Raw genomic sequence first — 57,671 nt, forward strand, 5'->3', positions numbered from 1 at the left:
CCCGAGCGGCCAAAGGGATCAGACTGTAAATCTGACGGCTCTGCCTTCGAAGGTTCGAATCCTTCTCCCTCCACCATCATTCAGAAAGCCCGGCCTTGCGCCGGGTTTTCGCTTTCTTGCCCACTAACACTTTCCGCCCTTGTCAGATTTGACAGTTGCAATTGCATCCCACCTTGCTCATCGTGGCATCATCAACATCAGAGTGTTCACATCATGTTTGAAGTCTGGGATGAGCATGGCCACGCAACAGGTCTGACACTGCAGGCACTCAAAATCAGAATCAGCAACGACTATCAGGGCGATCTGATGGTGCGCTACAGCAACAAGCTGGGACTCCCCACGACTCTTTTTCTGACGGTTCACAAGGGAGTGGCCTACCAGCGCTTTAAAGCGGGCTCGCCAAGACTGGACTGGGAGTGGCTGGCTGGGGCTGGTAATGGCCATACACCCCGCGATTTTATGAGTGAGCAGTTCCCCTTATTTCAGTTCTCCCTCGACAACAACTGACTCTTCATACCGTTCGCTTAACCCCCTCAGCTCCCTGATCGTTGACCGGAACAGCCAGATCATTGGCTTTGAGGCGCTGGCCAGACGCTGGGAACCACGCCAGCAGCGCTATCAGGGGATCGACTTTCTCTCCCTCAGCGATGAGGAGTCCCTTCATCTGGACATCGTCATGCTCAGAGCGATTCTGCGCGACCTGCCGACGCTCGCGCAGAGCAGCACCAGTCTGCTCTCAATCAACCTCAACCCGACTCTGAACAGCCCCACCTACCAGAACTTGTTGTTGCTGGTACTGATCCAGGCGCGCAAGGTAGGGCTCGACATCTGGTTCGAGGTACTCGAGCACGCCCCGCTACAGCACAAGGAGCTGGCCCTGATAGAAGTGTTGCGCAGCCACGGCGCCCATATCGTCTGCGATGACTTTGGCACCCAGGAGTGCAACTTCCAACGGCTGCTGGCGCTGCCCTACGAGATCATCAAACTGGATCGCTCCCTGTTGCTGCAAGCGACCAAGAGTAGCCATGCACTGCGGATGCTCACCGGTCTGGTAGAGTACCTGCAGCGGCTCGGCGCCAAGGTGGTGTGCGAGGGAGTCGAGACCCAGCAACACATCGAGGTCGCCAATCGGCTCGGCTGTGACTATCAGCAGGGTTATGCCCATGCCATGCCATCTCCCCTCTCCCATTGGGCCTGAGCGGCTGTTTCATTTCGGCATCCTATCGGCTCGCGCAGCCAACAATTTCCTGCCAAATTGCATGATGACGTGGGGGCGAGTACAATCTCGCACCCCGAATATCCGGCGCATCTTCTTTCGATAACCCCAGATATGCCGTCATCGGGTCGCGCTGCATTGAGCATCCTCTCGGAGGGCATCTTGCACCGCAACTCAACCACTACGACGCCATCAGGTGGCGTTGTCCTGATTTGCAATCAGACATAAAGAGTCCGACATGTTTAAACCAGAATTGCTCTCCCCCGCAGGTTCCCTCAAGAACATGCGTTACGCCTACGCCTATGGCGCCGATGCAGTCTATGCCGGCCAGCCCCGTTACAGTCTGCGGGTGCGTAACAACGAATTCGATCACGAGAACCTTCAGCTCGGCATCAACGAGGCTCATGCCCTCGGCAAGCAGTTCTATGTGGTGGCCAACATCCAGCCCCACAACTCCAAGCTCAAGACCTTTATCCGCGACATGCGTCCGGTGGTGGAGATGAAGCCGGATGCGCTGATCATGTCAGACCCCGGTCTCATCATGATGATGCGCGAAGCTTTCCCTGATATGCCCATTCACCTCTCGGTGCAGGCCAACGCGGTCAACTGGGCCACGGTGAAGTTCTGGCATCAGATGGGCTTGACTCGGGTCATCCTCTCCCGCGAACTGTCGCTGGACGAAATCGAGGAGATCCGCATGCAGGTGCCGGAGATGGAGTTGGAAGTCTTCGTTCACGGCGCTCTGTGCATGGCCTACTCCGGCCGCTGTCTGCTCTCCGGCTATATCAACAAGCGCGACCCCAACCAGGGCACCTGCACCAACTCCTGCCGCTGGGAGTACAAGGTTCACGAAGGTAAAGAAGATGACGTGGGCCAGATCGTCCACCGTCAGGAGCCCATCGCCGTGCAGAAAGTTGACCCGACGCTGGGCCTCGGCAAGCCGAGCGATGCACTGGTGCTGCTGGAGGAGTCCAACCGCCCGGGCGAGTACATGAGCGCGTTCGAGGACGAGCACGGCACCTACATCATGAACTCCAAGGATCTGCGCGCCGTCGAACATGTCGAGCGCCTGACCAAGATGGGCGTCCATTCGCTGAAAATCGAAGGGCGCACCAAGTCTTTCTATTACTGCGCCCGTACCGCCCAGGTCTATCGCAAGGCCATCGACGATGCGGTTGCAGGCCGTCCGTTCGACCGCAGCCTGATGGGCACCCTCGAAAATCTGGCCCACCGCGGCTATACCGAGGGCTTCCTGCGCCGTCACAACCACAGCGAATACCAGAACTACGACTACGGCTACTCCGTCTCCGACACCCAGCAGTTCGTCGGCGAGATCACCGGTCGCAACGGTGACATGGTCGAGGTCGAGGTAAAGAACAAGTTCCTGGTGGGCAACAGCCTGGAGCTGATGACCCCGCAGGGCAACCTCAGCTTCAATCTGGAGCAGATGCAGAACCGCAAGGGCGAGCTGATCGACACCGCACCGGGCAACGGCCACGTAGTCTATGTGCCGGTGCCGAAGGAAGTGGACGTGAACTACGGCATCCTGCTGCGCAACCTCGGTGAGCGTCAGGATACCCGTCAGCCCCACTCGGCCGCCTGAGATGGCACTGCTCATCACCGACAAGTGCATCAACTGTGACATGTGTGATCCCGAGTGTCCGAACCAGGCCATCAGCCTGGGTGAGGAGATTTACGAGATCGACCCCAGTCGCTGCACCGAGTGCGTCGGTCACTATGAGAAGCCGACCTGTATCAGTGTCTGCCCTATCGACTGCATCATCTGGGATCCCGCTCATGTGGAAACCGAAGATCAGCTGATGGAAAAGTTTGTGCGGATGCATCGGCAGTAACCTCGGTATCTGCATCAACAACTCACAGGCTGCATCCTCCGGGAGCCCGTCCATATGATGAAACCGCAGCGCTGCTGATGAAGAAGTTTGTACAGATGCACCGACAGTAAATGCAACAAGGCCGGGAAATCCCGGCCTTTTTTGATCCCGCCCTCATCTCCATGATGGCTATTTTTTGTTTACCAACCGGTGCAATTCATCCAGTTCCCGCTGCGCCGTCAGCAAGTCGGTCTGTGCCTGCTCCAATTTGCTCTGCTTGTCGGCAATCTTGTCCGGCTTGCCACTGACTCTCGCCTCCTGCAGCTCGAGCAGGCGATCATCTACCTCGCCGCGCAGTTTGTTAACCCGCTCTTTCTGCTCCTTGAGCAGACCTTCATCGGTACAGTTGGCCTTGATATTGCGCGCTGCCTGTTCGAGCCCGGCAATCTGCCCGGTATTGTTGTGTGCTTTGGCAAACACCAGCTGGTCGTTGACGGCCTGCAGGCGAGCCTTGCAACCGACCGCCTCACTGCCAAAGGCCTGACCCGCCAACAGCAGCAAGCCGGCTCCCAATACTTTCCACATCTCGATTCATCCGGTCTTGTTTGCGAGCTGACCATAAAAACCTCGATCGGCGGCAGGGTCAAGCAAGCGGGAAAAAGGTGCGACAGAAGTTGTGCAACATCACGCAATTGCCACCCTGTTGGTTCTACAATGGCGCTCTTTTCAATCGGGAGTCTGTTATGAATCAACAAATTGTGGTCATTGCCAACGGTGCCCCCTATGGCAGCGAATCCCTGTTCAACGCCCTGCGTCTCGCTATCGCCCTCAACGAACAGGGTGGTGCCAGCCTCAAGCTGTTCCTGATGTCCGATGCGGTGAGTGCAGCACTGGCCGGTCAGGCACCGGCCGAGGGGTACAACCTGCGCCAGATGCTGGAGATCCTGCTGGCGCAAGGCGTCACCATTCGCCTGTGCAAGACCTGCACCGATGCCCGTGGCATCACCGCCCTGCCGCTGATCGAGGGCATTGAGGTCGGCACCCTGCCGATGCTGGCCCAATGGACCCTGGCTGCCGACAAGGTGCTGACCTTCTGAACCATAAGGGGCTGGCCAGCGGCGAAGTCAGCCCGGTTAGCCTATCACCGACTCCTGCCGGGCACTTCGCCGACCATGATGTCGGGCGCCTGCTTCATAAAGCGCAAAGATCGCCACACAAAGCAGCGCCATCAGCACATAGAGCCACTGACCGCTCCACTGCTCGAGGATCCAGCCTCCCAGCAGAGCGCCGGCAGCCCCTCCCAACCCGGCCAGTGCGCTGGCACCAAAGTAGCTCCCCTTGAGGTGGGTGGGGGCCATCTGGTCGATCAGCACGTTGAGCAGGGGGAACAGGATGGTCTCGCCGATGCTGAGCAGCAGCACGGCACCAAACCAGTGGCTGCGCACCATCGGGTCCCCCAGCGCGAAGAGCAGCTGGGCCGCCAGAAAGAGCGCCATGCCGATATGAAGGCGTACCCGCACTGGCCAGCGTGACAACAACCGCAGCAGCGGAAACTGCAGCAGCACCACGGTCAGTGCATTGGTCGCCACCAGCAGGGCAACCAGCTCGGCCACCTGCGGCATACCGGCCCGGGTCAGGTACTGCACCAGCGGCGAGTGAAACTGGGAGTAGACCAGCACCATCAGGAGATTGGCCATCACCAGCAGCAGGAAGGCGCGATCCGCCAGCAACACCTTGATGGCATCCCGCAGTCCGGGGCCAGCAGTCCCCAGCTTGCCTGTGCTGCCAGCCCGGCGAAATCCCCAGCCAAAGGCCAGCGCCAGCAGCAGATAGCTCACCACCAGAAACAGGAAGGTCTCCTGCTGGGCGTTGATCCCGAGGGTCACCCCGAGCAGCGGCCCCAACGCGGCCCCCAGATTAAGCAGAAAATAGCGCAGGTGCAGTGCCAGCTCCCGCGCCTTGGCCGAGGCCAGACTGTCGGCCATCAACGCCTTGCCGGGGGCATCGATGAGCCCCGATGAGAGGCCGCTGCCCATCACCCCGACCCCGAGCCAGAACACCGCATGGGAGAAACCGAGCAGGCCGAAACAGCTCATCGCCACCAGACAACCGGCCAGCAGTATGCTGCGCCGCCCGAAGCGATCAGAGAGCCAGCCGCCGTAAAAACTGACCAGGGTAGAGAGGGCCATCGAGCCACCCAGCAACAGGCCGATGAAGGTGGCCGAAAGGTCATACTCCCGATAGAGCAGAATGGAGAGGAAGGGCCACACCATGTAGTAGCTGGTACGCACCATAAAGGTACCCAGAATGACGATCCAGACCAGCGGGGTAAATTGCCTGAAGGTGCTCCATGACATCGCTATGCTCCATGCCCCGCAGCTCTTACCACAAGATCCTGTCATAAACGGGGAAAGCATTCAGTTGTAACAGAGGGCCTCAATAGAAACAACCCTCGCTCACCGACAAGGTGCAACCGGATGCAAAAAGGCCAGCCGATGGGCATCGGCTGGCCTTTTTATCGCGGGATTTCCCTCGGGCTAGCGCCAGGGGCTCTGCTGCCACAGCCGCCCAAGTCCTGCCTCGAGCGCCTGCGCGCCCTGCTGCCCCAGCTTCTGGGTCAGGCTTTTTGGCTTGCGATAGCTGATGCCGATCACCTTGTGGTGGCTGGCCTGTGCCAGCAGATAGTCATCACTGGTGCAGAGGGTATCCACCAACCCCAGCCCCTTGGCCTGACTTGCCAGCCAGTGCTCTCCGGTCGTGACCTGATCGATATCGAGTTGCGGGCGATGTTCGGCCACAAAGGCCTTGAAACGCTCGTGGATCGCCGCCAGCTCCTCACGAAACTTCTCGCGCCCCAGATCGTCGTTCTCGCCGAACATGGTGATAGTGCGCTTGTACTGACCGGCAGTGTGCATCTCGAATTCGATATCGTGCTTTTTCAACAACTTGTTGAAGTTCGGCAGCTGGGCGATCACCCCGATGGAGCCGACGATGGCAAAGGGGGCAGCCAAGATCTTGTCTGCCACACAGGCCATCATGTAGCCACCGCTCGCCGCCACCTTGTCGATAGCCACGGTGAGCTTGATGTCACGATCGCGCAGTCGCTGCAACTGGGAAGCGGCCAAGCCGTAGCCATGCACCACGCCGCCACCGGATTCGAGTCGCAGCAGCACCTCGTCGCCGGGCTGGGCGACGCCAATCACCGCGCTAACCTCCTCGCGCAGGGAGGCCACCTCTTTGGCATCCATGCTACCGTTGAAATCGAGCACAAACAGGCGACTGCGCTCATCACCCGCCTTGGCGCGCTTTTTCTGCTCCTCTTTCTGCTGCTTTTCCAGCACCTTGCGCTCGGCCTTGCTTACGAGCGCGCTCTTGAGGGCAAATTGCCCCTGCTCCAGCTCGCTCGAGAGATCGGTCACCACCAGCTCCCCCTTGCGCGCTTTCGGCTGGCGAGTGCTCACAATCATCAGGATGATGGCGCCGATGGCCAGCAGGAAGGTCACTGTCTTGGCCAAAAACAGGCCATATTCGGTCAGAAATGTCACGATGGACTCCAGAATGGATCGGTTTTCGTCACATTCTAGGGAGTTTGATGGAGGCGCGCAAAAAATCGCAGCCAGTGCCAGGAAAAACCAACCCGAGCATCACAACCTCTCTATTTTCTTCACATTTTTCTTGCCGCTGGCTGGTCAAACAGGCGCGCGGATCAGTACACTTGGCGCCGATTGCCATGCACTTATGGCCGGAATTTGTTAACAGGAGTTGTCATGCTCGATTATCAGGCGCCCCGCGATCTGCTCAAGGATAAAGTCATTCTGGTCACCGGTGCCGGCGACGGGATCGGCCGCGAAGCCGCCCTCACATACGCCGCTCACGGTGCCACCGTGATCCTGCTCGGCCGCACCAGCGCCAAACTCGAAGCCGTGTATGACCAGATTGAAGCGGCCGGTTATCCGCTGCCCGCCATCGTGCCGGTGGATCTGAAAGGGGCCACCGCCGCCCACTACCGCGGCATGGCCGAAACCTTCGCCCAGCAGTTTGGCCGCCTCGACGGCGTGCTGTTCAACGCCGGTCTGCTTGGCACCCTCTCTCCGTTTGAACACATTCAGGAGAAGGAGTGGGACGAGGTGATGCAGGTCAACGTCAAATCGGAATTCCTGCTGACCCAGGCGCTGCTGCCGCTGCTGCGCCAGACTGCCAAGACGCAGGGCGATGCCTCCATCGTCTACACCTCCTCCAGCGTGGGACGCAAGGGGCGCGCCTACTGGGGCACCTATGCCATCTCCAAATTTGCCATCGAGGGGATGATGGAAGTGCTGGCCGACGAGCTTGAGAACACCGGTGTGCGGGTCAATACCCTCAATCCGGGCGGCACCCGCACCAAGATGCGCGCCAGCGCCTTCCCGGCGGAAGATCCCATGAACCTCAAGACTCCGGCCGACCTGATGCCGCTCTACCTCTACCTAATGGGGTCGGACAGCCGCGGCAAAACCGGCCAGACCTTTGTGGCTCAGCCAAAATAAACAAGTTGCGTGGCCCAGCCCAAATAAATCAATAAAATACCCAGAGTGTTGTGCGGCAGGGGTTAAATTGAATAGGGAGCACAGGCTCCCTGTTCGAACCACTGACCATCCTATCTCCAATCAGGTTGAACTATGTTTCGTCCCAAGAGCACGTTTGAGCAATGGCGGATCTTTCAGGCGGTGGTCGACTGCGGCGGCTACGCCCAGGCGGCCGAGGCGCTGAACAAGAGCCAGTCCTCCCTCAATCATGCGGTTGCGAAGTTGCAGCAGAGTCTGGGGGTGCCCTTGCTGGAGGTGCGCGGCCGCAAGGCGGTGCTGACGCCGGCGGGCGAGATCTTCCTCAAGCGGGCCCGTCAGTTGAGCCAGCAGGTGGAAGAGCTGGAAAATCTGGCCAACAACCTGGAGCGGCAGTGGGAGCCGCAGATCAACCTCTATGTCTCGGCGCTGCAACCAAGGGAGCGCCTCTATCGGGCGCTGGCCAGCTTCTATCCTCGCAGTCGGGGTTGCCGGGTCAACCTGCACGAACGCATTCACTGCCACTTCAACGCCCTGCAACCGGGGGATCTGATGCTCTCCGAGCACCTGCCCGGCGATCGCACCGGCCTGTTGCTGGACGAGGTGTGCCTGCTGCCTCTCTGCGCCGCCAGCCATCCGCTGGCACAGGAGGAGGGGCCCATCCGCAGCGACGTGCTGACCAGCCACAACCAGATCAGCCTCCATCCCCCCATTCACCGCTCGGTGGACTGGAACGATGCGGATGACACCGGCTGGAAGGCGACCCACTACCACGAAGTGCTCGCCATGCTGCGCCTTGGCCTCGGCTATGCCTGGCTGCCGCACCATCTGGTTGAGCGGGAGCTGGCGGAAGGGTCACTCATACAGCTGGATCTGGAGAGCGGCAACGAGCGCCACCTCTACACCTATCTGCTGACCCTCTCCCCCGAATCCCTCGGCCCAGCGACCGAGCTGCTGCTGCGCTGCCTGCGCAACGAATATCAGGGCGAATCAGCGCCGCTTCCGCACGCCCAGTCCCAGCACGATAAATAACAGCCAGCTCCCCGTCAGACGTTGGGCACCCGCCAGCTGGCGGCCAGTGCCACCAGTGCCAATCCCAGCGCCACCATAAAGACCCCGTGGAAACTCCACACCTCCGCCACCATACCGGCGATGGCCCCTGCCATGATGGAACCGGTGCGGATGCTGTTGGCAAACAGGGTAGTCGCCACCCCGGCTCGCCCCGGCATCAGATCCTGAAAGTAAGACATGCCGATCCCCGCGACGATACCGATGAAGATGGCGTTGAACAGCTGCAAGGCGATCAGGGCGTATTGGTCGGTGAGGGTCACCAGACCTGTGTAAAAGGCCGCGCCAGCCAGCACCGCCAACAACATCATGGGGCGCTTGCCAAAACGGGCCGTGTAATAACCCGCCAGCAGCATGAAGGGGATCTCCAGCGCCGCCGCCGTGCCCATCAGGATACCGGCAAGCTTCTCATCCATCCCCAGTTCCCGGGTGATGTAGAGCGGCATATTAATGAGGTACATGCTGTTGCAGGTCCACATCAGGGTGGAGGCGATAAAGAGCGCCCGCACCGCCGGATCCCGCCAGCTGCTGACCCGCTCTGTCTCTTCAGCCATCTTGGGCAAAGGGAGAGAGGGGAGCCAGCGCCACACCACCAGAGCGCAGAGCAGATAGGCCAGTGCCGAGGCCAGATACATCAGCTCAAAACCGTAGCCGATGGCCAGCGCAAAGGCGATGGGCGGGCCTATGACCCAAGCCAGCGAAAATTGGGCTCGCATCACCGAGCTGAACATGTCCGCCCGTCGGTTGCGGCTGTCAGAATACTCCCGCGCCAGCGCAAACAGCTGGGGACTGGCCGTGGCCGCCAGCGCCGCCAGCATCACCCCCAGACTCGCCAGCAGCCAATAGTTACGGTTCCAGGCAAACAGCAAGGAGAGCGCCACCCCGGCAAAACAGCAGCGCAGGATCAGTCGCTTGCGATCCCCCTTGTTGTCGGAGCGGTGGCCCAGCCACTGGCTGACCAAAATGCCCACCACCGCATTGATGGTATAGAAGAGCCCGACCAGAAAGGGGCGCACCTGCACCTCCTCGGCCAGAAACAGACTTAAGGTAGGCACCTGCAGTGCCACCGCGACGCCGGTCATAAAGGTCACGGCAAGAAATGAAAGAGAGACGGGGTCCGGGCGTTTGACCGCCGCTATCGACAAGCTCATAGGGTTACCACTGATTGGAAGGACGATACGGGCTAACGGGCGGCAGCCGTATGAAAATTCGGCGCCTATCTTATGTCACTATCAAGAGCGGGCTCAAGGATGGCATAAGCAGGTGTGCGCCTTGCGAGGGAGGCCGCGACCCCGTAGAGTGAAAGCCCATCCTGCCAGCACAAGGAGTTCGCATGTTTGATTTTGATCAGGAAGTAGACCGCAGTGGCACCATGAGCCTGAAATGGGACAAGTACAAGGGTCAGGATGTGCTGCCCATGTGGGTTGCCGATACCGACTTTGTCTCCCCCCCGTCCGTGATCGATGCGTTGACCAAACGGGTCGCCCACGGCATTTTCGGCTATTCACGCCCCTCGCCGCGCCTGATCGAACTCATTATCGAACGGATGGCGACCCGCTATGGCTGGGCTATTGAGCCCGAATGGCTGGTATTCCTGCCCGGCGTGGTGCCGGGGCTCAACCTTGCCTGCAAGGCGTGGAGCCAGCATGGCCGCGGTATCATCACCCCCAAGCCGGTCTACTACCCCTTCCTGCAGGCGCCGGGCTTCAATGATCGTCCCCTGCTCACCGTGCCGATGATTGAAGAGGGCGGTCGTTGGGTGCTGGATCTGGCAGAGCTGGAGCGTCAGGCTCCCGCCGCAGATCTGCTGCTGCTCTGCAATCCCCACAATCCGGGCGGCACCATCTTCACCCGTGACGAGCTGCTGGCCATCGATGCCATCGCTGCGCGCCACAATCTGGTGATCTGCTCCGATGAAATCCACTGCGATCTGCTGCTGGATAAAAACGCCCGCCACATTCCCTACGGCGCCATCAGTGCGCAAGCGGCCGAGCGCTGCGCGGTGATGATGGCCCCGAGCAAGACCTTCAATATCGCCGGTCTCTGCTGCTCCTTCGCCATTATCCCCAACGCCCGTCTGCGCTTCAGGCTGCAGCAGGCGATGCGCGGCATCAGCGCCGACGTCAACCTGCTGGGCTTTGTCGCCGCCGAAGCGGCCTATGAGGGTGGCGAACAGTGGCTGACCGAGCAGCTCGACTATCTGGCGGCCAATCTGGCCCTGATCCAGCAGGCGGTTGCCCGCTGGCCCGGCGTCAAGCTGGCCAGTCATCAGGCGACGTATCTGGCCTGGATCGATGTGAGCGCCCTTGGCCTTGCCGATCCCATCGCCTTCTTCGAGCAGGCTGGCGTTGGCCTCTCCCCCGGCGCCCAGTTTGGCGACGGTCAGTTCGTGCGGCTCAACTTCGGCTGCACCAGGGCACGGCTGACCGACGCGCTGGCGCGGATGGAGCAGGCAATCCTCAACCACAGCAAGCCCTGATCAGCCAGCAACGGGATGGGCAAGCCCCATCCCTTTTTCCCTGTGTCATCAGCCAGCGGTCAACTCAGTCAACGGTCAATTATGTCTCTACGGATCTTGCATCACCTTCTGCTTCCCCTCTGTGCACTCTCTGCGCTGCTCCCCTTTGGCAGCCAGGCGCTGACTATCGGAACGGGCCCGCTCAATGGGGTCTACTACCCGACCGGTGGTGCCATCTGCCGGGTGCTCAATGCCGGCCATGCCCTGCATGGGGACAGCTGCACCGTGCAGAGCACCCGTGGCTCGATGGCCAACCTCAAGGCACTCGACAAGGGGGACGTACAGCTGGCGCTGGTGCAGTCCGATGTGTTGCACCACGCCCTGCACGGCACCGGCCCCTTCAGCGGGCAGGGGGCCAACAATGAGCTGCGCAGCCTGTTTCGCCTCTATCAGGAGTCGCTGACCCTGCTGGCCGCCCCCAATAGCGGCATCACCACCCTGGCAGATATCGAAGGGAAGCGGGTCTATCCCGGCAACAAGGGCGCCGGTGAGCAGATCACCAGCCAGGCCCTGATGGCAGCCATGGGATGGCAACCCGGGCAGTTTGCTGCCTATCAGCTCAAATCGGACAGCGAACCGCTGGAAGGACTCTGCGATGGCTCGCTGGATGCCGCGTTTGTGGTTGCCGGTCACCCCAGTCTGGCGGTCGGCGATCTGATCAGCCGCTGCAAGGTGCGCCTCATCCCCATCGAAGGGGAGCAGATCGACACGCTGCTCAAACAACACCCCTACTACCAGCGCAGCCGTATCGCCGCCAACCTCTATCCGGGGCAGACCACCGCCATCAACAACATCGGGATGAGTGCCGAACTGGTGGCGCTGGCCAGCCTGCCGGACCCCATCGTCCGAACCGTGCGCGATACCCTGCTGGCCCGGGTCAAGCAGTTCAGCCGGCTGCATCCCGCCCTGAGCAAAGTGACCCCCGAGCAGTTGCAGGCGCAAACCGAGCTGCCCCTCCATGCGGGGATGTCGGATCAACCGCCAGCTCCCTTGTCACTGATTCCCGAGCAGTTAACCGCGGAACAGCTGACACCGGAGCCGTTAACACCAGCACCATCGACCTCGGAAGCGGTGCCCACGACAGAGCAGGTGAGTGCCGCCAACGGGATGACAGCCACCCTTGAAGCGCCTTCTGACGCGACCGCCACCAGCAGTGCCGCAGTGACGACAGAAGCCACAGAGGTTAATCCCTTACCCGAAGAGGCGCTTGAGGTCGCCCCCGAGCTCACTGCTACGCCAACCACCGAGGGTGAGAGCATGGCTCCCTCTGCCACAGCGTCAACGGTTCCATCACCATCGGATGCCGTTTCGACTCAGTTGCCACAAGGTGCCTATGCGGCTACTGCGCCGCAAGAGCAGGCAATCCAGCCTGCCAGCAGCGCGGTGAGTGGCGAAACCCCGCAGCAGGATAAAACCGACACGCCTCCCGTCCCTGCCACCAGCGCAGCCACACAGCTGCAACCCTGAGTGGTCAGCTCCCACAAACGCATCAGGGCAGCCTCGGCTGCCCTGATTATTGATATGCGCTCGATAGTGGCGCAATTGATGGCGGCTTAGTCACCCCGATAGGCCTGCTCACCTTGCCGCCCCGCTACGGCTCCATCACCCGGGTCAGATAGGGGTTGGGCTTCTGGATCTCCTCCTCCACCCAATGCAGCAACTGCTTGATGGCCCGCGACAACACCTGATTCTGGCGCACCACGTAGCCCAGACTGGTACCGGGAAAGTCGCTCAGGCTGGTAACCGGCGCGGTGAGGTTGAGGCGCGGATGCAGGGAGAAGTCCGGCACGATGGCGACACCAAAGCCCGCCTCGGCCCAATCGAGCTGGGCGTCCACGCTGCCCACCTCCATGATGCGGCAAGGGGGTAACGCCAACAGCGGCAGAGATGGGTCGATCAGCGCCCGGGTGCGGGTGTCGTGACCGAGCAGGATCAGGGTCGGCTCATCGAGGGGATCGCTCTCCCCCGCCACCGCCCGCGCCTGCCAACGGGCAAGGCCATGACCCAGCGCGCACCAAGTCACCTGTTGCAGCTCGGTGTAGAAGAGCGGCTCGCTGCGCTTTTGCGCCATGACAAAACCCAGATCCGCCTTGCCCGCCTTGACCAGCTCGGCAGCCTGATCCGAAGTGGTGTTGAACAAAGTAAGGTCGATGCCGGGGAACTCCCGCTTGAAGCGCTGGAACGGCTGGATCAGCAGCAGGCGGGAGATGATGTCGCTGGCGGCGATGGCCAGCGTCCCCTGGCTGAGCTGGTTGAGGGCATTGAGATCGGACTGGCAGAGCTGCAACTCGGCAATGGTGCGCTCGGCGCTTTGCAGCAGCCGCTCCCCCGCCTGAGTCAGGCGAAACGGGCTGCGCTCGATCAGCCGCACCCGGGTCGCCTGCTCCAGCCGTTTGATATGCAGGCTGACATTGGGCTGAGTCATGTGCAGTTCGGTGGCGGTCTGACCAAAATGTTGCAATCGGGCCAGGGTGACAAAGGTTTGCAGCCAGTGAATATCCAGCATAAGAGTCCCTCAACCCGCGAGGTGCGGGGCTTGCCAGGCAAAATCGGGCGGCTTGCCGCTTAATTGGCCATAATTATATGGTTCTCTTATCGGAATTATAAAGATAATTAATTTTTCTAATCCGCATCAGGCTCCTAGGATGGACGCCTAACGTCTTAGGAGAAAGAGTCATGTCGTCTATCGTAGTCGTAGGTGCTAACTGGGGTGATGAAGGCAAAGGCCGCATCGTGGATTATCTGGCAGGTCAAGCTGGCGCCAGCATTCGCTTCCAGGGCGGCAACAACGCTGGCCACACCGTGGTCAACGACCTTGGCACCTTCAAGCTGCACCAGGTTCCGAGTGGCGTATTCAACCCGGATTGCCTGGTTGTCCTCGGCCCGGGCATGGTGATCAGCCCCGAGAAACTGACCGTCGAGCTCGACGAAGTCAAAGCCTCCGGCGTGACTCCGAAGCTGGCCATCTCTGACCGCGCAACCCTCTGCCTGCCGCTGCACGCACTGGAAGATACCCTGGAAGAGCAACGTCTGGGTGACGGCGCCTATGGCTCCACCCGTCAGGGCATCGCTCCTGCCTACGGCGATCGCGTGATGAAGAAAGCGATCCTGGTCGGCTGGCTGAAACAGCCGGACGTACTGGTCGAGCGCATCCAGTTCATGCTGGACTGGAAACTGCCGCAGATGAAGGCTATCTACCCCTCCTTCGAATTCACCCAGACTGCCCAGGAGATGGCCGACTGGCTGCTGGAAGTCTCTGCACCCTGGATCGACGCCGTGTGCAACGTCAGCATGCCGCTCAAAGCGCTGCAGGCCGAAGGCAAGACCCTGCTGTTCGAAGCCCAGCTGGGCGCTGGCCGTGACCTGATCTACGGCGAATACCCCTGGGTGACCTCCTCCCACGTATCTGGCGCCTACGCCGGTATCGGTGGCGGTCTGCCGGGTCTGCGTCCGGAGCGCGTCATCGCTGTGGCCAAGGCATTCAGCTCCTCTGTCGGTACCGGCACCCTGCTGACCGCCATGGAGAACCAGGACGAGTTCCGCAAGATCACCAACGAGTTCGGCGCAACCACTGGCCGTCCCCGTGATGTCGGTTACTTCGACGCCGTCGCCACCAAGAACGGTGTCGAGCTGCAAGCCGCCACCGAAGTGGCACTGACCAAGCTGGACTGCCTGACCGGCCTGCCGGACCTGAAGATCTGCGTGGCCTACGAAGGTGCCCACACCGAGAACCCGATTTGGCCGCAAACCGCTGCCCTGAAGCCGGTTTACGAGCAGATGGAAAGCTGGAGCGAAGACATCACCGGCTGCCGCACCTTTGAAGAGCTGCCGCGCGCTGCCCAGCAGTACGTGCTGCGTATCGAAGAGCTGCTCGGCGTACCGGTTCCGATGGTTTCCGTCGGCCCGGGCCGTGACGAGATGATCCTGCGCTAAGCCGCATTTCTCATCGTCAAACAAAAAACCGGCATCCCTGATGCCGGTTTTTTTATGGCTGCCGTTTACCTTCTTGCCATAAAACCACTCAAAGGCTCAATTAACTCACCAATCGACCTCACATTGAGCCGTTCTGCAATAACATTCTACCCTGCCCTCGTTAAAGTGAACCCGTTACCACACGAGGAGTCACCCGATGAAATTGCTCAAACAGAGTGCCCTGTTGCCACTGCTCTGCCTGACGGCCATGCCAGCCTTTGCCATGACCCTGAAGAGCACGGACATTCACGAAGGCCAGTTGATGGCCAAACAGTTCAGCTTCAACGGCTTTGGCTGCAGCGGCGACAACCACTCGCCCCAACTTAGCTGGCAGGATCTGCCGGCAGGCACCAAGAGTGTTGCCATCACCGCCTATGACCCCGATGCCCCTACCGACAGCGGTTGGTGGCACTGGTTGGTGGTGAACCTGCCTGCCACCCAGAGCGAGCTGGCCAGCAATGCCTCCGGCAAGCTCAAGCAGGGATTGGAGATCCGCACCGACTTTGGCAGCCAGGGTTACGGCGGCCCCTGCCCGCCCGCTGGTCACGGCATGCACCGCTATCAGTTCACCGCCTGGGCCCTGCCCCATGATCTCGAGGTGAAGGCTGATACCCCGCCCGCTATGGTAGGCTACATGCTCAACAGCATGGCGCTCGGCAAAGCCACTCTGACCGCCACCTTCGTCACCCCCTAGGAGCCAACCGGATGAGCACTTCCCTGCTGCAACAGAGCCACTATCTCGGGATCCGCCAGCAGCCCCTGCACCGGGTGCTCATCTACGCCCCGACCCTTATCTGGGTCACCCAGGGGAGCAAGCAACTGTGGTGGCGCGAGCGACGTCTGTCGTTTGACAGGGAGCGGTGGCTGCTGATCCCGGCAGGCCACCAGCTCACCTTCGTCAATCAGCCGGAGCAGGGCAAGTTTCGCTCCCACGCCATCACGCTGCTGACCCCACCACCGCCGGAGTGGCTGGCCGAGTCAGCCCCTTCCCACGCCGACCTGGAGGAACCCGCCGTCAAGATCACCCCCGAGCTCGCCTTCTGCTTTGAGCTCATCAGCACCATGGCCGAACGGGGACTGAGCGAAGCAACCCAGGCCGAACTGCTGCGCGGTTTCTATGCCGAGCTACGGGCCGCCAACGCCCTCGGGTTGCTCTTTCCCGCCAGCACCATGACCCTCGCAGAGCGGCTGGCACGCTACCTGGCGGTGGAACCCGGCATCGACCACACCCTGGAGGCAGTGGCCCCCCACTTCTCCATGAGCCGCGCCTCCATGGTGCGCAAGCTGGCCGCCGAAGGTCGCAGCTTTCGCCAGTTGCTGGCTCAGGTGCGCATGAGCCACGCCCTCAACCTGTTGCAACAGGGCTTGACCCCGCTGGAGGTTGCCCTCGCCTGCGGTTATGACTCCCCCAGCCGCTTTGCCACCCGCTTCAAACAGGAATTCGGCCTGACGCCCCACCAATACCTGCACACCTGTCCTGCCAGATTGGCGAGCAACGAAAAGTAAAACATTACTTAAAGACCATTCTATGTAACCTGATGTAACCCGGTGATCCCGCTCACATTGCCGCCTCTTCAGAGTGTGATCTCGCGCCAACGCTCCCTTTCCCCTTGCCATACAATGGCTACCGAACACCTTTTCACTAAAAATAAGCGTAAAAAATCTTCCTTTTAACCTACATAAACGGAATTGGAGCGAGCAATGTTTCGTAAAACTTTACTCTCGGTAGCCCTCGGCACCGCCCTGTTCGGACTGACTGCCTGCAACGATAACCAGACAGAGAGCAACACAGTCGCCAAACCGGAGCAGGCCATCCAGTACAAGGATGTGATCGACCGTCGGGGAACACCGACCCAATTCCGCGACTTTGACAGCTACTCCAACCTCAAATACAACCCGCTGCTCGATCTGGGGGCCTGGCACGGTTTCCTGCTGCCTGCCAGCGACAAGGAGTGGGGGGGCTTTACCGGCCCCATGGTCATCTCCGAGGAGTACAGCCTCTTCTTTGCCAGCGAGCTGGACAAGCTCACCCTAAGCGATGCGAGCGGCCGCCCGTTCCCGCTCACCAGCGCCCGCAAGCAGGAGGTGTACGCCATTCCCGGTGCGCTGGTGCAACACTTCGAGTTCGAGCCCTTCACGCTGGAGCTGGAGCTGCGTTATGGCGATGCCCGCACAGCTCTTATCCGCACCCGACTCATCAATCAGACCGATGCACCGCTCACCCTCAACCTCAACTGGCAGGGCGAGTTGCTCAATCAATGGGATGCCAAGGATACGATTGCCAGCAAATATCCAGGCTGGACTCGCACCATCAGCGAGAGCGACAAAGGAATCGAATTCCAGTTCGGCAAACTGCGCAGCACCTGGAACATCATGCAGAGCGGCAGCGCCCGCTATCGCATCGACCGCACCCTGCCAAGTCGCACCACCCTCGACCAGAAGACACTGGGCTACCAAAGCGACGCCAGCATTACCCTGGCAGCCAAGGGGAGCGAGGATATCTACACCCTGCAGAGCTATCTCCATTCCGCAGATGACGCCAGCCGCCATCAGCAGAGCCGTCAGGCCCTGCTGGCCAACCCGGCCAGCTATTTTGCCGACTCCATCCGCCGCTGGGAGGGCTACCTTGCCAAGGGTCTCTCCAATCAGGGGATCCCCGAGTCGGAGCGTCGCATCGCCGTCAAGGCGATGGAGACCCTCAACGGCAACTGGCGCTCCCCAGCTGGCGCCATCCTCCACGACGGGGTGACCCCCTCCAATACCGCCCGCTGGTTCGACGGCGTCTGGGCCTGGGACAGCTGGAAGCACGCCTATGCCATGGCACACTTCAACCCGGAGGTCGCCAAGAACAACGTGCGCGCCATGTATGACTATCAGGTACATCCGGATGATCCGGTACGACCGCAGGATGCGGGCATGGTGATCGACGCCGTCTTCTACAACAAGCTGGCGGATCGCGGTGGCGATGGCGGCAACTGGAACGAGCGCGATACCAAGCCGCCCCTCTCCGCCTGGGCCATCTGGGAAATCTATAGCGCCACCAAGGACAAGGCCTTTATCGCCGAGATGTATCCCAAGCTGCAGGCCTACCACGACTGGTGGTACCGCGCGCGGGACAACAACCGCAACGGCATCATCGAATATGGCGCCACCAAGCATGTGGAGCACAACGACGAGTACGGCAATATCACCTTCAAGGTGCAGTACTCCAACGGTATTCCCGCCGGGCTGGATCTCTCAAGCTGTACCAGTGAGGGGGATGGCTGGTATGCCTGCGCCGGAATGCCGCTCTATCAACAGGTGTTGAACGTGGGCGGTTACAGCGACATGGATATCGGTGCCCAGCACGGCGCCGGTTGGGAGTCCGGCATGGACAACGCCGCCCGCTTCGGCTTTATCGAACCGGGCCAGCTGCAACGCTATGCCGACAAGACTTATGGCGGAGATTTGGCCAAGGCACGTCAGGACTGGAACGTCGCCTTCTTTGAAAACCATCAGGACAATGGCGATTTGATCGGTTTCTCCATCGATCAGGAGTCGGTGGAGCTCAACGCCTTCCTCGCCAAGGAGAAACGCATTCTGGCCGACATGGCCGACCTGCTTGGCAAGCCGAACGACGCGAGCCGCTACCGCGATGGTGCGATCCAGCTGGCTGGTTACATCAACAGCTGCATGTTCGATGAGGCATCAGGCTTCTATTACGATCGTCAGATTGCTCAGGGGGATGTTGCTGACGGCAACGGCTGCGTCGGAAAATTGCTGACCGCCCGCGGCCGTGGCCCGGAAGGGTGGAGCCCGCTCTGGGCAGAAGTCGCCGACAAGGAGAAAGCGGCACGGGTGCGCGAGGTGATGCTCAACGCCCAGGAGTTCAACACAAAGATCCCGCTGGGCACAGCCGCGCTGACCAACCCGGCCTACGACCCCAATATCTACTGGCGCGGCCGGGTATGGCTCGATCAGTTCTACTTCGGGGTGAAGGGGCTCGAAAACTACGGCTATCGCAGCGATGCCGAGGCACTGGTCAACAAGCTGTTCAACAATGCCGAAGGACTGGCGGGCAGCGGCCCCATCCGCGAAAACTACAATCCGGAGACCGGCGCCATGCAGGGGGCCAGCAACTTCAGCTGGAGCTCGGCCCACCTCTATATGCTCTATCGCAACTTCCTCAAGCCACAGGAATAAGCCTCGAGAGAGGATGCCCCCCTTCGGCTTGATGCATCAGGTGGCCTTGTAGAGTGTTGCCATACTGATTGAGCAAACTGAGCACTCGGGAAATATTGCTCAGGCGCTTGCTGCACCCCCGCAAAAAATGGTGATAGCGGGGGAATAAAAAACAACCCGGCACGAATACCGGGTTGTTTTTTTATCAGAGAGACGAACTCAGCTCTGGCCTTGCAGCGCCTGCTGCAACTCCTCTTCGCTCCAGATGGTAATGCCAAGCTCCTGTGCCTTGGCCAGCTTGGAACCGGCCGCTTCCCCCGCGACCAGCACATCGGTCTTGGCAGATACAGAGCCCGCCACCTTGGCCCCCAGCGCCTGCAATGCCGCCTTGGCGTCGTTGCGCGACAAGGTGGTCAGGGTGCCGGTCAGCACGAAGGTCTTGCCGGCAAAGGGTTGCTCCGCGGCCTCTTTCTTCTCGATGGCCGGCCAGTGGATGCCGGCAGCCAGCAAGGCTTCCAGCACCTCCACGTTGTGGGGCTGACGCAGGAAGTAGTAGACATGCTTGGCCACCACATCACCCACATCGGCCACTTCGAGCAGTTGCTCCACCGAGGCCGCGCGCAGGGCATCCAGGGTGAGGAAGTGGTTGGCAAGGTTGAGCGCAGTCGCCTCCCCCACTTCACGGATCCCCAGGGCAAACAGGAAGCGCGGCAGGGTGGTACTGCGCGCAGCATCGATAGCAGCCACCAGATTGAGGGCCGATTTTTGCCCCATCCGCTCAAGACCGGCCAGCTGGATGGCATTGAGGCTGAAGAGATCGGCGGGGGTCTTCACCAGCCCCTTGTCCACCAGCTGCTCGACAATCTTGTCGCCAAGGCCGTCCACATCCATGGCGCGACGGGCGGCGAAGTGCTTGATCGCCTCCTTGCGCTGCGCCTCGCAGAACAGGCCACCGGAGCAGCGGGCAACCGCTTCCCCTTCCAGCCGCTCCACTGCCGAACCACACACCGGGCACTCGGTCGGGAAGAGAATTTCACGCGCATCAACAGGGCGCTGTGCCTCCACCACTGCCACGATCTGCGGGATCACGTCCCCTGCCCGGCGCACGATCACGGTATCGCCGACCATCACGCCAAGGCGCTCGATCTCGTCGGCATTGTGCAAAGTGGCATTGGAGACGGTGACGCCGCCAACAAACACCGGTTTAAGCTTGGCCACCGGCGTCACGGCGCCGGTGCGACCAACCTGAAACTCGACGTTCTCAAGCTCTGTCATCTCCTCCTGCGCCGGGAACTTGTGGGCGGTCGCCCAGCGCGGGGCGCGGGCCACAAAGCCCAACTCCTCTTGCAGGGGGATGGCATCCACCTTGTAGACCACGCCGTCGATCTCGTAAGGGAGCTCGCCACGGCGGGCCAGAATGTCGTCGTGGAACGCCTGACAACCGGCGGCCCCCTCTTTGAGCTTCACCTCGGGACTAAGCGGCAGCCCCCACGCTTTGAGCTGGTTGAGACGACCGAAGTGAGAGTCACCGAGTTGCTCGCCGCCGACACCGACGCCGTAGGCATAGAAACTCAAACGGCGGTTAGCGGTAATACGCGAATCGAGCTGGCGCAAACTGCCAGCCGCAGCATTACGTGGGTTAACAAAAACTTTTTCACCAGCAGCAGAAGCTCGTTCGTTCAGATCAACAAAGTCCTTCTTCCTCATGAAGGCTTCGCCACGAACCTCTAAACGTAACGGCCAACCTTTACCTTGAAGAGCCAAGGGAACAGACCGAATAGTTCTAACGTTATCAGTAATATTTTCCCCAACTCGTCCATCCCCGCGAGTTGCGGCTTGAACTAATATTCCATTCTCATAAAGCAGGCTAACTGCAAGTCCATCCAACTTTGGCTCACAACAAAACTTCAAAGAGTCAGTAGATTTTAAGCGTCCTTCAATCCGATGAACAAAATCATCAAGGTCTTCATTATTAAAGACATTATCCAAACTGAGCATGGGAACTTCATGGGTCACTTGCCGAAACTCAGGCAAAGGGGTACTTCCAACTCGTTGGCTTGGTGAAGACGGGGTTCGTAGCGAAGGCTGCTGCTTCTCGATATCAAGCAGCTCGCGCATCAGGCGATCGTATTCGGCATCCGGCACTGTGGGGTTATCCAGCACATAGTACTGGTGACCATATTCGGTAAGCAGTTCACACAATTGACGGTGGCGGGAGAGGGTGTCGCTCATGAAAAAGTCTCGAAGTGTGATTGAACATACGGCCGGGGTAGAAACAAAAATGCGGTACCAGGGTACCGCACTTTTTCTTCACTCGACCCGCATGGCGTATTAGTCGCGACTGGCCTCGTAGGCAGCCAGCTCGTGACGGTAACGGGCAATGGTCTCGTCGCTCAGCGGGCTGCGATCCATATCTGTCAGCATGGCATCGAGATCGCTGGCCAGCTGATCGGCAGCCTGCAGCATGTCCTCGAAGGCAAACGCGGCATTGCTGCGCAGCGGCAGTTGCATGAACAGGGAGACACCCGGCGTGGTGAACTGTTCCATCCGGTACGGATTGAAGGTACCCGGCTTGACCATGTTGATCATGGAGAAGAGCACTTCACCCTTGCCGTTGGGATCTTCGTGACGGTGGAAAATATCCATCTCGCCAAACTTGAAGCCCAGCGCCATCAGGGATGAGAGCAGGGTTGCACCTTGCAAGTCGTGACCCGGACGGCCCATCAGGTTGATGACATAGACATCCTGCCAGATTTTCTCGACCGGCTGGGGGGCCATGCGCGGCTCTTCAACCACAGGTGCAGGTGCCACATAGGCCGGCTCTTCATACACAGGCTCGGGAGCCACATTACGGGGCTGCGGCTGATATTCCGGCTCGGGAGCACGCACCGGTTCGGCACGAACGGTGTCAGCGGTACGGACTGTCTCTGCACGGGCACCAAAAGTCGGGGCGGTCGCGTAAGCGGGCTCGACCAGCGGCTCGTCATCCAGCGACTGCATCATGGGCTCGCGCTGGGGACGGGAACGGTAGACCGGGGTACGACGATTGACCTGAGCAGGTTTGCGCACCGGCGCGGCAGGCGCCTCGTCGATCTCCTCGGGCAGCGGTTCGTCGAGCCCTTCCTCCTCTTCATAGACAGGAGGCGGCGGAACCGGGCGGGCAGCAGGCTTGCGCACTACGGGCGGCGGCAGATCGTCCTCGTCATCTTCATCATCAAAGGCGGGGACGGCAGGGCGACGACCGAGTTCCGGCTGGCGGCTCTCTTCACTGCGCAGCTTGGGCTCGGCACGACGGCCACCACTGACCACGCGTACCTGGCCGATGCCATCGCTGTCGAAGGCATCGTTATCACGATCCCGCGACTTGGAGTCCATCCGTCCAATCGGTTTCTCTTTGATCGGTGCCTGACGATTCTTTTTGTTGCTCCACAACCCGTGAATGAGCAATGCCGCAATAGCAATACCGCCCAGGGCAACCAAGATGTAACGCAATTCCTGCATTAGCTGCTTCTCTTTCTAGTTTTGCTCAGCCAAAGCGACGGCTTCACCGATATCGACCGACACAATGCGAGAAACCCCGGGCTCTTGCATCGTGACGCCAACCAGCTGCTCAGCCATCTCCATGGAGACCTTATTATGACTGATGTAAACGAACTGTACTGTGCTCGACATCTCTTTGACAAGAGAACAGAAGCGACCGACGTTCACTTCATCGAGCGGTGCATCCACCTCATCCAGCAGACAAAAAGGTGCTGGGTTGAGTCTGAAGATGGCAAAAACCAGCGCAAGCGCGGTTAACGCCTTCTCCCCCCCGGAAAGCAGGGCAATGGTAGCATTCTTCTTACCCGGAGGTCTCGCCATGATGCTCACTCCGGCCTCCAAAAGATCATCGGAGGTGAGCTCAAGCCAGGCACTGCCCCCACCGAACACTTTTGGAAACAGGGATTTTAAATCTTCGTTGACCTTATCGAAAGTGTCCCGGAACCGTATTTGTGTCTCTTTATCAATTCTTTTAATGGCTTGGCTCAAGGTTTCCAGCGCTTGCTCGAGATCCTGACACTGATTTTCGAGGTAGGTTGCCCGGGTTTTCGCCTCTTCGTACTCCTCCAGTGCCGCCAGGTTGATGGCGCCGAGCGCCTCCACTTGCGCCTCCAGCGTCTGGATCTCCTGCCGCAGCTTGCTGCGATCAGCAGCGATCAACACCGCCTGATCGAGATCTACCAGTCGAACCCCCAACTCTTCGAACTGCTCGTGCAGCCCCTGTCGACGGGTGAGGTTACGTTCGCGCTCAAGGCGCAGGGTTGCCAGCTTCTCCTGCAACGTCACTAGCTGCTTGTGATCGGCACTTCTGGCCTGCTCCAGCTCACCGAGCTGGCGCTCCAGCTCCGCAAGCCGTTGATGGCAGGCGAGCTGCTGCGCCTCCAGATTGCGCTGCTCGGCCAGCAGGGGCGCCAGATCCGGCACTGCCTCGCTATCCGGCCCTTTCAGCCCGGCCAGCTCCAGCCCGAGCCTCGCTAGCTCCTCTTCACCCAGGGTAATGAGTTGGCGCAGATTGCCCAGCTCCAGTTGCAAACGCTGGCAGGCCGCTTGCTGCTGCTCGCGGCGCACACGGGCCTCGTCAACCGCCCGCTCGCAGCGGGTCAGCTGATCCTGAGCGACCTGCACCCCTTGCGTCAGCGGCTCCCCCTGCTCTTGCAACTCGGCAAGGCGTGCCTCATCGAGTTCCAGTTGTTCACGGGCGCTGGCCAGTCGCTCTGCCTCTTCGGCCTGCACCTGATCGAGCCGACTCAGCTCTTCGCCAAGCTGACCGAGCCGCAGCAACCGCTCCTGCCGCTGACCCTGTTGCAGGCTCCAGGCTTCGCGCAGTTGTTGCCATTTCTGCTCTTGCTCGCGCAAGGTTCGCTGCGACAACTCCTGCGCACAGGCAAGCTGGGCGCGCCGGGCATCGGCAGCCACAAGTTGCTCGCTCAGCTGTGCCAGCCCCGCGGCAACCCTCTCCTGCTCGGTATGCAACCGCTCACGCTCCCCCAGCAGTGCCATGGTGCCGAGCGCCGCGCCCTGCCCCAGATCTGCCCAGTTTGGCCCCAGCCAGTCGCCAGCAGGAGTCAGTACCGACTCACCGGCCGCCAGACTTGGCTGGCGGGCCAATGCGGCCTCCCGGCTCTCGACCAGCCAGATGGCATTGAGGAAGGCGGGAATGTGCTCGCCGCCCAGTTGCGCCGCCAGCGTACCGGCAACCGCCGGTTGCGCCGGGCCAATCCAGAGCCCCTCTTGCATCAGATCGCACTCGTCCGCCGGCGTTGCGGTGAGCCAGCGACCCAGCACCTTGTCGAGCACCTGTGCCCACTCGGGGGCAACCTGCAGTCGATCCGCCAGGGTCGCCCCCTCCATCTGCTCGCCGAGGATCTGATCCAGCGTCGCCAGCCGCGCCTCCAACTCCCGTTGCAGGCTCAACTGCTGGCCATGCTGCTGCTTGAGTTGTTCATGGGCGTCGACCGCCTGCGCCAGCTGCTCGGTCAGCTCACCATTGGCCGCCCGCGTCAGCTCCAGCTCACCACTCAGGGCATCGAGGGCCGGTTGCAGGTCATCGGCCTCTGCGCCGAGGGGACCCGCGCGTTCATCTTCCAGCTTGAGGCGCGCCAGCCGGGTCTTGGCTTGCAGTTCCTGCAGGCCACCCAACCGGGTACGGGTCTGATTGAGCTGCCCCTGCAACCCGGCCAACTGTTGCTGCCACTGCAGCTGGCGCAGGCGGGCCTGCTCCAGCCCCTCGCTAGCCTGCTGGCGGGCCTCCTGCTGCTCGGTGAGCAACTGCTCACACTGCTCCAGCCGGGCGCTCTCCTGCTCGGCGCGCAACACCCCTTCGGTCAGTTGATCCTGCTGGCTGGCAAGCTGAGCCTTGCGGGTGGCGATCCGCTCGCCCAGCGCCTCTGCACGGGCCTGCCAGTCGCGCCCCAGTTCACTCTGGTGCAGTTGCTGCTGTTCGAGACGGGCGATGGCCTGCCCGCCGAGAAAAATCTGTTGCTGACGGCTCGCCTGCTCGGCTTGCGCCTCTTGTCTGGCGACCGACAGGGTGACGTGGCGCCCCTCATCTGCGGTGCGCTTGGCATCGAGCGCCGCCAGCGCCTGCTCGGCCTGTGCCAGCTCTGTTTTAGCCTCGCCAAGACGCGTCTCCAGCGCCCACAACTCGGAGCCAATCAGCTCGGCGCGAGCGGCGCGCGAACGACTCTTGAGCTGTTTGTAGCGCTCGGCCGTTTCGGCCTGGGCTTTGAGGTGGTCAAGGCGCGAACCCAGCTCGCCGCGAATATCGCCGAGGCGCTCCAGATTCTCCTGAGTGTGGCGAATGCGCTGTTCGGTCTCGCGGCGCCGCTCCTTGTAGCGGGAAACCCCGGCGGCCTCTTCCATAAAGAGCTTGAGATCGGCCGGACGTGACTCCACCAGTCGGCTGACAGTGCCCTGCTCGATGATGGCGTAGCTGCGGGGGCCAAGACCGGTGCCGAGGAAGAGGTCGGTCACATCCTTGCGGCGGCACTTCTGGCCGTTGATCTGATAGTGGTTGGAGCCGTCGCGCAGCACTTCGCGGCGCACCGAAATCTCGGTAAAGCGGCCGAACTCACCGGGCACCCGGTTGTGGGGATTGTCGAACACCAGCTCGACCGAGGCGCGCCCGTGCGCACTGCGATTGATGGAGCCGTTGAAGATGACATCGGTCATGTTCTCGCCGCGCAGATGGCGGGCGGAGCTCTCCCCCAGCACCCAGCGCACCGCGTCGATGACGTTGGATTTGCCACAGCCGTTGGGGCCCACCACGGCGGTCATGTCTGCCGACAGTTCGATGCGGGTCGGCTCGACGAACGACTTGAAGCCGGCGAGTTTGATCAGTTTCAGACGCATGGCGACCTGTATCAGTGGCTAAATAAAGAGGATGCGGGCAGGTGACTTTACCAAATCCAGACCCGGCTTTGTTTGTAATATGCAGGCATCATCCCCATTCAATGCCCGATTTTCAGTCGCCATGGCACGAAATAAGGAATAGTCGGCGACTTTACCAAATCAAAGGCTTGTTTGTAATATGCTGGCAGTTCTCCCATGCATAGATGGAGCTCACATGAGCCAATCACCCCATATGGTCAAAGATTCAATCAGCGGTGCAGACTATTTCCTGCGCGGGTTTTCCCTTATTCGCCAACCGGGCATCCGCACCTTTGTGCTGATCCCCCTGCTGGTCAACTTCGTGCTGTTTGCCGGGGCCTTCTATGCCCTGCTGCTGCAACTGGACGGCCTGTTCGCATGGCTCCATCAGCAGATCCCCGCCTGGCTCGACTGGCTGGACTACCTGCTCTGGCCCATCGCCCTCATCACCATACTGGTGGTCTTCTCCTTTATCTTCAGCTCGGTTGCCAACTGGGTAGCAGCCCCCTTCAACGGCCTACTGGCGGAGAAGGTGGAGCAGATCCTCACCGGCCAGCCCGCCAATGACAGCGGCATGCTGGATATCGTCAAGGATGTGCCACGTACCTTCGGCCGCGAATGGACCAAGCTGAAGTATTACCTGCCCAAGGCTATCGGTTGCCTGATCCTGTTTCTGATCCCGGTGGTGGGCCAGACCCTGGCGCCTGTGCTCTGGTTCCTGTTCAGCGCCTGGATGATGGCGATCCAGTATGTGGATTATCCGTTCGACAACCACAAGATCGACTTTATCACCATGCGTGACGCCTTGAAGCAACGCCGCGGAAAATGCCTGAGCTTTGGCGCTTTGGTGACCCTCTTCTCCGCCATTCCGGTGGTGAACCTCTTCGTGATGCCAGTCGCCATCTGTGGTGCCACCGCCATGTGGGTCGATCACTACCGGCAGGAGCAGTTGGGGCGCTAACCCTTGAACATTGATTAGAAAAAGGCGCCCGAAACGGTGCCTTTTTCGCATTTAGCATGAATTAAATTAATGCATGCATTCGATAGCTTGTCCCATATGACACGAGTTGGTAGGATTCTGGCCTTTCTCGTTCCCTGGGATATCTCATGTTACATGCACTCTTCTTGGTTGGCTTGGTGGCCGAAGGGATGACCGGCGCGCTGGCCGCGGGTCGGCGACGGATGGATCTGTTTGGTGTGGTGATCATCGCCTCGGCGACGGCCATCGGTGGTGGCACCATTCGCGATGTGCTGCTCGGCCACTATCCGCTGCTCTGGATTGAACATCCGGAATACGTGCTGCTGGTTGCCGCAGCTGCGATGGTGGGTGTGGTCTCCGCCCCCCTGATGCGCTACCTCGGCAAGCTGTTCATGGCCCTCGATGCCCTGGGACTGGTGGTCTTCTCCATCTTCGGTGCGGCCCGTGCGCTGGATATGGGCCACGGCGCCGGTATTGCCTGCATCATGGCGGTGGTGACCGGGGTCTTTGGCGGGGTGCTGCGGGATCTGCTCTGCCAGCGGATTCCGCTGGTGTTTCGTCGCGAGCTCTATGCAGCCATTTCGCTGATCACCGCAGCGCTTTACTGTCTGGCGCTGGATCAGGGCTTGCCGACCAACTGGGCCGCGTTCGGTTCCATCGGGATCGGCTTTGTACTGCGGCTGCTGGCAGTTCGCTTCAAGTGGGGTCTGCCCACCTTCAACTACCAGTACGCGACCCACTGAGTACGCCAGCTTCTGGCGAGGCGGGTTGGATTGCGAGCAACAAAAAAGCGCCCGAGCGGCGCTTTTTTCATGGACGGTCTGCGACTCAGTTAATCCCTTCCGAGCTGAAGAAGGTCGCCTTGTCGGCGATAAAGCGGATCTTGATGTTCTTCCCTTCCCCGCCCCAGAGGCAGCTGGTAGTGCCCAAGGCATCATCACAACGCTCCGCCTTGCCCAGAATGGTGCTGGCCTCGGCGTAACTCATCCCCATCTTCAACTGGTCGTAATTTTCACGGTTGAGCTTGCTGCAACCGGTCAACAACAGGGCGATCAGGCCGCCAATCACTATCTTTTTCATCGCTATCTCCTCTCTGGTGGGAAGAGCTTGGCAGTTTGCCAACCCCTTTACCAGCTGCGCACCGGGCCGGTATCGAGGTGAACGAAGTTGTCACGGGGATAGTAACCAACCCCACCCACCTTGAGCTGGAGCGCCGCCTTGCGCAGATGGGCTAGCTGTACGCCGGGGATCCGCACATCCACCGCCTGCCCCAGGGTGTGGTAGCTGTGCTTGGCCACGCCGCGGCTCTTGTGGCGCTTCTGACGATTGGTTGCCGGGGCGCGATAGCCGGAGATCAGCTGGATTTCGCTGCGCCGACCCAGCTTGTGCTGCAACAGGAACAGCTGATCAAACAGCTTCTTGTCGATGTTGAACACTTCATTGCGCCGGTAATCGCGGAAGATGTGGTTGAGCTCGGCCAACCCGTCGCTCAGATAGTGACCATTTTCCCAATAGCTGGCGCGCACCCGCTCGCCGGTATTGAGATTGAAGAAACTGAGTTCACGCCCGGTGGTACTGCGGCTGGCCAGTGCAGGGAAGGAGATCAGCGAGCTGCCCAGCAGGCAACCGGCTCCCAGCAACAGGCGACGTCGACTTATCTCTTGTTCCAGCATAAGGGGTTCGTCCATCGCAGATTCAAGCGAAAAAAATAGTTGAATAAGATCACTGATTGAATGTGATACAGGCGCTTGAAACTACCCTCCAGCGGGGGGCCCTGTCAAACCTCAATCGCCCATAGAAAAGCCCGGCACAGGCCGGGCTTTTCACTCTGTGGCAGGGATCACAACAGGCGGCTCTGGAAGCTGACCCGATCAAATCCGTAGATGTCGTTGCGCAGTTGCTGGCGACCATTTTCGTCGATCCAGCTGCTCCAGTAGACGGTAAAGACCGGGATCGGCGTGGTGAGCGGCAACCATTTGGTCTGGCTCTCCTTGAGGATATTGGCCACCTTGTCCGGCTGATAGCGGGAGTCCGCCAGCAACAGTTCGGCCAGATCGTCGGCATGCTCCACCCGGATGCAGCCCGAGCTGAAGGCGCGCGCCCCCTGTTCGAACAGCGCCTTGCGCGGAGTGGAGTGCAGATAGATGGCGTCATTGTTGGGCAGGTAGAACTTGTAGCGCCCCAGGGCATTGTGATCACCCGGCTTTTGCCGCAGGCGATAGGGGAAACCGGCGGCCAGCGCCTGATGCCACCCCTCTTCGGTGAACTGGACCGGATTGCCCTCGCTGTCGATCACCTCGAACTGCTCGCGACTCAGGTAGGCGGGATCGCGACCCAGCTTGGGCAGGATGTCCTTGCTCAGGATGGAGCGCGGCACATGCCAGGAGGGATTGAGCACGATGGAGCGAATTTCGCTGGCCAGAATGGGAGTGGCGCGCTGCTCCTTGCCGACGATGACCCGGCTGGTAAACACCTCGTTGCCGGACTCCACCACGCTCAGACGGTAGTCGGGAATATTGACCAGCACGTACCGGCCACCGGCGAGCTGATCCACCAGATCACGACGCCACAGGTTGCGCAGCAGCAGGCTGGCGCGCACTTGCGGGCCGGTATTGAGCCAGGAGCGGGTCTGACGACCGATAATGCCGTCCGCGGTGAGACCATGACGACGCTGGAACTGCTTGATGGCCTGCTCGGTATCACCATCGTAAATCTGATCACCATGGCTCGGGGCGCTGTCGCCCAGCTCGTTGAGCATGGCGCGGATTTGGCCGAGCTCGGCGGAGCTCTCTCCGGCACGCAGGGTCGGCATATCGAGGGTTGGCCACTTGCTGGCCATCGGCATCGCCAGCAGTTTGTGCACCTTGGCCCGCACCGCCTCGTATTCCGCCACCTGAGGGCGCAGGGATTTCACCTGGGTGAGCAGGTCATCATCGCTGGGCTGGGTCACCACAGGGCGGTTCAAATCGAGCTTGAGGGTCTTCATCTGCTCGCGCGAGACCAGATCCATCCCCCGCCAGGCGTGCTGGAAACGGCTCAACTTGGTAAAAATGTCGTCATAGATGGCACCACGCTTGTCTGCAGGGGTGGCCTGCAGACGCTTCCACAGCGTGAAAAAATCGGGATGCAGCTGGGCAAGCACAGCCTCTTGCAACTGCTGCTCCAGCTCGACACGGGCCTGTTCGGCCTGACTGCCCTGATACCAGTCGTGTCCGGTTTCACTGGCCGCCACCACAACTTGTGCTTCGGTCGCATGTACCGCGCCAGCGGGCAAACATCCCAGCCACACCAGATTGGCAAGGGCCAGCCAATACTTCATCCCCATGGGTACCTCAAAACGGTTTGTTCACTCTGTCGGGCCTGACAAGCTGACCCGATGCTCAGGCCGCTCATGATGCGTGAACGGCCAATACTTTGCTAGCGCCCGGGGGCATAACGCTGCCAGATAATGTCATACGCATCTGTCTCCTTGAACCGCGCCAACGCCTGATTGAATTGTTGCAAGAACTGCGGCGAAAAGCTGCGCTTGCCCAACATAAAGAAGCTCGGCGATTCAGATACCACCATGGGGTGACTGGTGAACAGACCGCTCATCCCCTCCTTGTTAAGGGCGCTGGGGGTAGCCAGCATGTCACCGAGGAAACCGTCGATCCGCCCGCGGGCCAGTTTCTCAAAATTTTGCTGGTCGCTCACCGCACTCACCTGTTTGGCATAGCGAGCGAGCAGCGACATCACTTCCTCACCATAGAAGTACTCTTTGGTAACGCCGAGAGAGTAACCACTGGCCAGCCAGCTCGTCAGATCCTGTTCGGGATAGTGGCTGCCCTTGCGGATCCACAGCAAGGTGCGCCCCGGGTTGTAGGAGTCGGAAAACCAGGCATAACGGGCGCGCTCATCATTGATATTCGCCTCCATCGCCATGTCTATCTCGCCATGCTCCATTTCGTGCAGTACCCGCTTCCAGGGCAGCTCCACATAGTTGACCTTGCAGTGCATGGAAGTGAGCACAGCCGTCAGCACCTCGGCGGCATAACCGCGCACCTCTTGCGGTGAATCGGCTTCGTAATAATGGTAAGGGGGCCAGTTATCGTAACCGACCTGAATAGGCTCGGGACACAGGGCCCTGGCCAATGCCATTGGCGCCCATAATCCAAGCAACAGACAGCAAGAGATCCACTTCATATGTCATCCTTGACGAATAAGTGAGTCATCATAAATCGCCCCCTGCAAAATGGCGATAGAGGCCAGATGACTATCGCATCCGCTAGAAAATGACGCAGCAAAGCACGTCTATTTGCCAATTGCCCTGCCGGAGCACCATTGGCAACCGGCGCCCCGCCAGACCTGTTTAACCGGGAAACAGCAACGTTTGGAACAGGGGTAAAAAGGGGTTAATATGTGACCAAATATTTTTTTGTGATCCACTATGCTTTTTTTGCAATTGGATTAGCATATGCGCGACATCGGCCTACCCATTCTGTCAGGCATAGAGAGTGATATGACGTACAAAAAGTTCGGTTTTTTGACTGCCATTCTGGCGTTAAGCGGTTTTTATCTTTACACCCTCTATCTGGCTGCTCACCCCAACGTGAGCCTGGCCTACAAACTCTATTATCTGGAAGGCAAAACCCGCTTCTGGGAACACAACTCCAGCATGACCTATCAGCCGGGTAACGAGCTCAATCTGACCAAGCCGAGCCGCTTCCTCTCCAGCGAAGGCTGGGCCAAGAAGCCGAGCGACGAAGGTACCCTGCTCAGCGGTCAGGGCGGTCTCTACTTTGTGCTGCCCAAGCAGGCGGCCAATCCGGATCAGCTTACCGTACAGGCCCGCATCAACAGCCCGGAAGCCGGTGCCCTGTTGAAAGTGGCGCTGGGTCACGACTTCACCACCACGGTGAAACTGGCCAAAGCGGGCATCAACGAAATCCGCCTCAGTTTGCCCGGCGACTCGCTCACGGCAGATCCCAAGCGCCCCAATTTTCTGGCGCTCTCGGCACCTACTCCCATCAATGTGCAGTCGGTACGTTTGACCGTAGCCCAGTGATCCTTGCCCCGAATACCATTTTATAAAAACAACTATCCCAAATAAGGACGTTCTTATGTCGCATCCAGATTTTCGACTCTCTCTGGTCGTTCCCGTTTACAACGAGGAAGAGAGCATCGATGCCTTCATCAACGCGATAGACAACGAACTGGCCCCGCTGAAAGACCAGCTTGAAATTGTATTCGTTAACGATGGCAGCCGTGACCGCACCCGTGAAGTGGTCGAGCAGGCCATCGCCCGTGACCCGCGCGTGACCCTGGTCAACCTGGCACGCAACTTCGGTAAAGAAGCGGCCCTGACCGCCGGTCTGCATCAGGCCAAAGGGGATGCCATCGTGCCGATGGACGTGGATCTGCAAGACCCGCCCGCCCTGATCCTGGAGTTCGTTAAACTGTGGCAGACCGGTGACTATGACACCGTCTACGGCATCCGCGTCGATCGCAGCGCCGATACCCCGATGAAGCGCCTGACTGCCGGTGGCTTCTACCGCTTCTTCAACGCCCTCTCCACCAGCACCAAGCTGCCGGAGAACGCCGGTGACTTCCGCCTGATCGACCGTCGCGTGGTCGAGGCGATCAAGCTGCTGCCGGAGCGCAACCGCTTCATGAAGGGTCTGTTTGCCTGGGCCGGTTTCCGTGCCGTTGGCGTCCCCTACGAGCGCCCGGCCCGTCACGCCGGTGAAACCAAGTTCAACTACTGGAAATTGTGGAACTTCGCCCTCGACGGTCTGCTCAGCTTCTCCAGCTGGCCGCTGCGGGTCTGGAGCTATGTGGGGGTCAGCGTCTCGCTGGTTGCCTTCCTCTATATCCTGAAAATCATCACCCAGGTGATCTTCTTCGGCATCGACGTACCCGGCTATGCCTCACTGATGTCCGTGGTGCTGTTCCTCGGCGGTATCCAACTACTGTCGCTCGGCATCATCGGCGAATACATCGGCCGCATGTTTGTGGAAGTGAAGCAGCGCCCGGTCTACCTCATTGAAGGGGTCTATGGCCAGTATGCCAAGCAGGATGCGGCCAAACCGCAGAGCGCTGACAGCAACCCGCAAGAGCAGCAGGAGCAAGCGCCTCAATGATCTCCCGCGAGGAATTCTGGCGGCTGGTACGTTTCGGTTTTGTCGGCGGGGGGGCTACCCTCGTCGACCTTGGCACCTCCATCGCACTGTTTCATACCTGGCCCACCATCTCGGAGCACCTGGTTACCACGTTGGCTTTTGCCATCGCCTTCTGGTTCTCCTTCTTTGGTCACCGCTACATCACCTTCCAGAAGCAGGGAGCCGCCAGCAAGTTTCTGCTGGTTGCCCTCTTCTCGCTGGCGGTGCGTAACCTGATCCTGAGCGGCCTGCTGTTTGCGGGGCTATCCGGTCTGCTGCCGGTGGTCATCGCCACCCTGACCGTTACCGTCCTCACTTACGTTCTCTCTCGCGTCTGGGTTTTTGCCTGATGAATGATATGACCAATACTGCCCCGCTAACCGGGGCTGCACTCCCCTATCGCCCGTCACTGCGCATCAGCGGCCGTGACTGGCTGATGATCATCGCCGCCTTCATGCTGAGCCGGGTGGCCCTTTATGGCATGGGCTACTTCGGTGTCCAGCTCTATGGCTCCCCCGACATTGGCCCGCTGCAGGCCTATTGTCAGTTTGACTGCGTCTGGTTCCAGCGCATCATCGAGAACGGCTACGACCTCTACCCACGCTGGCTGAGCAAGGGCAATGCGGCCAACTGGGCCTTTATGCCGCTCTATCCGATGGTCTCCGGTGCCATCTCCAACCTGTTCAATGTCGAGAGCCTGATCGGCCTCATCATTGTTACCAACTTCTCCTTCTTCGCCAGCTTGCCGCTGATGCTGCTGGTGCTGCGTCAGCTCAAGCTGGGGGATGATACCGCCCGCTTTGGCGTCTGGCTGCTCGCCTTCTCCCCCTTCTCCGCCTACTTCGTCTCCGGTTATACCGAGTCGACCTTTATGGCGCTGATGCTGGGGATGTTCCTGTTCGCCTATCGGGAGCAGTGGCTAATGGTGGCCGTGCTGGGGGTCTGTATCTCCGCCACCCGCAACCTGGGGGTGATGATGGTCTTCCCGGTGCTGATCCTGGCGCTGCAAGCTTACGGCTGGCGGGAATTTTTCCGCTTTACCGAGCGTGCTTTCAAGGTGGTGTTCACCCTCTGGATGATCCCGTTTGGCCTGTTTGCCTACATGGTCTACCTATATCACCTGACCGGCGATGCCTTCGCCTTCAAACACATTCAGGTGGCCTGGGGTCGCTACATGGACAGCCCGCTGGACTGGTGGCTGAGCGGTTTCGAGCTGGGCGGCCGCAAGGCTTACCTCTCCATCATGGTGATCTTCGGCTGGTGCCTGAACGGTTACCTGTTCAGCCAGAAGCGCTGGGCTGAAGCGACCCTGATGTTCATCTGCTGCACCATCCCGCTGATGACCGGCCTCAACGCCATGCCGCGCTATATGTTCGGGCTCTACCCGACCCTGCTGGCCATCATTCTGCTGACCCATCGCTGGCCAGCCATCCGCCCGGCGGTGCTCTGCATCAGCGGCATGGTCGCCTCCTTCATCGCGGTGGCCTTCGTCAACTTCAAGTTCTTCACCGTCTGATGTGACGACAATGCCTGATACACCAAATGCCGGTCACCTGACCGGCATTTTTTATGGCCGCTATTTTTATCGACAGCGTACCCCCACCGCCTCCCCATCACACTTTCCTCGGCTTGAAAACGTAACCATTTGAACTGATGTCACAAATCGGCATTTTGCCGATCCAAGGCGCGCTTTGCTGCTCCTAGAATGGGCCCTTGTCCGAACTGCCCTGCTCAAGGAATGGCTTATGCGTCGTGCTCATTACTTATCCCCTCTCTGGCTCGCCCTGCTGGCCGCCCCTCTGTTCACCCAACAGGCGATGGCCGCCCCCGAGGTTCACCTCTATGTGGATGGTCAGCCGGTGGCGACTCCGATCGCACTGGACAAGGGCACGGTGGAGCTGACCCATCCCCTTGCCAAGGGGAACCACCAGATCCGCATCAGCGACGCAGGCAACAGTTGCGGCACCAGCTTTGGCCCGAGCGAGAGCAAGCCGCTCCCCTTCGGCACCGCCCAGCCCATGGACAAATGCAGCAAGGATCACAGCTTTACCCTGCGGGTGATGCTGGCAGGGGAGTATCAATTCACTTTCAACCCGGATACCCCCAGCCTCAAGGTGCTGCGGGCAACCAAGAAGAGCGAGTTCAAGCGCCAGCCACCAGAAGAGCCCTGCATCAGCTGGGATGGCGGCCCGGTCACGGTATCCCTGAAAGGGGTCTGGCCAGACGGTACCCGACTGAGGGATGCCTACTCAAAACAAGAGGCGGTGGTCAAACAGGGCAAACTGACCCTGACCCCGAGTAAAGAGAGCGGCGGCCTGCTGCTGCTCGAGTCTGTCAAGGCAGCCAAGCCAGCACCGTTCAACTGGGATCAGGCGAGCGTCTATTTCCTGCTGACCGATCGCTTCCACAACGGCGACCCCGCCAACGACCAGAGCTTCGGCCGCCAGAAGGATGGTCAGGATGAGGTAGCCACCTGGCATGGCGGTGACTTCAAGGGGCTGACCGAGAAGCTCGACTACATCAAGAGCCTCGGCATGAACGCCATCTGGATCACCCCCATGGTGGAGCAGGTGCACGGCTTTATCGGCGGTGGCGAGCAGGGCAACTTCCCTTTCTACGCCTACCACGGATATTGGGCGCTCGACTTCACCAAGATTGACCCCAACTACGGCGATGAAGAGAGCCTGAAAACCCTGGTGGACGAGGCCCACAAGCGCGGCATGCGGATCATCCTCGACGTGGTGATGAACCACGCCGGTTATGCCACCCTCGCCGATCTGCAAGATCTGGGGCTCACCGAACTGACCCAGAACAGCAGCAAACTGCCAACCGTCTGGAACCAGTGGCGCCCGAGCGGCGGCCTCAACTGGCATGGCTACAACCAGTTCATCGACTATCAATCACCCGCGTGGAGCAAATGGTGGAGCGGTGACTGGGTGCGTGCCGGTCTGCCCGGCTACCCGCAGCCCGGCACCGACGATGTGACCGGCTCGGTGGCGGGGCTGCCGGACTTTCTCACCGAATCGACCAAACCGGTAGGGCTGACGCCGTTGCTGGCCGCGAAAAAAGATACCCTCGCCAAGGCGCTACCCGACGCTACCGTGAGTGACTATCTCATCGCCTGGCACACCGACTGGGTGCGCCGCTTTGGCATCGACGGCTTCCGCGCCGACACAGTCAAGCATCTGGAGCCCGAAGTGTGGGCCAAGCTCAAGCAGGCGGGCACCGCTGCGCTCAAGGAGTGGAAGACTGCGAACCCGAGCAAGGCCCTCGACGATCTGCCCTTCTACATGGTGGGCGAGGTGTGGGATCACGGGGTGGCCAAGGATTTCTGGTATCAGAACGGTTTCGATTCCCTGATCAACTTCGACTATCAGCGCGAGTTCGCACTGTCACAGGCCCAGTGCATGGCCAGCGCCGAGCCCACCTATGCCAGCTACGCCAGCCGCATCAATCAGGATCCCGAGTTCAACGTGTTGAGCTACATCAGCTCCCACGACACCAAGCTGTTCTTTGGCGACTATCAGGATGTGCCGCTACAGCGCCGGGTCGCCAACAGCTTTATGCTGCTGCCGGGCGGCATCCAGCTCTACTATGGCGACGAGTCCGGCCGGGGGCTTGCCAAGGATGGCGGAGTGTTCGATCAGGCGTTGCGCTCGGATATGAACTGGCAGGAGCTGGCCAGCGGAGAAAAGGCTGAGCTGGTCAAGCACTGGCAGCAACTGGGCCTGTTCCGCGCCGCCCATCCGGCTATTGCGGCAGGCAGTCACCAGAAACTCTCGGATGCACCCTACGCCTTCGTGCGGGAGAAGGGGGATGACAAGGTGGTGGTGGTCTTTGCCGGTCGGCAGAAGTAACTCTTGAGCCACATTCACCAGCAACAGAGAGGGGAGCCACTGGCTCCCCTCTTTCGTTTATCTATCTGCCACGGTTCACTGTGACTGGCGCGCTGCCACCGGCCACTGCAACCGCGCCTTGACCAACATCTCTTGCCACAGAGGCCAAGAGAGCAGTGCCTGCTGATAGGCTCCGGCCTGACCGGGCAACAGGATGCCGTAGCTGGCCAGCCGATAGGCCATCACCGCATAGAAGGCATCGACAATGCCCACCTCGCCAAAGTAGAAGGGGCCCCGCGCCTGCGACCAGATCTCCTGCAAGCGAGCCAGCTCGCCGACCGCCTCCACCGGAGGATCGATACGGGTTGGCGCCCCAAGAAAGAAGGGGAGCAGAGAACGGATCTGCCGAAATCCCGCGTGCAACTCGGCGCAGAGACTGCGAGCCAGTGCCCGCTCGGCCAGCGAAACCGGATAGAGCTGGCGCTCGGGACAGAGCTCGTGAACATATTCGGCGATGGCCAGCGAGTCGTGAACCCGCACGCCATCGTGTTCGAGCCAGGGCACCAGACCGGCCGGTGCCAGCCGCTTGAGCCGCGCCAGCGACTTGGCATCCTCCAGATCGAACACCTGCTCCTGCCACGTCAGCCCGCTCATGGCGAGCACCAGTGCCGTCCGCATCGCCCAGGTGGAGCCGGTGCCCACCGCCAATACCAAGGATCCCATCTGCTGCCTCCTGCATGAGTTGCCTGCGACCGGCCTGTCTGCCCTTGATGGCAAAACATCCGATGGTCGCTTCACATTTGCGCACCGGCGGGTTTGACCCTCTTGGTGAGCGATGCTAGTTTGATTTTTCAAAACAATCAGTTAGCAACAATGTGAGCCATTAACCGAAATATGGACAGCCAATTTACCATCGTCATCGCAGATGACCACCCCCTGTTTCGGGGCGCCCTATACCAAGCGGTGCACATGGCCATCAACGACGCCCAATTGCTGGAAGCGGACTCCATCGACAGCCTGACCAGCCTGCTCGGCGAGCACCCCGAAGTTGACCTGTTGCTGCTCGATCTCAAGATGCCCGGGGCCAATGGCTTCGAGGGGCTAGCCCACCTGCGCGGCCAATATCCCGACCTGCCCATCGTGGTGGTCTCCGCCTCGGAAGATGCGGCCATCATCCAGCAGGTGTTGCGGCTCGGAGCGCTCGGCTTCATTCCCAAGTCGGTGCCGATGAAGGAGCTGGTCAATGCCCTCAATACGGTGATCGGGGGGGATAACTGGGTGCCGGAAGGCATCTCGCTCCATCCTGAATCGGAAGACGGCCCCGATTTCGCCAGCAAGCTGGCCAGCCTCACCCCCCAGCAGTACAAGGTGCTGATCATGCTGCGCGATGGCAGCCTGAACAAGCAGATCGCCTGGGAGCTCAACGTCTCCGAGGCCACCATCAAGGCCCATATCACCGCCATCTTCAGAAAACTGGGCGTCAAGAACCGCACTCAGGCGGTCATCGCCCTGCAACAGCTCGATATCAAGGAGAGCTGAGCCCCGAACGCGGCGACACAGGCCAGATGAGATAGCCAGCCATGCTGGCTATTTGTTGCTCGACAATTAGCACGATCGTACTTTATGCTGCCAGCGCCAACGAGGAGAGTGTGATGAGCAAGGGGCGCCTGACCCGGGAAACCATTTTGCAGACTGCCTTTGAGCAGGCGAGCCAGCAAGGGCTGGAGAGCCTGACCATAGGCTCGCTGGCCAGCGCCTGCGAGATGTCGAAAAGCGGCCTGTTTGCCCACTTTCAATCCCGCGACAATCTGCAGATCGCCGTGCTGGAGTACGCCGCCGAGGTGTTCCGGCTGCGGGTGATCCAGCCGGTACGCCAGCAGGAGCACCCGAGCCAGCACGACAAGCTGATCGCCCTGCTGCGTGCCTGGCTGGCGTGGAACCACTGCTTCGCCGGACGCTGCATGTTCCTCGACGCCTGGACCTCGGCGCAGGATGGTCATGAGCAAAAGAGCCTGGTGCAGCAAGCCGCCCGGCAACTGGTGCGCTTCTGGCTCGACTATCTGGCCCGTCAGGTAGTGCAGGGTCAGGCCGCTGGTGAGTGGCGACGGGAGATGGATCCCTGGCGCGCCGTTTATCGCCTCTATGGCCTCTATCTGGCGGATCAGGTGTTCAACAATCTCGAACTGTGTCAGGATCCGGCCCGCCACTTCTGGCCCGAAGTGGACGCTCTGCTGAGCAGCTGGCGCTGATGTTTTGGCATCCGTTCAACACGAATTTTTAAAAACCGATAAAAAAGCACGACCGTTCGCACATAAAAACCACAGGATGACCATGAGCAGCAAGATCTACTTCAACACCCGCCGCTTCAGCCCGAGCAAATGGCTGCTGGGGATAGGCACCCGGTTGCACCACAGACTCGCCCCCACCCATGCCAAGCGTACCGCTAGCAAGTTGCTGCTCACCCCCCAGCGCAACCAGCGGGGTGGCCACGAACCTGCCGGTCTGGTGAAGCAGGCCGTCCATACCAGCGAAGGGGTATTGATGAGCTATCGGCTCGGTCAGGGACCACTGTGGCTGCTGATGCACGGCTGGTCCGGCAGCGCCAGCCAGTTCTATCCGCTGATGAGCCATATCGCCGCGCAGGGTTTCACCGCCATTGCCTACGATCATCCGGCCCACGGCCAGAGCGCAGGCAACACAGGCCACCTACCCCGCTTCGTACGTGCCTTCGACGAGCTGGCAACCAAGCTGGCCAGCGAAGCAGGCCCACTGCACGGGGTCATCGCCCACAGCATGGGGGGCGCCGTCACCCTCTCCAGCCGTCAGCCGGGAATCGATACCCTGCCGCTGCTGTTGATTTCGCCGGTGCTCGACTATGTGCCCCAGCTATACGGCATGGTGGCACGCTCCGGCTACTCCATCCGGCTGTTCGATGCGGTGGTCAAGGAGATTGAGCAGGAGTACCAGCACCCCTTGAGCACGGTCGATCCGCTGGGCCGACTCGCCAGTCGCAGAGGCGCGGCGATGATAGTGCACGACGAGGAGGACAGATTTGCCCCGCACGGCGATTCCTTGCGGGCCAGTCAGGATGGTCATACCCGGCTGGTGAGCACCCGGGGACTGGGCCACGGTCGCATCCTCGCCAGCGCTCCGGTATTCGCCGCCTTCGATCAGCTGGCGCGGCCGGAAAATCCTCACCGCGCCCTTTGACATGGGGCCATGAAAAAACGGGCGAGCGCCCGTTTTTATATTTGATACAGCGCCTTATAGTTAACTTGTCAGTGGGAACATTCTTGTCAGGACACAATAAGGCGCCAGCATATGGCCAGACCCAATACAGCGTTGTTGCTCACCGGTGGCGGTGCTCGCGCCGCCTATCAGGTCGGTGCCCTCAAGGCGATTGCGGAGCTCTACCCGCGCAATCTCGGCATCCCTTTTCCCATCCTGTGTGGGACCTCGGCGGGGGCCATCAATGTCACCGCGCTCGCCTGCTACGCCTCCTGTTTCCATCTGGGGGTACGCAAGCTGGAGTGGGTCTGGCGCCGCTTCGAGACTCACCACATCTTCGATTTTCACCCCGGGCGCCTGCTGTGGCGGTTGATGTACGAGGGGTCGGCGGGGCTGATCAATCCCCACACCAACCACGCCTTTCACCTCTTTGACAACGCGCCGCTGCACCGCCTGCTGGATCAGCTCATCGACTATCACCGCATCGATGACAACATCCTCTACGGCAGTCTGGAGGCGCTGGCCATCACGGCGTCGGATTACGATGACGGCCTCTCCACCACCTTCTTTCAGGGGCGAGCCGACCACCATCCTTGGGAGCGGGCCAGACGGCGCGGTGTACGCACCGTGCTTACATCGGAGCACCTGCTCGCCTCCTCGGCGTTGCCCTTTGTCTTTCCGGCCACCCGAATCGGCGAGAAGTTCTACGGCGACGGTTCCATCCACCAGCTGAGCCCGCTCAGCCCCGCCATCCATCTGGGGGCGGAGCGGATCCTGCTGATCACCCTGGATCCGCCAGCCCACTCGGCACCGACCCATCATCACGGCCATCTCACCAGCTCCAATATTGCCAGCCATCTGCTCGATACGGTCTTTACCGACACCCTCAACTCAGATCTGGAGCGGCTATGGCGCATCAACCAGACTCTGGATCTTATCCCTGAGCGGGAGCGCAATCGCCTCAAGCTGAAGCGGGTGGAGACCTGTGTGCTGAAACCGAGTCAGGATCTCGACACCATCGCACTGGCCTATCTGCGCAAACTGCCGCTAAAGTTGCGCCGCCTGTTGCGGGTGCTGGGTGTGAAGGGGGATGAGACCAGCAGTCTGGCCAGCTTTTTGATGTTCTATCCGGGTTATTGTCAGCAGCTGATCAAGCTGGGCTATCAGGACACCCTGAGGGAGCGGGAGCGGGTCGTCGCCTTCCTCGATATCGAAGGGCTACCAAAAGAGCGGGAGTAAAGGGGGTAACCGATGAGTGCAAGGGGACTCAGCGCCCCTCCAGCAAACGCTGCTCCGCCTGTTCCATCGCCACCACGGTACCAAACAGGATCAGCCGATCGCCAGCTGCCAGCACCAGCTCGGGTCTGGGTTCCAGACTCTGATCCCCGCGCTGCACCTCCTTGATCCGCACCTCATCGAGCGGCAGCTCACGCACTTCACGGCCTACCGCCCACGCCTGATCGTGCAGAAACAGCGGGTGGAGACGTTCAAGCAGCTGATCCGCCTCCAGATTGCTGGCACTCTGATCCCCCCAGTAGAAGCCGTGCAGGAAGCGATATTGGCTGCTGCGCTCCAGCTCCATCCGGCGGATCACCCGGCCGATAGGGATATCGCAGTTGAGCAGCAGGTGGGAGACCAGCATCAGGGCCCCCTCCTGGGATTCCGGGATCACCTCGAAGGCCCCCGCCTGCTTGTACTGCTCCAGAAAGCTGTCGTCCCGGGTGCGCACCAGCACCTTGAGATCCCCCGCCAGTTCGCGGATCAGTGCCAGCATCGCCTCCACCCGCTTGCGATCATCAAAGGTGATGATCACCAGCCGTGCCCGCAACAACCCGGCGGCCAGCAGAATATCGCGGCGGCTGGCGTCGCCGAAGGCCACCTGCTCCCTCGCCAGCTTGGCCTCGCTCACCCGCTCGGGGTCGAGGTCTAGGGCCAGAAAGGGGATCTCCTCGATCTTGAGAAAGCGGGCACAGGTCTGCCCGGCCCGGCCAAACCCGGCGATGATGACGTGCTGGTTTTTGCTCAGGCCCGACTGGGCGACTTCGGAGCGGGTAAGCAGCGCCGGGTCGGTCAGGCTGCGGGCCAGCGAATGGGCCTGAGTCACCAGCCAGGGGGTCATGGCGATGGAGATGATGCCGATGCCGATCAGCAGGGAGACCAGTTGTTGATCCAGCAAGCCGTGGTGGAGCGCCAGCGCCAGCAGCACGAAGCCAAACTCCCCCACCTGACTGAGCATGATGCCGGCGGCCATGCTGTCGCGCTTGCGCTCCCCCATCAGCCGCCCGGCCAGCAGCACCAGCAGGGATTTGCACAGCACCAGCAGCACCACGCAGATCAGTACCTGCCACCAAGCCCGCGCCACCAGCTCCCACTCCATGGCCATGCCGATAGTGATAAAAAAGAGCCCCATCAACACGTCGCGAAAGGGCTTGATGTCTACCTCAAGCTGATGACGGTAGTGGGACTCCCCCAACATCATCCCCGCCAGAAACGCCCCCAGCGCCATCGACAACCCCAGCGAATGGGTCATGTAGGCAGCCAGCAGCGCCACCAGCAGGGCACTCAGCACGAACAACTCGTCGGAGCGGGCTCGCGCCACCTCGTGAAACAGCAGTGGCAGCAACCACTTGCCCACCGCCAGCAGAGTGAAGAGAGCAAACAACCCCTTGAGGGTGGCCCAGGCGATCTCGGCGGCCAGGGCGCTGCCCTGCACTTCCGGCTGGGCGAGGATAGGGATCATCACCAGCAGGGGCACCACCGCCAGATCCTGAAACAGCAGCACGCTCACCCCCAGCTGGGCGCGGCGGGTATGGAGCTGCTTCTGCTCGCCGAGCTGCTTGATCACCACAGCCGTGGAGGAGAGTGCCAACGTTCCCGCCACCACCAACGACTGGGCCAGACCCAGCCCCCACCACCAGCCGATGGCGAAGAAGAGCAGTGACGTGAGCAGCACCTGCAACATCCCCACCCCCAGCACCAACCGACGCATCGCCAGTAATTTCGGCAGGGAGAACTCCAGCCCCAGCGAGAACATCAGAAAGACGATCCCCAGCTCGGCAATGGTCTGCATGATCGACTGGCCGGTGATCACCGCCAGTCCGTGGGGGCCGAGCAAGACGCCGGCAATCAGGTAGGCAAGGATGACCGGCAAGCCGAGGCGCCGGAAAGTTGCCACCAGCAGCACGGCGGCGAACAGCAGGATCAACAGGTCGGTGTACAAATTTCCCTCTCCTTTTATCGACTTAAGCTTAGTCAGCCGATCTGGCGGGCAGGAAAGATATATTGGGCATGCCAATTGCAGGGAGGAGACAGTAGTCAGGTGTTACAGGTGGAAGACCATGGAAAATACGTCGTCACTTAATGGCTTTAGCCATGGCATCGAGCAGTGGGTTCGCCAGATGGAGCGGCTCACGCCGTTGCCCAGCGTTGAACGCAACCAGTTGCTCGAGCAGTTGTTGGGGCAGAGCGATCTCGGCGGTCTGCTGACAACTTTTGCCGATCGTGCGGCAAGAATTGTCAGGATCCACGGTCTCTACCTCGATTGTGGCCAGCCCCATGTGCTGATCCAGCACCCGCCGCTGGCCACCCTCAACCTGCACAACTATCCGTTCGAGCTGCGCGGTCAGCATGGCCAGCTGCTCGGCCAGCTCCACTACGAGCTGGAACACCCGCTGAGCGGCAGCCAGCAACGGGTACTGATGCAATACCATCAGCTGCTCTGCCTGCTGCTGCCCCTCTATCTGCGGCTGGAAAAACTGGATCAGCTGGTCCGGCTCGATCACCTGACCGGCCTTGGCAACCGCTCCTACTTTGACGAAGCCATCGGCCGCGCCATCGAGCAGCATAGCCGCGAGCCCCACGGACTGGTGCTGGTGCTGCTGGATCTCGATCGCTTCAAGCAGATCAATGACACTTGGGGTCATCCAGTGGGGGATCTGGTGCTTAGCCGCTTCGCCCAGCTGCTCAAGGGGTGCATCCGCAGCACGGATCAAGCCTTCCGGCTCGGGGGAGATGAATTTGCCCTGCTGCTGCAACCGGCCGAACCCGAGGCGTGGCGCCCGGTCTGGCTGCGACTGCAGCATATGTTGATGACCAACAAGGAGCTCAGCACCTTCTCGGTCGGATGCAGCCTTGGCGCCGCCAGCTGGCAATCCGGGGTCGATGTGCCGAGCCTCTACGAGGCGGCCGACAACCACCTCTATGCTCGCAAAAAAGCCGGCTCAGCCGGCCTTCTCGAATAATCCCGAACTCTTCTTTGCTCCGGCACATGCACGCCATGTGACCGGAGCTTCTTTTTTTGGGGTCCCCGCTCACACCGATCACCTCAGGCAAGATCCTGCTCGGGCAGAACCGGGGCTGTACCGCTTCCCTGCCAGTGGCAGACCAGACCAGTTCCCTCAGCCATAAAGCCGTCGCAAACAAAGAGCCCCACCACCGCCGCCACCTGCTCGCCATAGTAAAGGATGGGGATGCGCCCCCGCTGCCACGAAGGCACGCCATACTCCTGCAGCAGCTTCTTCATCCGCCGACTGCCGCTTCGCCCCACCGGTTTGAGGGGGATCCCGGGCGCCACCTGAAAACGCACCGAGAGCGGCTCATCCGCTCGGGGGGCACGCAGCAGCCCCTCGCCGTGCTCCGCCATGCGCACCACCAGCTCGCCCAACCCGTCCGGCAGGGTCAGCGGCTCACCCACGGTCAGCGGCAATACCTGATGACAGGGTTGCAGGTCAGGGCTCACCAGATAGAGCCGCTCCTGATAACGGCGACAGCTCTGGCGCCCCCAGTTGAGCTGGGGATTGGCATCGCCGCGCGCCAGCGCGACCTCCTGCCACAGCCGGGCAAGCTGCTCACGGGATGGCATCTCGCCCCCCTGCCGGCGGATCCAGTAGCGCAGCAGATTGTTGCGCCGGGTGGGTGAAAGGGCGTGCAGCGGACCGATATGGAGCGCCTCCCCCTCGCCCGCCAGCTGCCAGTCACTCTCGGCCAGCTCATCCAGCAGCGCCTCCTGCTCGGCGCACAGGGCCATGCTGCGCGCCGCGGTCTGGGCCATGGCGGGCCAGCGCGCCTTGAGCTGGGGGATAAGCGTCTGGCGCAAAAAGTTGCGGTCATAACTCACGTCCAGATTGCTCTCATCCTCCACCCAGCCAAAGGGGAGGCTCGCCGCCGCCTCTCCCAGCTCGGCGCGACTCATATCGAGCAGCGGGCGCAGCAACAGGCCGCCGGCAAAGGGCTGGCTTGGCAGGATCCCCGCCAGCCCGCGCAGACCGGCGCCGCGCTTGAGGGCCAGCAGCAGGGTTTCCAGCTGATCGTCCTGATGGTGGGCGGTGAGCAGCCACTCCCCCTCCCGCATCCGGGCAGTCAGCCGCTGGTAACGGGCGGTGCGCGCCTGCGCCTCCAGACTCTCGCCATTGCCACGGGCAAGGGTTACCCGCTCGACCAGCAGCTCCACCGCCAATTGCTGACACACGGCTTCACAATGAGCGACCCACTCATCGGCATGGGGACTGAGGCCGTGGTGCACGTGCAGGGCGCGAAGTGGCAGGCTGTGCTCGCGGGCATACTGCGCCGCCAGCACCAGCAGCAGGGTGGAGTCGAGGCCGCCACTGAAGGCCACCAGCAGACCGGTGGAACCTTCCGGCGCTGGCATAGTCAGACAAAAGCGAGAATAAAGATGAGAAATCATAGGCTTCCCCAAAACGGACCGGCCGATCTTAGCAGAGTCGGGCTTATCAAGCTGCAACCCTGCTGCTAGAGTGAGGCTCGCCCGCCCTCTCCACCAGGCTGGCCGCAAGGCGGTCGTATAACCGGTTGGAGCAAGGAAGATGGGCAGGGAAGCAAACAATCGGAATTGGAATCAAACAAGATGAACAATAAGAAAAGCTTACTGGCCGGCCTGATTGGACTGGCCCTGCTGGCTGGCTGCAGTCAGGTACCGCAAGACTCCCCCAAACACTCCGGGCTGGCGCTGGCCAATATGGACACCCAGGTCAAACCCGGCGATGACTTCTTCCGTTACGTCAATGGCAAGTGGCTCGCCACCGCCAAGATCCCCGACGATCGCCCCGCCGATGGCGCCTTCTACATGCTGCGGGACAAATCCCTCGCCGATGTGCGGGTGCTGGTCGAGGGGCTGGCCAAGCAGGAGGCCGCCACCGGCACGCCGACCCAGCAGATCCGCGATCTCTACGCCAGCTATCTGGATCAGGCAGGCCGCGATGCCAAGGGGCTCACCCCGCTGGCACCGGCGCTGGCCGATATCGACCGGATCGGTGATCAGGCCGCGCTGGCCCGCGCCTTTGCCCAAAGTGGCCGCATGGGCGGCGGCGCGCCGTTTGGCATCTGGATCGACGCCGATGCCAAGTCCCCCGACCGCTATGCTGTCTACCTCTATCAAGGTGGACTGGGACTGCCGGATCGGGACTACTACCTCAAGCAGGATCCCGAGAGTCAGGCCCTGCGCCAGAAGTACCAGCAGCATATCGCCGCCATGCTGAGCCGCCTCGGGGAATCTGACCCGAGCGGCAAGGCCAAGCGGATTCTGGCCCTCGAAACCCGGCTCGCCACCATCCAGTGGGACAACGTGGCCCTGCGGGATCGGGAGAAGAACTACAACAAGCGCCCCGCCAGCGAACTGGCACGCCTCGCCCCCCATCTCGACTGGCAGGCTTATCTCAATGCCGCAGGCATTGCTGGCCAGCCGGAGCTCATTATCGGTCAGCCGACCTATCTGAGCGCGCTGGATCAGGTGATGGCCCAGACTCCCATCGCCGACTGGCAGGCCTACCTCAAGTGGCAACTGCTGACCGATTACGCCCCCTATCTTGACAGCGAGACCGACCGCGCCAACTTCGCCTTCTACGGCACCACATTGAGCGGCACGCCCAAGCAGCGGGCCAGCTGGGAGCGGGCGCTCGGGGTGCTGAACGATCATCTGGGTGAAGCGGTCGGCCAGCTCTATGTGGCCCGCTACTTCCCGCCAGCGGCCAAGGAGCGGATGGAGCTGCTGGTGGAGAACCTGCGCACCGCCTACGGCCAGAGCATCAAGGAGCTCGACTGGATGTCGCCCGAGACCAAGGCGCAGGCACTCGAGAAGCTGGCCAAGTTCCGCCCCAAGATCGGCTACCCCGACAAGTGGAAGGATTACAGCGCCATCACCATCAAACCGGATGATCTGGTGGGCAACCTGCAACGCTCGCAAGCCTTTGAATACGCAGACAGTCTGGCGCGCCTCGGCAAACCGGTCGACCGGGACGAGTGGCACATGTCGCCCCAGACGGTGAACGCCTACTACAACCCGAGCAACAACGAGATCGTCTTCCCGGCGGCCATCTTGCAGCCCCCCTTCTTCGACATGACGGCGGATGATGCGGTCAACTACGGCGCCATCGGCGGGGTCATTGGCCACGAGATGGGCCACGGTTTTGATGATCAGGGGGCCAAATCCGACGGTGACGGCATGATGCGCGACTGGTGGACACCGCAAGATCTCAAGGAGTTCCGCTTCCGCACCAGCCGTCTGGTGGCCCAGTACAACCGCTTCGAGCCCATCAACGGCCAGTTCGTCAATGGTCAGTTTACCCTGGGGGAGAACATCGGTGATCTGGGTGGCCTCACCATCGCCCACAAGGCCTACGAGCTGTCACTGGATGGCAAGGAGGCGCCGGTGCTGGACGGCTTCACCGGCGAACAGCGCTTCTTCCTCGGCTGGGCGCAGGTGTGGAAGGGGATGTATCGCCCCGAGCTGATGCAGATGCTGCTGCGCTCCGACCCCCACTCGCCGCCCGAGTACCGGGTCAATGGCGTGGTGCCGAACATTCCCGCCTTCTATGAGGCATTCAACATCCAGCCGGGGGACAAACTCTATCTGCCGCCCCAGAAACGGGTGAAGATCTGGTAACAGCATCACGGCGGGCTCCCCGGGTGCCCGCACTCAACAGACAGCAAGAGGTTGCAAGATGAACAGAGCATTGATGATGGCAGGGCTGCTGACCCTGCCGCTGGCGGCACAGGCCGAAGAGGCATTTAGCAAGCAACTGACCCTCCCCTCCGGGCAGGTGATCCGGGTGGCGCAGGGGGCCGGTGAGCCAGCCTCCATCGGCAGCTATGACGTGCGGCTCTACTCGGGCCAGAACGCCCAATTTCCACTGGATGAGTTTCAGGATGGCAAGGTGATGGCTCGCAACGGCTTTATCCGGGAGCTGAAACTGATCGATTTGAATGGCGACAAGCAGCCCGAGCTGGTGGTCATCATAGAGAGCGCTGGCAGCGGCAGCTATCAGGATGCCGATGCCTACACCGTCAGCCCGCAAGGGGAGCTGGAAATCTTCAATCAGGTCAAGGAGCTGGAGCCCAAAGAGGATGTGGTCAAGGCGCTCAAAAGCCCGCAGGACTAAGCCCTCTCCCCGAATCTGAAATATAAAAAGCCCTGATGATCAGGGCTTTGTTGTTTCTGCTGTTGGCGTAACCAGCTCAGAGGCGGGTCGCCCGAATGGAGACCTGCGGCAGCGCCATCTCGTGCTGGGCCGCCACCAGTTGCAGCTCGTAAGCTCCCGCCAGCCAGGTGCGGGCCAGCACGGCATCCACGCTGGCGTTGGTAAGCTCAAACGCCGCTACCGGGGTACAACCGGCCAGCAGATTGGCCAGCATGGTGGCGCTCAGCAGATCCCCCACCCCGATGGGGTGGCGGGCAAAAGGGTAGAGTGGGCGGGAGAGGTGAAACGCGCCCTCCTCGCACACCAGCAACATCTCGAAGCGGTCCATGGCAAAACCGGCCTTGCCCAGATGCTTGACCATCACCAGCTTGACCCCTTGCGCGCGCAGCTGCTGGCACGCCTCGATGGCCTCCGGCACATTGCGGATATCGCGGCCGGTGAGCTGTTCCAGTTCCAGCAGATTGGGAGCCAGCATATCGGCGCAGGCCAGTGCCCTGGTTTTCAGAAAATCGGCGACGCCGGGTGCCACTATGCACCCCTTGTCGGGGTGACCCATCACGGGGTCACAAAAATAGAGGGCGGCCGGATTGAGCGCCTTGAGCCGGGCCACCGCCGCCAGGATCTCCTCCCCCTGTTCGGCCGAGCCGAGGTAGCCGCTCAAGATCGCATCGCACTCGGACAGCACACCGATCTCCGCCAGGCCGTTTACCAGCTGACGGATATGGCCGCCGGGCATCACCATCCCCTGCCAGCCTTCGCGGTATTGGGTGTGGTTGGAGAACTGCACCGTGTTCATCGGCCACACCTCGATCCCGAGGCGACGCATGGGAAAAACGGCGGCACTGTTGCCGGCACAGCCAAAGACTACGTGGGATTGAATGGAGAGCACTCGCTTCATGATTGGCGACTCACGCAATAAGAACAGGAATTCCGGAGGGAAAAACGGGCCTTGCGGCCCGTTGTTGTCACTTTCGACTGTTGTCACTGTCGATTAACGCAGCACCTTGACGGTGTAGCTGCCATCGGCCTGACGATAGAGGCCGTGGATGTCGGTCTCGAAGCCCGGGTAGTGGGCACCGATCTCGCACAGCATCTCGAGGAACTCGAGCACCGGCAGAGAATCCTGGGTCACCATCTCGCCCGGCAGTACCAACGGAACTCCCGGCGGGTACGGCAGGATCATGTTGGCGCTGATGCGGTCAACCATGTCACGCAGCGGCACTTCCACCACGTTGCCGGCCAGCTCTTGCTGCCATGCGGCGTGCGGAGTCATCTTCATCTCCGGCAGTACGTCGAACGCCTTGAACATCAGCTCCGGCAGACGGTACTTGCTGGTCAGCTCGTGAATGCGCTGCGCCAGCTCCTGAATGCGCATCCCTTCGTAGAAGCTCGGGTCTTCACGATAGAGGCTCGGCAGTATGTTCTTGATGGTCAGGTTCAGGTCATAACCACGTTTGAACTCGGTCAGGGCGCGCAACAGCTGCATCGCCTTGGACTGATCGATACCGATGGAGAAGAGGAACAGCATGTTGTAGGGGCCGGTCTTCTCGACCACGATGCCGCGCTCGTCCAGGAACTTGGAGACCAGTGAAGCAGGAATGCCCTTCTCCAGCAGTTGGCCGTCACGACCCATACCCGGGGTCAGCAGGGTGACCTTGATCGGATCCAGGTACATGTGGTTGTCATCGATGTCCTTGAAGCCGTGCCAGTCATCTTTCGGATCCAGCTTCCAGCACTCGACGGTGTCGATGTTGTCCGGCTGCCATACGTCGAAGAACCAGCCTTCGCTCTGATCACGCAGACGCTTGATCTCTTTGCGGAAGGAGATGGCGCGATCGATGGAGTCCTTGATCAGACGCTTGCCGGTGTTGCCACGCATCATGGCAGCAGAGATCTCGGTAGAGGCCACGATGCCGTACTGCGGCGAGGTGGAGGTGTGCATCATGAATGCTTCGTTGAAGGTCTCCTCCTCCACGTCCCCCTTGATGTGGATCATCGAGGCCTGGGAGAAGGCCGCCAGCAGCTTGTGGGTGGACTGGGTTTCGTAGAACACCTTGCCCGGCATCGCTTCACCGCTCATGCCGCACTTGCCTTCATAGATCGGGCTGAAGTTGGTGTAAGGCACCCAGGCACTGTCGAAGTGGATGTAAGGAGTATCCAGCGCTTCCTTGATGAAGCCGGTGTTGTAGAGCAGACCATCATAGGTGGAGTTGGTAACGACGGCGTAACGGGGAGCCTGGGCACCCGGTGTCGCGGCAACCTTGGCAGCTATGGTGTCGCGGCTGAATTCGCTCTGCGGGATACCACCCAGAATGCCGTAGGCGTTGCGGGTCGGACGGAAGTAGATCGGGGTCACGTCGTTCATCATCATCAGGTGAGTGAGCGACTTGTGGCAGTTACGGTCAACCAGCACTGTGCTGCCGGCTGGCGCGGAGTACATGCCGACGATCTTGTTGGCAGTGGAGGTGCCGTTGGTAACGATATAGGAGCGATCGGCGTTGAAGGTACGGGCGATGTACTCTTCGGCTTCCTTGTGCGGACCTGAGTGATCCAGCAGGGAGCCCAGCTCCGGCATGGAGATGGATACGTCAGCCTTGAACGCGTTCGGGCCGTAGAAGTCATAGAAGATGCTGCCGGCCGGGCTCATCTGGAAGGCGGTACCGCCCATGTGACCCGGAGTACAGAAGGTGTATTTACCCTCTTCCACGTACTTGAACAACGCCTTGGTGAACGGCGGCAGGATGGCGTCCTGATACTCCTGAGTAGCCTGACCCATCTTGAGGGCGATGTCGTCAGCCATGCCGAGACGGTACTCGAAGAAATGGACGTTCAGACGCAGGTCGGTCAGGTGAATGTCCAGGGTGGACTGGTCGTTGGCGAAGGCGAAGATCGGCAGCTTCTCGTTGCGATCGTGGATCTCCTTGCACAGACCCAGAGAGTATTTGTCCCAGTCGAAGATGGCGCCGCAAACGCGGGGGTTCTTCTCGATCAGTTTCAGCAGGTCTGCGACGTCGACCGGATAAACAACCTCGAAACCCTTGCGCTCGAGGGAGGCTTGCAGCTGGCGAATGGGTTCTTCTTTAAAGAAAACGCCCAGGTGGTTGAGGATGGCAATGATATTCATCGTAATGCTCCACACGTAAAGGGGCGCTCTCCATCAGGGATGGTGAGTGAAGAGCGCTCGGAAGATAAAAGGGGGAATTAGTTGCTGGGTTGTTCTTTCAGCAGGGCGTCGTGCTGACGCAGACCCTGTTTTTTGGCGTAGAACATCAGGATGATGAGCGACACCACGAAGGTAGCGGTGAGGTTGGAACCCTTGGCACCCATCAGGGCTACCAGACAGAAGACACAGGCCACACCGGAGAAGATCATGGCGCCGATGCTGCGGGAGGTCATGCCTTCAAAACGGATCAGGTTAATGCTGGAGTAGAAGTAGGGCAGCATGGTCAGCAGCACCGCATCTGTGGTCAGCACATTGAAGAGATCAGCAGCGTGAGCGGACTGGGAAGTGAAGGCGGTCAGGCCAACCATCAGGGCAGTCATCTTGAGGGAACCCAGGATCAGACCCTTCTTGGCCACGCCGTTCTTGTCCACTTCGCCGTAGATTTTCGGGAAGTTGCCGTCGTTGGCGGCACGCTTGCCCGCCTCGCCTACCAGCATCATCCAGGAACCGAGCGAGGTGAAGCAGGCCAGGGCGGTGAAGGCAGAGACGAACGGTGCAGACCAGCTACCGAAGATGGCGGAAGAGGCCATGGCAAACGGGGCGCCGGAAGCAGCCACTTCACCGGCCGGGAACATGCCGCTGATCACCTGGGTAGAGAGGATGTAGATAACACCCGCGATACCGGTACCCAGCATGGTGGCGAGCGGTACGGTACGCTTGGGATTCTTCACCATGCCGGAAGAGACCGCGGCGGATTCAACACCGACGAAAGACCAGAGGCAGATCAGCACGGCGCTGATGACCGCATGCAGGTCGCTGCCGCTGGTGGTGTTCCAGTTCTGGCTGTAGACGGTGGCATCAAAATGACCCCAACCCATCACCGCAGTACCGACAACCGGCAGCAGGATCAGCACCAGACCCAGAGTACAGAGTCGGCTCACCCAGCTACCGCCAAGCAGGTTGACGAAGGTGAAGATCCAGACGGCAGCGATGGTGGCTGCGGCGGCCGGAATGGGGCTGTTGAGAATGGGGAAGAAGACCGAGAGGTAGGAGACGCCGGTAATGGCGATGGCCAGGTTACCGATCCAGTTGGCGTGGTAATAAAGCACACCGGTCTGGAAACCGAACACCGGAGAGATCTCGCCAGCGTAAGCAATGGGGCCACCCTCTTGCGGGTTCTTGGTAGCAAGGCGGGCGAAGACAAAGGCGAGGCCCATGGCGCCTACCAGACAGATTGCCCAGCTAAAGACAGAGATGGAGCCGATGGTGGCTAGTGCCGAAGGCAGCAGTGCGATACCGCTCCCCATCATGTTGCCGGCCACCACACCTGTACAGGCGATAAGGCCAATCTTCTTGCTCGTATCGAGGGACATAAGATCTCCGGTTCTATAAAAGGTCGGGTCGTCACATACACATTTGGCGGAACGCCCCGCCAAAGAATGGGCACAGACTAGGCCTCTCATCCCCGGAAAACATAAAGACCAGCTAACGGATAAAAATATGAGGCAACTTTTTTCGCCGCCTCGTCACTTTTGATAAAAACCATTTAAAAACAGTAAATTGACATCACATCACACAGCCCTCTTGATAAAACCTTGATATCCGGCCAACCCGTTTTTGCCCCTTGATAACCCCCTTATCTCGCCGTCTTGATATTTTTGGTCAGATAAACCCGGGATAAAGCAGCGCCCATTGCGCCCCCTCCCCTTGTAACCATCCGAACGCCCAGCTGACCATCACCCTGAGTGGCCACTCACCTCCTGTTCGCCCCTCAGCTCGGCTCATCACAATCCAAACTCAGAGGTAAAGCGCAACGGCGATAACCGGTAAGCAATGAGAAATGGGTCGAGACAGACAGCTTATCCCGCAACCGACAATGAGCAGATGTCACAAGCTGCGTGCGCGGCGTGAAGCCGAACAAACGCGAGTGCAGCAAATGCCGCGTGCAAGACAAAGGCAGATAGTGGGGAACTGCGGGGGGATAAATCGGGCCGCACCAGAGCGACTATCCCCGGTGGCAAACAAGCAGGATTGAAACAAGCAGAAACAGCACAGGCCGCCCGAAGGCAGCCTGTGGATGAGGTCGGCAACCGCACCGACCGGGGGAAAACCAACACTGCGGTGTTAGAAGAGCTTCACCTTGCTCTGGCCCAGCGCATTGAACAGAGCCGGAGTGAGGCTCTCCATATTGCTGTAGAAACCGAGCTGCTGGCAGAGCAGATAGGTCTGCTCGGTCGCCTCCATCAGGAAGGCCTGACTGTAGGCATCCCCCGCCGCCTCGGGGCGACCATCCAGCTCCGCCAGCTTGCCCTGCAGTATGTAGTAGAGCACCGAGCGGCCGCGACTCGCCGCCTTCTCCAGCAGATAGTTGGCCTGCTGTTGCTGGCCGTTGAGGATCGCCTGCAGGGTCAACGCCTCCCACACCCGAGCAGGGAGAGCGCCGCTGTTTTGCACCACGCTGGCGAGATGGGTGCCAATCCCCTGCAGCCGCTCGCTCTCGGATTTGCCCGCCAGGGTGGCCAGCGCCTCGCCAGCCAGATAGCGCTCCGCCAACAGCAGCGGCTGATCCGGATGGGCAATCAACGCCTGCTCCAGCAGATCAATCCCACGCTTGAGGGCGACCGGATCCCGGCTGTTGATGTAGTACTGCGCCTCCATCATCGCCATCAGGGAGGCATCATCGGTCGGCCAGCCCATCCCCGGCTCGGCATCGGGTTGGTCGAGGGCGCGCAGCAGATCCTGGCTGCTCGCCTGCAACACACCGTGCACACTGTGGCGACTGAGCTGGTACTGATGGCTGAACAGCACCCGGTTGGTGTTGATATTGCGATACTCCAGATCGAGATAGGTGCCACGGGGCTGGCGGGTGACCCGCACACTCAGCTCCTTGCCGGGCATGATGCCCCCCATCAGAGTGGTGGCGCCGTACTGCACCCGCAGCGGCGTAGCCACGGCCACCTCCCCCATCAGGGCGCGGGTAATGCCATCGGCGAGGCGCACGTTCTCGTTGTTGTCATCCATGCCGGAGTGGAAGCGGAACACCAGCAGATTGGGATCCAGCATGGCATGCACCTGGGGGCTGGTGTGCTGGTAGCTGAGCATGCTGACAATGGCGATCAGCACGATGGCAACGAAGATATCGAAACTCACCATCTTCCAGCGGCTGCGGGCATCCTTGGCATGGGTGGAGATGGCGCGGGTCAGGGGCCCGGCGGGAAAAGGGGCGACATTGGGCTGTGCATCATCATCCTGAAGAGCCGCTGGCGGGCTCAGATCGGAGAGAGTCGGGTTGTCTGAGAGAGTGGTATTGACCGCGGGCTGCTCGTCCGCCATCACCACTGAAACCACCTGCAGCGGCCGCACCGGTGCCACCAGCTTGTAGCCGCGCTTGGGCACGGTGACGATATAGTCGGTCGCATCGGTGCGACCATCTTTGAGGATCTTGCGCAGTTCGAAGATGGACTGAGTCACCACCTGATCGGTCACCTCGGCGCCATCCCACACCTCGTTGATCAGGGCATCGCGGCCAAACACGGTGCCGGCATTATGGGCCAGAAACCGCAACAGATTGACCAGTCTGGGTTCGAGGTAGACCTCGCGGTCGGGGCGACACAACATGTTGTCGTCAACGCTCAGGGTCCAGTCGTGGATCTCAAAAACCGATTCGCTCATGATTCACTCGCTGCAGATGGTGACAATGCACGATGAGAGAGACGCAAAACCCGGGCTGACTGAACGGAACAAGGCGCTATCACCACAGGTGACAGATAAAAAGAGAACCGAAGCAATCACATCTCTGAGAGCCAGTCTGGCCAGGCCATCCTGTTTACGTCTGAAGGGCATCCTTGCGGGCATTCCGACCACCGGGATCGGAAGGGATCACTTTAAGCAAAACGGGAGCTGGATCCCACTTTTTTTGGCTATAAATCGCCGTTGAGTTGATCCGACACCGCACTTTTCGGCAAATAGCGTGCCAACTAGTATTCATATGAGCATCCAATATGCCGGAATCAAAAAGCCCTGAACATCAGGGCTTTCTCATTTCTTCGACCATCGGGGAGATGTTACTTCGCCACTGAGAGCGCATCCTGCTGACGACTACGGCGCAGATGACGCCGCCACAGCGAGAAGCAGCCGTAGCCAAGACTCAGCACCACTGCATAGAGCACCTGGGTGGCGAGCGCCACCAGCACCAGAGCGCAGAGCAGCACGCTTATCCCCGCCAGCCCCTTGCCCACCCCGCCGAGCAGACGCCAGCCCGCCGCCATGCAGAGCAGGTAGACCAGCACGAAGTTGCCGTTGGCGTAGCGGATCAGCTCATCGAGCGGCAGTCGCAACCAGATGATCAGGGTGATGCAGAGCAGGCAGATGGCGAGCACCAGACCTAGCGCCCGCAGCGGCGCGCCGCGCGCGGTGAGCACGGCCAGCGAGGGGGGCAGCTTGCCTTCCCGCGCCATGCTCCAGATCAGCCGGGCAAAGCCCTGAATGTAGATGTTGATGCTGGCAAAACAGGAGAGGTAGCCGAGCACCGCCACCAGCCACTTGGCGGTGGGGCCGAACAGCAGCGCCAGCAGGGAAGGGATAGCAGTGGCATTTTTCGCCTCATCGCCGTAGAGGCCGTATTTGAGCACCACCAGCGAGTGGATCCAGTAGATGAGCCCCGCCAGCAGTACCCCGCCAAGCAGGGCGATGGGGTAATCCCGCTCCGGCCGCTTGAACTCCTCCCCCATGTGGGCGAAGGCTTCCAGCCCGACGAAACACCAGAACATCACCGCCAGCGCGGTGGCCATAGGGGGCCACTCATCCGCGCTAGGCAATGGCCGGGCCGCATCGCGCCAGCTCACTTCTCCCTTGAACCAGATCAGCAGGGTCAGCCCCAGAATGGCGAGCGCAATCAGCAGTTGCAGATTGCCGGAGGAGCGCGCCCCGCGCAGCCCCAGCAGAAAGACCCCGAGCAGGGTGAGCAGCTGGATGGCCCAGAGGGTCCACTCCCCCATCTCGAACAGGGCATGCCAGAAGCCGGCGGCAATCATCAGGGCGGCAGGCAGGCCCACCGGCAGCACCGCCAGAAACAGGAAGGCGGAGAAGCGCTCGGCGCCGTTGCCAAAAGCGAGGCCGATCAGATGCGGCGCGCCGCCAGCATGGGGATAGCGACGGCCGAGGCGAGCGAAGGTAAAGGCGATGGGCAGCACCAGCGCAATCAGCAGCAACCAGGCCCAGAGCGAGGTCCCACCCGCCAGCGAGGCGGCGGTCGCCGGTACCACGAAGATCCCGGTGCCGAGCAGCGAGGTGGCGAGCAGCCCCATCCCCTGCAAGAGCCCGAGATCCTTTTTCAACCCAGACATATCCTTTTGTCCCGACTAGAAAAACATCCCGCCATGTTAGGCCTGCTCCGCCCCTTTGTTAAGCACGATGGTTAATCGCGGCTGCGAGAATATGCAGCCTTTTATTCGGGCTCGAGCCCAGCTTGCAGGGATTCGGCCAGAAAATCCCCCAACAGGGTGATCTTGAGTACCTGCCGCCGCGCCGCCGGATAGATGAAGTAGAGGGTCTTGGCCGGGCTCTGATAGTGGCCAAGCAGCGGCAGCAGACGCCCCGCAGCGATATGGTCACGCACCTGTTCGGCCGGCTGCAAGGTGATGCCAGCCCCCGAGAGCGCCGCCGTCAACAAGGCTGGCCAGT

Annotated in this window: 48 protein-coding genes (1 of these 48 running past the window's edge); 27 read left to right on the plus strand and 21 right to left on the minus strand. The window is 60.7% G+C overall.

The window, feature by feature from the left end:
• The first annotated feature begins 213 nt into the window (after nucleotides 1-213).
• From G5179_RS05335 to G5179_RS05350, 4 genes are all read left to right on the plus strand, one after another.
• The gene (locus tag G5179_RS05335) at nucleotides 214-507 is read left to right on the plus strand and encodes a hypothetical protein (RefSeq protein ID WP_216953101.1); all 294 of its coding nucleotides are present in this window, start codon (nucleotides 214-216) and stop codon (nucleotides 505-507) included.
• Nucleotides 508-541: 34 nt separating this feature from the next.
• Nucleotides 542-1,198 (plus strand): EAL domain-containing protein, encoded by a 657-nt coding sequence (locus G5179_RS05340; protein WP_421258069.1) that lies wholly within the window; start codon nucleotides 542-544, stop codon nucleotides 1,196-1,198.
• Between the two features lie 256 nt (nucleotides 1,199-1,454).
• Nucleotides 1,455-2,819, plus strand: a complete 1,365-nt coding sequence (gene yegQ / locus G5179_RS05345) for a tRNA 5-hydroxyuridine modification protein YegQ (protein WP_216953099.1) — start codon at nucleotides 1,455-1,457, stop codon at nucleotides 2,817-2,819.
• Nucleotide 2,820: 1 nt separating this feature from the next.
• Entirely contained in the window at nucleotides 2,821-3,069 is a 249-nt protein-coding gene (locus G5179_RS05350) for a YfhL family 4Fe-4S dicluster ferredoxin (protein WP_005334896.1), read from the plus strand.
• Between the two features lie 168 nt (nucleotides 3,070-3,237).
• Here G5179_RS05350 and G5179_RS05355 read toward each other — a convergent pair whose 3' ends face one another.
• Nucleotides 3,238-3,633: a DUF1090 domain-containing protein gene (locus G5179_RS05355; RefSeq protein WP_337072407.1), complete on the minus strand. Its 396-nt coding sequence runs from the start codon at nucleotides 3,631-3,633 to the stop codon at nucleotides 3,238-3,240.
• Between the two features lie 158 nt (nucleotides 3,634-3,791).
• Here G5179_RS05355 and G5179_RS05360 point away from each other — a divergent pair, with 158 nt between their 5' ends.
• Complete coding sequence (locus tag G5179_RS05360) at nucleotides 3,792-4,145, plus strand: DsrE/DsrF/TusD sulfur relay family protein (RefSeq protein WP_005334901.1); 354 nt, start codon at nucleotides 3,792-3,794, stop codon at nucleotides 4,143-4,145.
• 36 nt (nucleotides 4,146-4,181) lie between these two features.
• Here G5179_RS05360 and G5179_RS05365 read toward each other — a convergent pair whose 3' ends face one another.
• Both G5179_RS05365 and sohB read right to left on the minus strand, forming a co-directional pair.
• The gene (locus G5179_RS05365) at nucleotides 4,182-5,405 is read right to left on the minus strand and encodes an MFS transporter (protein ID WP_216953097.1); all 1,224 of its coding nucleotides are present in this window, start codon (nucleotides 5,403-5,405) and stop codon (nucleotides 4,182-4,184) included.
• Between the two features lie 180 nt (nucleotides 5,406-5,585).
• Complete coding sequence (gene sohB, locus G5179_RS05370; protein ID WP_216953096.1) at nucleotides 5,586-6,593, minus strand: protease SohB; 1,008 nt, start codon at nucleotides 6,591-6,593, stop codon at nucleotides 5,586-5,588.
• 222 nt (nucleotides 6,594-6,815) lie between these two features.
• Here sohB and G5179_RS05375 point away from each other — a divergent pair, with 222 nt between their 5' ends.
• The gene (locus G5179_RS05375; protein WP_040069067.1) at nucleotides 6,816-7,571 is read left to right on the plus strand and encodes a YciK family oxidoreductase; all 756 of its coding nucleotides are present in this window, start codon (nucleotides 6,816-6,818) and stop codon (nucleotides 7,569-7,571) included.
• Between the two features lie 132 nt (nucleotides 7,572-7,703).
• Nucleotides 7,704-8,618, plus strand: coding sequence for a LysR family transcriptional regulator (locus tag G5179_RS05380; protein ID WP_058055675.1), 915 nt, complete (start codon nucleotides 7,704-7,706; stop codon nucleotides 8,616-8,618).
• 14 nt (nucleotides 8,619-8,632) lie between these two features.
• Here G5179_RS05380 and G5179_RS05385 read toward each other — a convergent pair whose 3' ends face one another.
• On the minus strand, nucleotides 8,633-9,805 hold the full coding sequence (locus G5179_RS05385; RefSeq protein WP_421258009.1) for an MFS transporter: 1,173 nt from the start codon (nucleotides 9,803-9,805) through the stop codon (nucleotides 8,633-8,635).
• Between the two features lie 182 nt (nucleotides 9,806-9,987).
• Here G5179_RS05385 and G5179_RS05390 point away from each other — a divergent pair, with 182 nt between their 5' ends.
• The gene (locus tag G5179_RS05390) at nucleotides 9,988-11,133 is read left to right on the plus strand and encodes a MalY/PatB family protein (protein WP_421258010.1); all 1,146 of its coding nucleotides are present in this window, start codon (nucleotides 9,988-9,990) and stop codon (nucleotides 11,131-11,133) included.
• Nucleotides 11,134-11,214: 81 nt separating this feature from the next.
• Nucleotides 11,215-12,639, plus strand: coding sequence for a TAXI family TRAP transporter solute-binding subunit (locus G5179_RS05395; RefSeq protein WP_421258011.1), 1,425 nt, complete (start codon nucleotides 11,215-11,217; stop codon nucleotides 12,637-12,639).
• Between the two features lie 124 nt (nucleotides 12,640-12,763).
• Here the strand turns inward: G5179_RS05395 and G5179_RS05400 are convergent, their stop codons facing one another.
• The gene (locus G5179_RS05400; protein ID WP_005347793.1) at nucleotides 12,764-13,678 is read right to left on the minus strand and encodes a LysR family transcriptional regulator; all 915 of its coding nucleotides are present in this window, start codon (nucleotides 13,676-13,678) and stop codon (nucleotides 12,764-12,766) included.
• 170 nt (nucleotides 13,679-13,848) lie between these two features.
• Between G5179_RS05400 and G5179_RS05405 the strand changes: the two genes are divergently transcribed.
• The 4 genes from G5179_RS05405 (at nucleotide 13,849) to ygjK (ending at nucleotide 19,326) form a co-directional block, all read left to right on the plus strand.
• Nucleotides 13,849-15,105, plus strand: coding sequence for an adenylosuccinate synthetase (locus G5179_RS05405; RefSeq protein ID WP_005353870.1), 1,257 nt, complete (start codon nucleotides 13,849-13,851; stop codon nucleotides 15,103-15,105).
• A gap of 196 nt (nucleotides 15,106-15,301) precedes the next feature.
• Complete coding sequence (locus tag G5179_RS05410) at nucleotides 15,302-15,838, plus strand: YbhB/YbcL family Raf kinase inhibitor-like protein (RefSeq protein ID WP_421258012.1); 537 nt, start codon at nucleotides 15,302-15,304, stop codon at nucleotides 15,836-15,838.
• Nucleotides 15,839-15,849: 11 nt separating this feature from the next.
• On the plus strand, nucleotides 15,850-16,650 hold the full coding sequence (locus G5179_RS05415) for a helix-turn-helix transcriptional regulator (RefSeq protein ID WP_421258013.1): 801 nt from the start codon (nucleotides 15,850-15,852) through the stop codon (nucleotides 16,648-16,650).
• A 195-nt stretch (nucleotides 16,651-16,845) separates the two neighbouring features.
• The gene (gene ygjK / locus G5179_RS05420) at nucleotides 16,846-19,326 is read left to right on the plus strand and encodes an alpha-glucosidase (protein WP_421258014.1); all 2,481 of its coding nucleotides are present in this window, start codon (nucleotides 16,846-16,848) and stop codon (nucleotides 19,324-19,326) included.
• Nucleotides 19,327-19,524: 198 nt separating this feature from the next.
• Here the strand turns inward: ygjK and ligA are convergent, their stop codons facing one another.
• From ligA to G5179_RS05435, 3 genes are all read right to left on the minus strand, one after another.
• Nucleotides 19,525-21,537 (minus strand): NAD-dependent DNA ligase LigA, encoded by a 2,013-nt coding sequence (gene ligA / locus G5179_RS05425; protein ID WP_421258015.1) that lies wholly within the window; start codon nucleotides 21,535-21,537, stop codon nucleotides 19,525-19,527.
• A gap of 99 nt (nucleotides 21,538-21,636) precedes the next feature.
• On the minus strand, nucleotides 21,637-22,806 hold the full coding sequence (gene zipA, locus G5179_RS05430; protein ID WP_421258016.1) for a cell division protein ZipA: 1,170 nt from the start codon (nucleotides 22,804-22,806) through the stop codon (nucleotides 21,637-21,639).
• A 15-nt stretch (nucleotides 22,807-22,821) separates the two neighbouring features.
• Nucleotides 22,822-26,196: an AAA family ATPase gene (locus G5179_RS05435; protein WP_421258017.1), complete on the minus strand. Its 3,375-nt coding sequence runs from the start codon at nucleotides 26,194-26,196 to the stop codon at nucleotides 22,822-22,824.
• A 214-nt stretch (nucleotides 26,197-26,410) separates the two neighbouring features.
• On the opposite strand from G5179_RS05435, the gene cysZ reads away from it, so the two are divergent.
• Both cysZ and G5179_RS05445 read left to right on the plus strand, forming a co-directional pair.
• Nucleotides 26,411-27,175 carry a sulfate transporter CysZ gene (cysZ, locus tag G5179_RS05440; protein ID WP_005338455.1) on the plus strand — a complete coding sequence of 255 codons (765 nt, stop codon included), beginning with the start codon at nucleotides 26,411-26,413 and terminating at the stop codon, nucleotides 27,173-27,175.
• Between the two features lie 146 nt (nucleotides 27,176-27,321).
• Nucleotides 27,322-27,936, plus strand: a complete 615-nt coding sequence (locus G5179_RS05445) for a trimeric intracellular cation channel family protein (RefSeq protein WP_421258018.1) — start codon at nucleotides 27,322-27,324, stop codon at nucleotides 27,934-27,936.
• Nucleotides 27,937-28,021: 85 nt separating this feature from the next.
• Here the strand turns inward: G5179_RS05445 and G5179_RS05450 are convergent, their stop codons facing one another.
• The 4 genes from G5179_RS05450 to G5179_RS05465 all read right to left on the minus strand — a co-directional run bounded on the left by G5179_RS05450 (nucleotide 28,022) and on the right by G5179_RS05465 (nucleotide 31,375).
• A complete protein-coding gene (locus G5179_RS05450) occupies nucleotides 28,022-28,273 on the minus strand; it encodes a lipoprotein (RefSeq protein ID WP_005338457.1) in 252 nt (83 codons plus the stop codon).
• 47 nt (nucleotides 28,274-28,320) lie between these two features.
• Nucleotides 28,321-28,866, minus strand: coding sequence for a DUF882 domain-containing protein (locus G5179_RS05455; RefSeq protein ID WP_005338458.1), 546 nt, complete (start codon nucleotides 28,864-28,866; stop codon nucleotides 28,321-28,323).
• Nucleotides 28,867-29,033: 167 nt separating this feature from the next.
• Nucleotides 29,034-30,518, minus strand: a complete 1,485-nt coding sequence (locus G5179_RS05460) for a L,D-transpeptidase family protein (RefSeq protein WP_005358830.1) — start codon at nucleotides 30,516-30,518, stop codon at nucleotides 29,034-29,036.
• Nucleotides 30,519-30,610: 92 nt separating this feature from the next.
• A complete protein-coding gene (locus G5179_RS05465) occupies nucleotides 30,611-31,375 on the minus strand; it encodes a substrate-binding periplasmic protein (protein ID WP_129504524.1) in 765 nt (254 codons plus the stop codon).
• A 316-nt stretch (nucleotides 31,376-31,691) separates the two neighbouring features.
• Here G5179_RS05465 and G5179_RS05470 point away from each other — a divergent pair, with 316 nt between their 5' ends.
• The 5 genes from G5179_RS05470 to G5179_RS05490 all read left to right on the plus strand — a co-directional run bounded on the left by G5179_RS05470 (nucleotide 31,692) and on the right by G5179_RS05490 (nucleotide 37,187).
• The gene (locus tag G5179_RS05470; protein ID WP_041202288.1) at nucleotides 31,692-32,237 is read left to right on the plus strand and encodes a hypothetical protein; all 546 of its coding nucleotides are present in this window, start codon (nucleotides 31,692-31,694) and stop codon (nucleotides 32,235-32,237) included.
• Between the two features lie 55 nt (nucleotides 32,238-32,292).
• Nucleotides 32,293-33,312: a glycosyltransferase family 2 protein gene (locus G5179_RS05475; RefSeq protein WP_058056731.1), complete on the plus strand. Its 1,020-nt coding sequence runs from the start codon at nucleotides 32,293-32,295 to the stop codon at nucleotides 33,310-33,312.
• A complete protein-coding gene (locus G5179_RS05480) occupies nucleotides 33,309-33,680 on the plus strand; it encodes a GtrA family protein (protein ID WP_005338463.1) in 372 nt (123 codons plus the stop codon). Before G5179_RS05475 ends, G5179_RS05480 begins: the two co-directional genes overlap by 4 nt.
• Nucleotides 33,680-34,846 (plus strand): hypothetical protein, encoded by a 1,167-nt coding sequence (locus G5179_RS05485; protein ID WP_213392343.1) that lies wholly within the window; start codon nucleotides 33,680-33,682, stop codon nucleotides 34,844-34,846. The genes G5179_RS05480 and G5179_RS05485 overlap by 1 nt, the downstream gene beginning before the upstream one ends.
• Before the next feature lie 229 nt (nucleotides 34,847-35,075).
• Entirely contained in the window at nucleotides 35,076-37,187 is a 2,112-nt protein-coding gene (locus G5179_RS05490; RefSeq protein WP_421258019.1) for an alpha-amylase, read from the plus strand.
• Between the two features lie 75 nt (nucleotides 37,188-37,262).
• On the opposite strand, the gene G5179_RS05495 is transcribed toward G5179_RS05490, so the two are convergent.
• Nucleotides 37,263-37,889: a glutathione S-transferase gene (locus G5179_RS05495; protein WP_421205210.1), complete on the minus strand. Its 627-nt coding sequence runs from the start codon at nucleotides 37,887-37,889 to the stop codon at nucleotides 37,263-37,265.
• A 171-nt stretch (nucleotides 37,890-38,060) separates the two neighbouring features.
• Here G5179_RS05495 and G5179_RS05500 point away from each other — a divergent pair, with 171 nt between their 5' ends.
• The 4 genes from G5179_RS05500 to G5179_RS05515 all read left to right on the plus strand — a co-directional run bounded on the left by G5179_RS05500 (nucleotide 38,061) and on the right by G5179_RS05515 (nucleotide 41,633).
• Nucleotides 38,061-38,705, plus strand: coding sequence for a response regulator (locus G5179_RS05500; RefSeq protein WP_005338467.1), 645 nt, complete (start codon nucleotides 38,061-38,063; stop codon nucleotides 38,703-38,705).
• A gap of 113 nt (nucleotides 38,706-38,818) precedes the next feature.
• Nucleotides 38,819-39,415 (plus strand): TetR/AcrR family transcriptional regulator, encoded by a 597-nt coding sequence (locus G5179_RS05505; RefSeq protein ID WP_421258020.1) that lies wholly within the window; start codon nucleotides 38,819-38,821, stop codon nucleotides 39,413-39,415.
• 82 nt (nucleotides 39,416-39,497) lie between these two features.
• Nucleotides 39,498-40,376 carry an alpha/beta hydrolase gene (locus G5179_RS05510; protein ID WP_421258021.1) on the plus strand — a complete coding sequence of 293 codons (879 nt, stop codon included), beginning with the start codon at nucleotides 39,498-39,500 and terminating at the stop codon, nucleotides 40,374-40,376.
• Between the two features lie 111 nt (nucleotides 40,377-40,487).
• A complete protein-coding gene (locus tag G5179_RS05515) occupies nucleotides 40,488-41,633 on the plus strand; it encodes a patatin-like phospholipase family protein (protein WP_005347843.1) in 1,146 nt (381 codons plus the stop codon).
• Nucleotides 41,634-41,661: 28 nt separating this feature from the next.
• On the opposite strand, the gene G5179_RS05520 is transcribed toward G5179_RS05515, so the two are convergent.
• Entirely contained in the window at nucleotides 41,662-43,614 is a 1,953-nt protein-coding gene (locus G5179_RS05520; RefSeq protein WP_421258022.1) for a cation:proton antiporter, read from the minus strand.
• 118 nt (nucleotides 43,615-43,732) lie between these two features.
• On the opposite strand from G5179_RS05520, the gene G5179_RS05525 reads away from it, so the two are divergent.
• Entirely contained in the window at nucleotides 43,733-44,635 is a 903-nt protein-coding gene (locus tag G5179_RS05525; protein WP_421235971.1) for a GGDEF domain-containing protein, read from the plus strand.
• A gap of 83 nt (nucleotides 44,636-44,718) precedes the next feature.
• On the opposite strand, the gene tilS is transcribed toward G5179_RS05525, so the two are convergent.
• Complete coding sequence (gene tilS, locus G5179_RS05530; protein WP_421205204.1) at nucleotides 44,719-46,077, minus strand: tRNA lysidine(34) synthetase TilS; 1,359 nt, start codon at nucleotides 46,075-46,077, stop codon at nucleotides 44,719-44,721.
• A gap of 180 nt (nucleotides 46,078-46,257) precedes the next feature.
• Between tilS and G5179_RS05535 the strand changes: the two genes are divergently transcribed.
• Entirely contained in the window at nucleotides 46,258-48,291 is a 2,034-nt protein-coding gene (locus G5179_RS05535) for a M13 family metallopeptidase (protein WP_216978232.1), read from the plus strand.
• A gap of 58 nt (nucleotides 48,292-48,349) precedes the next feature.
• Nucleotides 48,350-48,787, plus strand: a complete 438-nt coding sequence (locus tag G5179_RS05540) for a PliI family lysozyme inhibitor of I-type lysozyme (RefSeq protein ID WP_421205201.1) — start codon at nucleotides 48,350-48,352, stop codon at nucleotides 48,785-48,787.
• A 76-nt stretch (nucleotides 48,788-48,863) separates the two neighbouring features.
• On the opposite strand, the gene pdxY is transcribed toward G5179_RS05540, so the two are convergent.
• The 6 genes from pdxY to G5179_RS05570 all read right to left on the minus strand — a co-directional run.
• Nucleotides 48,864-49,724: a pyridoxal kinase PdxY gene (gene pdxY / locus G5179_RS05545; protein ID WP_421205199.1), complete on the minus strand. Its 861-nt coding sequence runs from the start codon at nucleotides 49,722-49,724 to the stop codon at nucleotides 48,864-48,866.
• A gap of 93 nt (nucleotides 49,725-49,817) precedes the next feature.
• Nucleotides 49,818-51,950: a lysine decarboxylase CadA gene (locus G5179_RS05550; RefSeq protein WP_042055201.1), complete on the minus strand. Its 2,133-nt coding sequence runs from the start codon at nucleotides 51,948-51,950 to the stop codon at nucleotides 49,818-49,820.
• Between the two features lie 77 nt (nucleotides 51,951-52,027).
• Nucleotides 52,028-53,362 carry a cadaverine/lysine antiporter gene (gene cadB / locus G5179_RS05555; protein ID WP_216948159.1) on the minus strand — a complete coding sequence of 445 codons (1,335 nt, stop codon included), beginning with the start codon at nucleotides 53,360-53,362 and terminating at the stop codon, nucleotides 52,028-52,030.
• A gap of 751 nt (nucleotides 53,363-54,113) precedes the next feature.
• Complete coding sequence (cadC, locus tag G5179_RS05560) at nucleotides 54,114-55,661, minus strand: lysine decarboxylation/transport transcriptional activator CadC (RefSeq protein ID WP_421202757.1); 1,548 nt, start codon at nucleotides 55,659-55,661, stop codon at nucleotides 54,114-54,116.
• A 392-nt stretch (nucleotides 55,662-56,053) separates the two neighbouring features.
• On the minus strand, nucleotides 56,054-57,334 hold the full coding sequence (gene yjeH / locus G5179_RS05565; RefSeq protein ID WP_421258023.1) for an L-methionine/branched-chain amino acid transporter: 1,281 nt from the start codon (nucleotides 57,332-57,334) through the stop codon (nucleotides 56,054-56,056).
• A gap of 101 nt (nucleotides 57,335-57,435) precedes the next feature.
• A protein-coding gene (locus tag G5179_RS05570; protein WP_421258024.1) for a LysR family transcriptional regulator crosses the window boundary here: on the minus strand, nucleotides 57,436-57,671 show its final stretch. Its footprint extends 664 nt past the window's final position; 236 of the gene's 900 nt are visible here — the last part of the coding sequence; its start codon lies beyond the right edge, outside the window; the stop codon is at nucleotides 57,436-57,438.

This window comes from Aeromonas sp. 600886 (genome assembly GCF_049174935.1).
Classification (GTDB): Bacteria; Pseudomonadota; Gammaproteobacteria; order Enterobacterales; family Aeromonadaceae; genus Aeromonas; species Aeromonas veronii_A.

Bases quoted from the DNA above. Each gene is read 5' to 3' on its own strand.
- G5179_RS05365 (WP_216953097.1), bottom strand. From the start codon at position 5,405: ATGTCATGGAGCACCTTCAGGCAATTTACCCCGCTGGTCTGGATCGTC.
- G5179_RS05455 (WP_005338458.1), bottom strand. From the start codon at position 28,866: ATGCTGGAACAAGAGATAAGTCGACGTCGCCTGTTGCTGGGAGCCGGT.
- ligA (WP_421258015.1), bottom strand. From the start codon at position 21,537: ATGAGCGACACCCTCTCCCGCCACCGTCAATTGTGTGAACTGCTTACC.
- G5179_RS05485 (WP_213392343.1), top strand. From the start codon at position 33,680: ATGAATGATATGACCAATACTGCCCCGCTAACCGGGGCTGCACTCCCC.
- G5179_RS05335 (WP_216953101.1), top strand. From the start codon at position 214: ATGTTTGAAGTCTGGGATGAGCATGGCCACGCAACAGGTCTGACACTG.
- G5179_RS05445 (WP_421258018.1), top strand. From the start codon at position 27,322: ATGTTACATGCACTCTTCTTGGTTGGCTTGGTGGCCGAAGGGATGACC.
- G5179_RS05405 (WP_005353870.1), top strand. From the start codon at position 13,849: ATGTCGTCTATCGTAGTCGTAGGTGCTAACTGGGGTGATGAAGGCAAA.
- G5179_RS05515 (WP_005347843.1), top strand. From the start codon at position 40,488: ATGGCCAGACCCAATACAGCGTTGTTGCTCACCGGTGGCGGTGCTCGC.
- G5179_RS05540 (WP_421205201.1), top strand. From the start codon at position 48,350: ATGAACAGAGCATTGATGATGGCAGGGCTGCTGACCCTGCCGCTGGCG.
- G5179_RS05500 (WP_005338467.1), top strand. From the start codon at position 38,061: ATGGACAGCCAATTTACCATCGTCATCGCAGATGACCACCCCCTGTTT.
- G5179_RS05400 (WP_005347793.1), bottom strand. From the start codon at position 13,678: ATGCTGGATATTCACTGGCTGCAAACCTTTGTCACCCTGGCCCGATTG.
- G5179_RS05395 (WP_421258011.1), top strand. From the start codon at position 11,215: ATGTCTCTACGGATCTTGCATCACCTTCTGCTTCCCCTCTGTGCACTC.
- yegQ (WP_216953099.1), top strand. From the start codon at position 1,455: ATGTTTAAACCAGAATTGCTCTCCCCCGCAGGTTCCCTCAAGAACATG.
- G5179_RS05505 (WP_421258020.1), top strand. From the start codon at position 38,819: ATGAGCAAGGGGCGCCTGACCCGGGAAACCATTTTGCAGACTGCCTTT.
- G5179_RS05490 (WP_421258019.1), top strand. From the start codon at position 35,076: ATGCGTCGTGCTCATTACTTATCCCCTCTCTGGCTCGCCCTGCTGGCC.
- G5179_RS05480 (WP_005338463.1), top strand. From the start codon at position 33,309: ATGATCTCCCGCGAGGAATTCTGGCGGCTGGTACGTTTCGGTTTTGTC.
- G5179_RS05415 (WP_421258013.1), top strand. From the start codon at position 15,850: ATGAGCACTTCCCTGCTGCAACAGAGCCACTATCTCGGGATCCGCCAG.
- G5179_RS05350 (WP_005334896.1), top strand. From the start codon at position 2,821: ATGGCACTGCTCATCACCGACAAGTGCATCAACTGTGACATGTGTGAT.
- G5179_RS05450 (WP_005338457.1), bottom strand. From the start codon at position 28,273: ATGAAAAAGATAGTGATTGGCGGCCTGATCGCCCTGTTGTTGACCGGT.
- G5179_RS05550 (WP_042055201.1), bottom strand. From the start codon at position 51,950: ATGAATATCATTGCCATCCTCAACCACCTGGGCGTTTTCTTTAAAGAA.
- tilS (WP_421205204.1), bottom strand. From the start codon at position 46,077: ATGATTTCTCATCTTTATTCTCGCTTTTGTCTGACTATGCCAGCGCCG.
- G5179_RS05410 (WP_421258012.1), top strand. From the start codon at position 15,302: ATGAAATTGCTCAAACAGAGTGCCCTGTTGCCACTGCTCTGCCTGACG.
- G5179_RS05435 (WP_421258017.1), bottom strand. From the start codon at position 26,196: ATGCGTCTGAAACTGATCAAACTCGCCGGCTTCAAGTCGTTCGTCGAG.
- G5179_RS05375 (WP_040069067.1), top strand. From the start codon at position 6,816: ATGCTCGATTATCAGGCGCCCCGCGATCTGCTCAAGGATAAAGTCATT.
- G5179_RS05380 (WP_058055675.1), top strand. From the start codon at position 7,704: ATGTTTCGTCCCAAGAGCACGTTTGAGCAATGGCGGATCTTTCAGGCG.
- G5179_RS05525 (WP_421235971.1), top strand. From the start codon at position 43,733: ATGGAAAATACGTCGTCACTTAATGGCTTTAGCCATGGCATCGAGCAG.
- G5179_RS05470 (WP_041202288.1), top strand. From the start codon at position 31,692: ATGACGTACAAAAAGTTCGGTTTTTTGACTGCCATTCTGGCGTTAAGC.
- G5179_RS05355 (WP_337072407.1), bottom strand. From the start codon at position 3,633: ATGTGGAAAGTATTGGGAGCCGGCTTGCTGCTGTTGGCGGGTCAGGCC.
- G5179_RS05510 (WP_421258021.1), top strand. From the start codon at position 39,498: ATGAGCAGCAAGATCTACTTCAACACCCGCCGCTTCAGCCCGAGCAAA.
- yjeH (WP_421258023.1), bottom strand. From the start codon at position 57,334: ATGTCTGGGTTGAAAAAGGATCTCGGGCTCTTGCAGGGGATGGGGCTG.
- G5179_RS05475 (WP_058056731.1), top strand. From the start codon at position 32,293: ATGTCGCATCCAGATTTTCGACTCTCTCTGGTCGTTCCCGTTTACAAC.
- G5179_RS05495 (WP_421205210.1), bottom strand. From the start codon at position 37,889: ATGGGATCCTTGGTATTGGCGGTGGGCACCGGCTCCACCTGGGCGATG.
- G5179_RS05360 (WP_005334901.1), top strand. From the start codon at position 3,792: ATGAATCAACAAATTGTGGTCATTGCCAACGGTGCCCCCTATGGCAGC.
- ygjK (WP_421258014.1), top strand. From the start codon at position 16,846: ATGTTTCGTAAAACTTTACTCTCGGTAGCCCTCGGCACCGCCCTGTTC.
- G5179_RS05390 (WP_421258010.1), top strand. From the start codon at position 9,988: ATGTTTGATTTTGATCAGGAAGTAGACCGCAGTGGCACCATGAGCCTG.
- G5179_RS05385 (WP_421258009.1), bottom strand. From the start codon at position 9,805: ATGAGCTTGTCGATAGCGGCGGTCAAACGCCCGGACCCCGTCTCTCTT.
- G5179_RS05535 (WP_216978232.1), top strand. From the start codon at position 46,258: ATGAACAATAAGAAAAGCTTACTGGCCGGCCTGATTGGACTGGCCCTG.
- zipA (WP_421258016.1), bottom strand. From the start codon at position 22,806: ATGCAGGAATTGCGTTACATCTTGGTTGCCCTGGGCGGTATTGCTATT.
- G5179_RS05460 (WP_005358830.1), bottom strand. From the start codon at position 30,518: ATGGGGATGAAGTATTGGCTGGCCCTTGCCAATCTGGTGTGGCTGGGA.
- cysZ (WP_005338455.1), top strand. From the start codon at position 26,411: ATGAGCCAATCACCCCATATGGTCAAAGATTCAATCAGCGGTGCAGAC.
- G5179_RS05465 (WP_129504524.1), bottom strand. From the start codon at position 31,375: ATGAAGTGGATCTCTTGCTGTCTGTTGCTTGGATTATGGGCGCCAATG.
- cadB (WP_216948159.1), bottom strand. From the start codon at position 53,362: ATGTCCCTCGATACGAGCAAGAAGATTGGCCTTATCGCCTGTACAGGT.
- pdxY (WP_421205199.1), bottom strand. From the start codon at position 49,724: ATGAAGCGAGTGCTCTCCATTCAATCCCACGTAGTCTTTGGCTGTGCC.
- cadC (WP_421202757.1), bottom strand. From the start codon at position 55,661: ATGAGCGAATCGGTTTTTGAGATCCACGACTGGACCCTGAGCGTTGAC.